This window comes from Conexibacter stalactiti, assembly GCF_033542075.1.
GTDB lineage: Bacteria > Actinomycetota > Thermoleophilia > Solirubrobacterales > Solirubrobacteraceae > Conexibacter > Conexibacter stalactiti.
In genome coordinates this window covers 1-42,501 of sequence record NZ_JAWSTH010000051.1, presented here as the reverse complement: position 1 = coordinate 42,501, position 42,501 = coordinate 1, and the positions used below count along the sequence as shown (strand labels likewise).

Below are 42,501 nucleotides of genomic sequence, written 5' to 3'. Positions count from 1 at the left end.
GTCGTCGGCGCCTCGACCGGCTCGGCCGGCAGCGTCGTCGCGGGCGGCTCGGTCGCCGGCGGCGTGGCGGTGGTCGCGGCCGGCGGGGGCGGCGTCGTCGCGGCGGCCGTCTGCGGCGGCTGGCCGGAGGGAAGCTCGGACGGCAGCGCCGTCGTGCCCGACTCGACCTGCGTCTGACCGGGCTCGGGCGTCGGCGTCGTCGGCGTCACGGCGACGGTCGTGCCGTCGGCCGGGGCGGCCGGCGGCGGAGTGGTCGCGGCCGTCGTCGTGGCCGGCGGCGTCTCGGCCGGCCCTCTCTCGGCCGCCTCGGTCGCGGCCGCGGACTTCGCGTCGGCTCTCGCCGCGGCCGGCTTGGTCGCGGCCGCTCTGACCGGCGCGTCGAGCGCGCGCTGGACCTGGGCCGGCGCGTCGCGGTAGATCGGCTGCGCCTGCACGTCGGCGGGCGCCTGCGCGACGACGGCGGGCGGCACGGCGGCGTCGCGCGGGACGCGATGCTCGATCTCGACGGCGCCGGCGGTCACCAGCGCGGCGGCGGCGAGGCCGGCGGCGGCCTTCGTCGCGACGGTCGACATGCCGGCGGAGATCAGGCCGCCGGTCGCGGAGCCCGCGACGGCGGAGCCAGCTGCGGCGCCGGCGGCGCCGGTCGCGCTCGCGCCGCCGCCCGCGCCGGCCGACAGGCCGAGGTGCGCGAGCACGACCTTTCTGAGCGCCAGCACGAAGCCGACGGGCATCACGGCGGCGAGCGCCTTGTTGGTCGAGCGCAGCTGCTGCTTGAAGCCGGCGCAGCTCGCGCACGTGCGGATGTGGCGGCGGACCGGCGGGGTGCTGCGGCGCTTGAGGCCCTCGGCGATCTCGCCCAGCTCGAGCCGGACCTCGTCGCAGGAGAGCTGGCGCGCCTCGGCGGCCTCGGCGAGCGAGACGCGGGCGCGCACCAGCAGCGACTTGACCGACGGGATCGTCGTCTCCATCGCCTCGGCGATCTGCTCGTAGGAGAGCGCGTCGATCTCGCGCAGCAGCAGCGCGGTCCGCTGCGTCTCCGGCAGGTCCTGCACGTCGGCGATCAGCTCGCGGAACTCTTCGCGCTTGTGGACCTTGTCCGCCGTCGTCGTGCCGTGCTCGGCGAGATGGACGTCCATCGAGTCGACGCCGATCGGCTGCTGGCGGCGCAGGTGGTTGAGGCTGCGGTTGCGCGCGATCCGGTAGAGCCACGGCCGCGCGTTGATCGGACGGTCGTCGGCGAGGATCGCGTTGAAGGCGGCGGCGAAGACCTCCTGCAGCACGTCCTCGGCGTCCTCCTTGGACCCGAGCATGTGGCGGCAGAACGCGAGCAGGCGCGCCTGGTAGCGGCTCACGAGCGCCTCGAAGGCGCCGTGGTTGCCACGACGGACGAGCGCGATCAGGCGCTCGTCGGACTGGAGCCGGAGCAGTGGCGACCGGCCGTTGATGCCGGCGACCCCGGCGTGTTTGAGTGCAGAGACTTCCACGCGTGATTTCCTCGCCTGTTGGGACACCGTAGCAGCGCCCGAGTTGCGGAAAAGGGCTTGAAACAGGCCGCCCGGACGGTGCTGCTGGCGCATGCGCGCGCGTCGGTTCAAGCGGTTGGACGCCACAACCGGTCCGCAGAGGGGCATAGGATGCGGCGCATCGTGGTCGCGCACGGGGTCGATCTGCTCGAACGAGAGGGCGAGCTGCGCGTGATCGAGCGCCAGCTCGACGACGCGATCGCGGGCGTCGGCTCGCTCGTCGTCGTCGAGGGCCCGGCCGGGATCGGCAAGACGACGCTGCTGCGCGCGGCGGTCGAACGGGCCCAGGAGCGCGGCATGAGCGTGCTGCGAGCGCGCGGCGGGGTGCTGGAGCTGCACCTCGAGTACGGCGTCGTGCGGCAGCTGCTGGAGCGGCCGGTGATGCGCGCCGACGCCGCCGAGCAAGCGCGCCTGCTCGCGGGTCCCGCGGCGCCGGCCGCGGCGGTGCTGGGGCTCGGCGAGCTGCCGCCGGACGCCGGGCCGGGCCACGACCCATCGGCCGGAATCCTCCACGGCCTCCACTGGCTGACCGCCAACCTCTCCGACGCCGGCCCGCTGCTGGTCGTGCTCGACGACGCCCACTGGGCCGACACGGCGTCGCTGCGCGCGGGCGGCTACCTCGCGCGGCGGCTCGAGGGCCTGCCGGTCGCGATGCTGGTCGGGGCGCGCGACGACGAGCCCGGTTCGCAGACGCAGCTGCTGGCCGAGCTGATGCAGGCGGCTGAGCCGACCTACCTGCACCCGGCGCCGCTCGGGGAGACGGCCGTCGCGACGGTGCTGCGGGAGGCGTTCGCGGGTCAGGAGCCGCCGGCGGCGCTCGTCCACGCCTGCCGCGGCGCCAGCGGCGGCAACCCCTTCTTCCTGACCGAGCTGGCGGCGGAGCTGGCCGCCGTGCACCCTTCGCCGGCCGATCCGGCGCCCGAGTCGGTTGGTCGGATCGGCCCGCTCGCGGTGCAGCGCTCGCTGCTGCTGCGACTCGGCCGCCTCGGCGAGGACCCGCGCAGGCTGGCGCGCGCGATCGCGACGCTCGGCGGCGAGGGCGAGCTGCGCCACGCGGTCGCGGTCGCGGGGCTCGAGCCGGCCGCGGGCGCCGCCGCGGCCGATGCGCTCGTCGCCGCCGGGATCCTCGAACGGCGCCGTCCGCTGCGGATGGTCCATCCGCTCGTGCGCGCGGTCGTCGCCGGGGACGCGACGCCGGCCGACCAGGCGGCGGCGCACCGTCGCGCCTTCGAGGCGCTGCGCGCCGACGGCGTCCACGACGAGCTGGTGCTGCCGCACGCGCTCGGCGCCGAGCCGGCCGGTGACGCCGAGCTGGTCGCGCTGCTGCGCCGCCTCGGCGAGCGAGCGGCGCGGACCGGCACGCCCGGCACCGCGATCGTCCACCTGCGGCGGGCGCTGGAGGAGCCGCCGGCCGCGCCGGAGCGGCCGCTGCTGCTGGCCCAGCTCGGCTCGGCCGAGGTCCGCCAGGGCGCCTTCGCCGACGGCCTCGGGCACCTCGACCAGGCACTCGCGCTGCTGCCCGGCGGCGAGCTGGAGCCGCGGATCGCGATCCACCGCGAGCGCACCTTCGCCGCCTTCGCGAGCGCCGGCATGGGCGAGGCGCGGCGGCTGGTCGGTGACGCGCTCGCCGAGCTCGACGGCGCCGCCGGCGACTCCGACGCCGCGCTGCAGCTGGAGGCCGACCTCGCGCTGCTGGCGTGGCTGTCGGGCGGCGACCACCGGCTGGAGCTGCGCCGCCACCTCGGCGTCGCCGGCGAGACGCGCGCGGAGCGCACGATGCTGGCGCTGCTGGCGCAGGCCGAGCACGCCGACGGCGCCGCGCCGGAGGTCGTCGTCGAGCTGGCGACACGCGCGCTCGGGGACGGCCGCCTGATCGCGCAGGACACCTCCGAGGCGCTCTCCTGGTACATGGCGACGTACGCCCTGCTGACGTGCGAGGCGCACGACGAGGCGCGCGCGACGATCGCCGCCGCGCTCGCCGACGGGCAGCGGCGCGGCTCCGCCTTCGCGCGCGCCGGAGCGCTCGGGACACGGGCGGTGCTGGCGCTGAACGAGGGCCGTCCCCGCGACGCCGAGGCCGACGCGCGCACGGCCGCCGCCGGCGCGATCCCGCCGATCATGGTCCCGGTCAACGCCAGCTACGTGGCGCTCGCGCTCGTCGACCAGGGCGAGCTGGACGGCGCCGCCGAGCACCTGCGCGCGGCCGGCCTGGAGCACGGGCCGGGCGGCCCGACGGTGCTGCGCTGGATCCCGTGGGCGCGGGCGCGGCTGCACGAGGCGCAGGGGAACCTGGCGGCCGTGCGCCTCGACGTCGCGCCGCTGGAGGAGGACGACGCCGCCGGGCGCCCGATGCGCGCGCTGGCGTGGCGTGCGCTGCTGGCGCGTGCGCTCGTGCGCGGCGGCGAGCAAGCCGAAGAGGCGCGCACGCTCGCCGCCGACCACCTCGACTGGGCCCGCCGCTGGAACCGCCCGGGCGCGCTCGGCGTCGCGCTGCGGGCGGCGGCGCTGACGCGGCCGGAGGGGGAGCGGATCGCCGTGCTTGAAGAGGCGGTGCAGACGCTCGCGAGCGGATCGCTTGCGACCGAGCAGGCGCGCGCCGGTCTCGACCTCGGCGTCGCGCTGCTGCGCGGCGGTCGCCGCGACGACGGGCGCGCGGCGCTGGAGCAAGCGCTCGACGTCGCCGTCGACCGCGGCGCGCGCGACGTCGCGCAGCGGGTTGCGCAAGCGCTGGAGGCCGCGGGTGCGCCCGCTCGCCGGCTGCGCTTCGACGAGCTGACCGCGTCGGAGCGACGCGTCGCCGAGCACGCCGCCGCCGGGCGCACCAACCGCGAGATCGCGGAGGAGCTGTTCGTGACGCCGAAGACGGTCGAGAACCACCTCACGCGCGTCTACGCGAAGCTCGGGCTCGGCTCGCGCCGCGAGCTGGCCGACGCGCTGTAGAGCCGGTCGAGGACCCCCCAAGGGGGCAAGACAGGGGGTCGTCCCTCACGACGCGGCGGCGCCAACCCGGGAGGCTGCTCGACGTGTCCTCCCCCGAACCGATCGACCTCCACTGCGAGATCGACTCCCTCGAGGAGCCGATCAGCGGCAGGATCGGCAACCGGCGGGGCAGGTGCGTCGAGTTCCGCGGCTGGATCGAGCTGGCCGCGGTGCTGACCGACGTCGCCGAGGACGCGCGCAGCGAAACGTCCACCACCCGAAGCGAGGAGCACCCCCATGACCGCCTCTGACCAGCCGCGCCGCCGTCGTCTGCCCAAGCCCGCGACCGTGATCGCCGGTGTCGCGCTGTTCGCCGCGATCGGCGGGACCGCGACAGCCGCCACCACCCTGATCGACGGCAAGAACATCAGAGCCGGCACGATCACCGCCAAGCAGGTGAAGAACGGCTCGCTCGGCACCGCCGACCTCAGCAGAGCGGCGCGCGCGGCGCTGAGAGGCGCCAGAGGCGCGACCGGTGCTCAGGGCGCCGCCGGCGCGACCGGCGCGGCTGGGCCGCAGGGCGCCGTCGGGCCGCAGGGCACGCCCGGCGCGCAGGGGCCGCAGGGCATCGTCGGGCCGCAGGGCCCGGCCGGCGCCGACGGCGTGATCGACCCGCAGTCGGCGGCTCCGGCCAACAGCGTCAACCTCACGCCGGACGACGACGTCCTCGTGATCAACAAGGCGGTGCCGAGCGACACCTATGCCGTCTTCGTGAAGGTCAACCTGTTCTCGAACAGAGGCGACAGAATCCTCGGCTGCCGACTGGTGTCAGGGGCGACCGAGCTTGACAGCGTGCAGTGGACGTCGCCCGCCGACAACTACCGCGCCCCGATCTCGCTGCAGGCCGTGACTCCGACCGCGACGACCTCGCTGAGAGTGATCTGCAACGCGCCCGCCGGCGTCACCGGCTCGGCCTACGACGTCAAGCTGACCGCGCTCCCGGTCGGCTGAGCCGGCGGGGACGGCGCGGCGGCGGGAGCCGTCGGCGCGCCGTCGCCTCGGTGATCAGCAGGGCGACCGCGACCGGCACCGTCGCCGGCAGCGTGTCGAGCACGAGGAAGAGCGCGTCGTAGGCGAGCGAGAGGCCGAAGACGAGCAGCGCGATGCGACCCTGGCGGCGCCCCTCCGCCGCCAGCAGCGCGCCGAAGACGCCGGCGATGAAGTAGTCGCCGTAGCCGATCACGGCGTGCCCGAAGTGGGCTCGCTGCAGCTGCGGCAGCTCGGCCGGCGGCGCCGCCGCGTTGAGCACGGCCGAGGCCGGCTGGAGCGTCTCGGCGCCGATCAGGATCACGTCGGCGACCGCCATCAGCACGATCCCGACCTTCAGCCAGCCGTGGGGCGCGACGGTGACGAGCAGCACCCCGAGCGTCACGCACGAGAGGCCGCTCAGCAGCGTCCCGGCCAGCTCGCCCGCGAGGTGCTCCTGCGCCTGCCAGGCGACGAGGAACAGCACGGCCGCCAGCGGCGCCAGCCACGGCCGCCCGCCGTGCATCGTCCAGCCGAGCGCGGCGGCCGCCAGCGGCGGGATCGCCAGCAGCGCGACCCACGTCAGCACGTCGGCGGTCCCGCTCTGGGCGTTGATCGCCCACACGACGCCGGCGATCGAGAGCAGCGGCACGAGCGCCCACCAGGGGCTCCGCAGCCGTTCGGCGAGCCGTTCGAGCACCGGCACGGAGTGCGCCCGCGGCAGCGCGACGGCGGCCGCCTGGACCCCGATCAGGACGATGTTGGAGGCGAGAAATTCACGCGTCACGTTCCGAATGATGGACGACGAATTCCGTTAGCACGTCCTCGGTCTGGAGGGACCCCCCCAAAAGGGGGTTTGTCACACAATCCAGACTTTGAAAGCCCTCTCGCTACCCTCAAGGTCAGCCTATGTCTTCCTCCGTATCCAGTTCCGTAGCCAAGCCCCGCTCCACGAATCGCCGTGAACGGCGACGAGGGGGAGACGGGGCACCGGACTCCGGACACGGACTCGACCTCTACGAGCAGATGCTGCTGATCCGTCTGTTCGAGGAGGAGGTCGAGCGGCAGTACAAGCGCGCGAGAATCGGCGGCTACTGTCACCTCGCGTCGGGCCAGGAGGGCGCCACCGTCGGCGCCGTCCATCCGATGAGAGACGAGGACCTGCTCTTCTCCTCGTACCGCACTCATGGTCTCGCGCTCGCCAAGGGCGTCGATCCCGACCAGGTGATGGGCGAGCTGTTCGGCCGCGAGGGCGGCTCCGCGCACGGTCGCGGCGGGTCGATGCACCTGCTCGACTACTCCAGAGGCTACCTCGGCGGCTGGGGCATCGTCGCCGGTCAGCTGCCGCTCGCCGTCGGCGCGGCGCTGGAGATCTCCTACCGTGACAAGAGAGCCGCGGTCATGTGCGAGCTCGGCGACGCGGCGACCAACATGGGCGCCTGGCACGAGGCGCTCAACCTCGCGGCGATCTGGGATCTGCCGCTCGTGACGCTCGTCTTCAACAACAGATACGGCATGGGCACGACCGTCGAGAAGGCCTCCGGCGAGCCCGAGCTGTACAAGCGTGCCGCCGCCTTCCGCATGCACGGCGAGCGCGTCGACGGACAGGACGTCGAGGCCGTCCTCTCCGCCGCCGATCGGCTGCTCACGCGCGCCCGCGAGGAGCGCAAGCCGGCCGTGCTGGAGATCATCACCTACCGCTACCGCGGCCACTCCGTCGCTGACGCCGGTACTGCGTACCGCACGCAGGAGGAGATGGAGGAGTGGAGAAAGCGCGACCCGATCGAGCTGTACCGCCAGCGGCTGCTCGACGAGCGCCGCGCCGGCGAGTCGCAGATCGAGGCGATCAGAGCGCGCGTCGAGAAGCGCGTCGAGCAGGCGGTCGAGGCCGCTGAGGCGAGCCCGGAGCCGCCCGTCAGCTCCCTCTCCCAGCACCTCTACGGGGACCCGAAGAGCGCTGAGCAGTTCTCGCGCATGAGCCCCGGCAGCCCGTTCGGCGAGCGCGAGCTCGTCCTGGAAGGACTTGGCAGATGAGCGCCACCACCGCACCGTCGACGACCACGATGACCTACCGCGAGGCGGTCCGCCTCGGGCTGCGCGAGGAGCTGCTGCGCGACGAGGACGTCTTCCTGATGGGCGAGGAGATCGGCGTCTTCGAGGGCTCCTACAAGGTCACCGCCGGCCTCTTCAGAGAGTTCGGGCCGATCCGCGTGCGCGAGACGCCCATCTCGGAGGAGGGCTTCGTCGGCGCCGGCATCGGCGCGGCGATGATGGGCCTGCGCCCGGTCGTCGAGATCATGACGCTGAACTTCATCCTCGTCGCGATGGATCAGGTCGTGAACCACGCCGCGAAGATCCGCTACATGTTCGGCGGCGAGGTCGGCTGCCCGCTCGTGATCCGCACGCCCAACGGCGGCGGCTCGCAGCTGACGGCGCAGCACTCGCAGAGCTTCGAGGTCTTCTTCGCGCACACGCCTGGCATGAAGGTCGTCGCGCCGAGCACCCCGGCCGACGCCCACGGCCTGCTGAAGGCCGCGATCCGCGACGACGACCCGATCCTGGTCGTCGAGAACCTGCAGTCGTACAAGGTCAGAGGCGAGGTCCCCAACGACCCCGACCACGTCGTCGAGATCGGCAAGGCCGCGATCACGCGCGAGGGCAGCGACATCACGCTCGTCGCGCATTCGTTCGCGGCGACGCGCGCGCTGAGAGTGGCCGAGAGACTGAAGCGCGACCACGGCGTCAACGCCGAGGTCGTCGACCTGCGCTCACTGCGCCCGCTCGACGTCGAGACGGTCGCGAAGTCGATCCAGAAGACCAACCGCGCGCTCTGCGTCGACGAGGGCTGGGCGACCTACGGCATCAGCGCCGAGATCGCCTCGCGGATCCAGCGCGCCTGCTTCGACGACCTCGATGCGCCGATCGAGCGCGTCGGCCTCGCCGAGGTGCCGATGCCGTACGCGAAGCAGCTCGAGAGAGCGGCGATCGTCAACGACGACAAGATCGAGGCGGCGGCGCTGAGCGTGCTGGGCCTCGGCCCGGACGTCTTTTCCTTCTGATCCGTCACGTCGGGTCGTCGAGGGTGGCATCCTTGCGGTGCCCCCTCCGGCCCGGGTGGCGGAATCGGTAGACGCCGCCGACTTAAAATCGGCTGTCCTCACGGACGTGCGGGTTCGAGTCCCGCCCCGGGTACTTCAGCGCCGGCTCACGCGGACGGGTCCGCGAGCACCGAGTCGAGCAGGCCGGGGAAGCGGGCGTCGAGATCCTCGCGCCGCAGACGGAGCGCGATCTTGCGTCCTTCGGGGCGCTCCCACGTCACGCCGCTCTCGCGCAGCACGCGCCAGTGCGTCGTCATCGTCGACTTCGGCACCTCGGGGACGATCTCGCCGCAGATGCACTCGTCGGCGTCGGCGAGCACCCTGACGGCCCGCAGGCGCAGCGGATGGCCGAGCGCCGACAGCACGCTCACCAGCTCGATCTCGTCGGCCTTTGGGTGGGGGAGCGGCTTCACGAGAAAGATTGTACGCCTTCCTCGTACGATTTTTCCGCGAGGCCTTGACAGCGAGAGGTCATTATACGATTGTCCCGTACAGTCGTACTGAGTCTTCCCTCCTCTCCGTCAAGGAGCCGCACATGTCCTTCGCATCCCCGCCGCGGGCGGCTCGCCCGCGCCATCGCGGCTGGGCGCTCGCGCTGCTCGCGTTCGCCCAGCTGATCATCGCCCTCGACTACACGATCGTCTACGTCGCGCTGCCCGAGATCGGCACCCAGCTCGACTTCTCGGGCCACACGCTGCAATGGGTCGTCAGCGGCTACGCCGTCGCCTTCGGCGGCTTCCTGCTGCTCGGCGGACGCGCCGCCGACGCGCTCGGCCGCCGCCGCATGTTCGTGCTCGCGCTGCTGCTCTACGCCGGCTCGTCGCTGCTCGGCGGGCTCGCGAGCGGCGCCGAGCTGCTCGTCGCGGCCCGCGTCATACAGGGGATCGGCGGTGCGCTGCTGTTCCCCGCGACGCTCTCGCTCGTCAACACCACCTTCGCCGAGGGCCGCGAGCGCAACCGCGCGCTCGCCGTCTGGGGCACCGCGGGCGCCACCGGCCTCTCGCTCGGCTCGCTGCTCGGCGGCGCGCTGACAGAGGCGTTCGGCTGGGAGGCCGTCTTCTTCGTCAACGTGCCGCTGGCGGCCGTCGTCGCGCTGCTCGCCTTCCGCTACATCCCGCGCGACGCCGTGCGCAAGCGCGGCCGCAGCTTCGACCTCCCCGGCGCGCTGACCGCGACCGGCGGTGTCACGCTGCTGGTGATCGCGCTCGTGCAGGGGCCGGAGTCCGGCTGGGGCTCGACCGAGGTGCTCGGCGCGGGCGCGCTCGCGGTCGCGCTGCTCGGGCTCTTCGTCGCGATCGAGGCGCGCAGCCGGGAGCCGCTGATGCCGCTGCGCCTGTTCGTCAACCGCAGCCTCAGCTCAGCGATGGCGGTGACCTTCGTCTTCATGGGCACGCTCGGCGCGCTGCCGTACTTCCTCACGCTCTACTTCCAGACCGTCCACGGCTACGGCGCGCTGACGACCGGCCTCGCCTTCCTCGGCCCGTCCCTGTCGATCGCGACCGGCACGATCCTCGGTGAGCGGCTGATCGCCAGATACGGCATGCGCGCGACGCTCGCCGGCGGCCTCGCGGCCGGCGCCGGCGGCCTCGCCGTGCTCGCCGCCGCGATGTCGGCCGACGCCAGCTACCTCGCGCTGCTCCCGGGGATCGTGATCCTGGGCGTCGGTCAGGGCGTCGCGTGGACCGGCATGTGGATCGCGGCCGGCAACGGCGTCGCGGAGCGTGAGCAGGGGATCGCCTCCGGGATGGCCTCGACGACGCAGCAGGTCGGCGCCGCGGTCGGCCTCGCGCTGCTGATCGCGATCTCCGCCGACGGCCTCGACGGCCTGTCCGGCGAGTCGCTGCGAACCGCGACCGCTGATGGGCTGCAGAGCGCGGTCTACGTCTCCGCCGCCGGGCTGCTGCTGGGCGTGCTCGCGACGCTGGGACTGCGCCGTTCGCAGCCGGAGCCGGCCGCGGTGGCGGTGTCAGCCCGGTAGCTTCGCGGCATGGGCGACGTGAACGTGCGGCTGCAGCCGCGCTCGAAGAGATCCGAGGTCGTCGGCGTGCGCGAGGGGGCGCTGCTGGTGCGCGTCACGGCGCCGCCGGTCGACGGCAAGGCCAACGCGGCGCTCTGCAAGCTGCTGGCCAAGACGCTCGGCGTGCCGCCGACGACCGTCGCCGTCGTACGTGGCTCGTCGGCGCGCGACAAGGTCGTGCGGGTGGACGGAATCGAGACATCGATCCTGATGCACCGACTCTCCGACGCGCACTGAGCGTCCGAATCCGGACGATCCTTGACGCGGGGGCGTAACGTAGGACGAGTGAACGGCGTGTGCGGAGCGCGCCGTGCAGCCGCCGGAGGGCGGCTGCACTGGCTTACGCGTAGGTGTGGCTGGTCAGGCGACCGCGGCTTCGGCACGCGTGACGACCGGCGTGAGGCCGTCGAGCACGGCGTCGGTCAGTCTCGCGTCGCCGCTGATCTCGAGGCCGTCGCGCGTGCCGTCGGGCACGAGCGCGTCGACCCAGGCACGCTCCGTCCCGCTGACGCGGGCGGCGGCGTCGGCGTCGGCACGCTCTTCGAGCGTGACCTCGCCTCTCTTGACGGTGATCAGGTAGACCCTGTCCTCGCCATCCTTCGAGCGCTGCTGGACGTTGAGCTCCAGCGACCCCTTGAGCGACTTCGGCAGCGTCAGCAGCCCGGGAGCGAGCCGGAAGACGGCGCCGATGTCGATCGCCTCGCCGCGACGCGGCTCGGTCCACGACCACTCGTAGCCCCAGCGGGCGAGAGCGGCGAGAACAGGGATCAGGTCGCGCGCGCGCTCGGTCAGCTCGTAGTCCACGCGCGGCGGGACCTCGCGGTACCGCTGGCGGGTGAGCAGGCCGTCGGCGACCATGCGGTTGAGTCGGGAGCGAAGCTGCTCGGTCGAGATCCCCGGCAGGGTCCGCTGCAGCTCAACGAAGCGTCGCGGACCGCTGACGAGATCGCGGACGATGAGCAGCGTCCACTTGTCGCCGACGAGATCAAGTGCCCGGGCATCCGGAGACCACTGGTCGTACGGATGGCGTTTGGGCGGGGGAGCGGGTGAAATGGGGAACCTCCGGTGGGACGAGAGCGGGGCGACCTACCTACCGTGATGCAGATTAACCGACTGACGGGTAGCCGCGAAGCCGAGATGCGAAAAATGCGCCAGAAACGCGCCAACATGGGCCTTCCTGTCGCATTTACCGGGGAAGAGAGCGACGATACGGCCATCGCATCGACGACCCTTACGGCGTACGGTGCGGGACAAGCAGCTTGCGCAGGAGGTCCGGGCTGATGGGCGATGTGATCCAGCTGGTGCGGCGTCGACCGATTCCGCGTGACCGTGCGGGCGGTGTGACGTTCTTCTTCGACTTGGCGTGTCCGTACACCTATTTGGCTGCCGAGCGACTCGATCGGCGCTTCTGCGGCGCCCGTTGGCGGCCGGCCGCCGGGCGCCATCTCGCCGGCAGTCCGCTGGTCGCCTCCGCGCGCGCGAACGAGACGGGCGCCCCCGACGCGCGCGCGATGCACGCCGTCGAGCTGCGCGCGCGTGAGCTGCACATGCCGCTGGTATGGCCCGAGCGCTTCCCGGCGCAGGTCCCGCACGCGATGCGGGCGGCGACCCACGCGGCCGAGCGCGGTCGCGCGCAGGCGTTCGCGATCGCCGTCGGCCGGCTGGCCTTCTGCGGCGGTTTCGATGTCGAGGATCCGCGCATGCTCGCCGAGGCGGCGGCCGCCGCCGGCCTCGACGTCGACGAGACGCTCGACGCCGCCGGCGACGAGTGGCGCGATCGCGAGATCGAGGCAGCGGGCCGCGCGCTCTGGGTCGACGGCGGCACGACGCTGCCGGCGGTCCGTCACGAAGGCGGCCTCTTCTGCGGAGAACATGGCGTCACGGCAGCCATCTTCTCGCTGCCGGCGGTCGTCAACGCGTGGCCCGGCCGCTGAGCGACGCCAAGATGTGTTCAGCTTGCTGAACACATCCTCATAGGGGCGGAGTTCGGATCCGGGGCTCGCGCTGTCACAATCCCTGGTGGGATGGACCGGGTACTGCGATACGCCTATCGCCGACTCGGCCGGCGATATCCGCTGACTGTCGTCGTTCTGCAGTTCCAGATCGCCCACCTGCTGGCACTCGGCGGGATCGTGCTGCTGCGGCTCTACCAGCCGATGAGCAACCGCTCCTTCGTGCTCCTGCTGGTGGTGGCGACGGTGCTCGTGGCACTCGACAACGTGAGCTCGACGATGCTCGCGCGGCGGCTGTTGCGGCCGGTCGGGAGCTGGCTGGACGGCGCGAGGGACCGCAAGGCGACTGCGGCGGCTTGGCGTGCGCTGGCGTCGCTGCCGAGCGACTACACGCGACGCGTGCCGACGGTGCCGATCGCGCTCGTGATCGTGCCGTTCGCCGTCTTCGCGACGCTCGAGCTGGAGCTGAAGGCGCTCTCGGCGCTGGCGATCCTGATGGGAATGCTGCTGACGCTGGCCTACGGCGCGGTGCTGCGCTTCTTCTTCCTCGAGTCGCTGCTGCGGCCGGTGCTGGAGGACGTCGCGCTGCACATGCCCGACGACTTCGACCCCGGCCGCGCCGGCGTCTCGCTGCGCAGACGGCTGCTGATCGGCCTGCCGGCGATCAACATCCTCACGGGCGTGATCGTCGCCGGGATCGAGATGAACCGCCACGGCGCGCGGCTCGACGACATCGGCCCGGCGGTCGTGATCGCGGTCGCGGTCGCCTTCCTGATCTCGGTCGAGCTGACGATCCTGCTGGCGCGCTCGATCTTCGATCCGATCGATCAGCTGCGCTCGGCGACCGAGCGCGTCGGCCGCGGCGACCTGTCGACGCGCGTACCGGTCGTCTCGACCGACGAGACCGGCCGCCTGGCGCGCTCCTTCAACGACATGGTCGCCGGCCTCTCCGAGCGGGAGCGGCTGCACGAGGCGTTCGACGCCTACGTCGGCCCGGACGTCGCCGAGATGGTGCTGCGCGACGGCACCCATCTCGACGGCAAGGAGCAGGTCGTCACGGTGCTGAGCCTCGACATCCGCGACTTCACGCAGAAGGCGGAGAGAGCGACGCCGCGCCGCGTCGTCGACTTCCTCAACGAGTTCTTCGGGATGGTCGTCCCGATCATCGAGCACCACGGCGGCCGCGCCGACAAGTACGTCGGCGACGGCCTGCTGGCGATCTTCGGCACGCCCGAGCCGCTGCCCGACCACGCCGACCGTGCCGTCGCGGCGGCGCTGGAGGTGGCGGTGGCGGTGCGCGACCGCTACGACGACCTGCGCGTCGGCATCGGCGTCAACTCCGGGCCGGTGATCGCGGGCACGATCGGCGGCGGCGGCCACGTCGAGTTCACCGTCATCGGCGATCCGGTCAACACCGCCGACCGCGTCGAGCAGGTGACGCGTCAGACCGGCGACACGGTGCTCGTGACGGAGGCGACGCGGAGACTGCTGAGACGGGACCACGGCCGCTTCGAGAACCGGCCGGCGGTGCCGCTGAAGGGCAAGACCGAGAGAGTCCAGCTGTGGGCGCCGAAGGCCGTCAGCGCGACCGCGGGCGGCTCGCCCGACGGCACGGAGCGTGTCAGTGCTCCGACCAGTTCAACCGATCGAACAGAATCGAGCGATCGCGACGGCCGTGACTCCCGCGACGGACGCGTGCCGGCGCCCGACGCGGCCTCCGAGGTCGGGGCCTGAGCCGGTCTCAGAACGCGGAAGAGGCCCGGAGTCCTTCCGGGCCTCTTCCTGTCGACGGCTCCTTGGGGGACGGGCGAGGTCGGGGGTCCATGCCCGTCCGGAGCGGTGCGTCGCTGGCCGGACGTTGGGAGGCGCCGAGGTCGGTCGGCTCATCCGGCCTGTGTCGGGATCGAAGGAGGTCGTGCCATCTCCTCGTCCTGAGAGTGATATTGCGCGCATGTGGTTGTTGGTGCAACCCTGGAAATGAGCGTCATACGATGCTCATACGGCCTCAAAAAGTTGTACATAGCGGCGCATAGCTGCGTACCAGCTCATCTCGGGTCCGTCAGCATTAGAGTCGGCGCATGTCAACGGACACGCAGCAGGAGACGCGGCTGCACGGCGGCAGGCTGATCGCTCGCCGCCTCAAGGCCCACGGCGTCACGAAGCTCTTCACGCTCTCGGGCGGCCACATCTTCCCGATCTACGACGGCTGTCGTGACGAGGGCATCGACATCGTCGACGTGCGCCACGAGCAGGCCGCGGCCTTCGCCGCGGAGGGCTGGGCGAAGGTCACGCGCACGCCCGGCGTCGCCGCCGTCACGGCCGGCCCCGGCGTCACCAACTCGATCAGCGCGATCGCATCCGCGCAGTCGAACAACTCGCCCGTGCTCGTGCTCGGCGGCCGCGCGCCGGCGTTGCGCTGGGGACGCGGCTCGTTGCAGGAGATCGACCACGTGCCGTTCGTGCGGCCGTTGACGAAGCTCGCCGCGACGCCCGACACGACCGCCGAGATCCCCGGGCTCGTCGACGAAGCGCTGGCGACCGCGATCGCGCCGCACTCCGGCCCGACCTTCCTCGACTTCCCGATGGACCACGTCTTCAGCGAGGCGGAGGAGCCGGCCAGCGACGCGACGCTGCCGACCCCGCATCTCGGCGCCGGCGCCGATGGCAACGCGATCGAGCGCGCCGGTGCGCTGCTGGCGCAGGCCGAGCGGCCGGTCATCATGGCCGGCACCAACCTCTATTGGGGCCACGGAGAGGTCGCGCTGAGAGCGCTCGTCGAGCAGCTCGGGATCCCGGTCTTCCTCAACGGTCTCGCGCGCGGCTGCGTGCCGGCCGACCATGAGCTGTTCTTCTCACGCGCGCGCGGGACGGCGCTGAAGGGCGCTGACGTCGCGCTCGTGATCGGTGTGCCGATGGACTTCCGGCTCGGCTTCGGCGACTCGTTCGGGCCCGAGACAGAGCTGATCGCGATCGACGTCGCCGAACCGGTGCGCGAGCATCCGCGGCCCGTCGCCGCCGAGCTGTACGGCGCGCTGCCCGCGACGCTTGACGCGCTGCGCGTCGCGGCCGCCGGCGGCCCCGACCGCTCGGGCTGGCACGAGCAGCTGCGCAAGGTCGAGGAGGAGAAGCACGCCGCCGAGGCGATCGAGCTCAACGACGAGCGCGCGCCGTTGCACCCGATGCGCGTCTACGCCGGCCTCGCCGAGGTGATCGATCGCAACGCGATCATCGTCTGCGACGGCGGCGACTTCGTCTCCTACGCGGGCCGCGTCGTCGACTCCTATGAGCCCGGCTGCTGGCTCGACCCGGGGCCGTTCGGCTGCCTCGGCACCGGTCCCGGCTACGCGCTCGCGGCGAAGCTGGCGAGACCGGAACGGCAGGTCGTGCTGCTGCTCGGCGACGGCGCCTTCGGCTTCTCCGGCCTCGAGTTCGACACGCTCGCGCGTCATGGCGTCAACGTCGTCGGCCTGATGGGCAACAACGGCATCTGGGCGCTGGAGAAGCACCCGATGGAGTTCCTCTACGGCTACTCGGTCGCGGCCGAGCTGCGGCCCGAGACGCGCTACGACGAGGTCGTCAGAGCGCTCGGCGGCCACGGAGAGCTGGTCGAGCGGCCGGAGCAGCTGCGCGGCGCGCTGGAGCGGTCGTTCTCGGCAGGCGTCCCGGCGCTGGTCAACGCGATCACCGACCCGACGGTCGTCTACCCGCGCAAGTCGAATCTCGCGTAGGGCCGCGGCGTCCGTGAGGCGCCGCTCACCTGCCCGCTGATACAGCGCCGTACCCAAAAAAAGAGGAAACCGCCCGCATCATGCGGACGGCTTCCTCGAAGTGGCCCCATCAGGACGGGCAGGGGTACGTGCCTTGAAAGGGCCTTTTAGGTGGCCCAGACGGCGGGAGGCGCCGTTTTTTACGCGGCTTCGCCTGGACCTATGGGTCGGGCAGCCGACTCGCTTGCACGAACCCGATGCCCGACAGGCCGATATTGCCCGAGGGGTTCGCATTCAAACAATCGAACATTCGTCCAGGTTCGTTTCCGGCCTGGACACGATGGGGTAGATGCAGCGGTTTGCGCTGATTCAGGTGGCGCGTGCGCGTTCGAGCATCGCGCCGTGCAGGATGTCGTGCTCGGAGACCTCGACGCTCCCGATCCCGAAGAATCGAAGCACCTCGATCAGGATGATGATGCCCGCAACGATGGTCGGCGCGCGGTCAGGATGCAGACCAGCGACCTCGCGGCGCTCGGCGAGCGGCAGCTGCGCCAGTCGTGCAAGCTCGAACTCGGCATCGCTCAGCTCCACGACGTAGCCGTGCACCCGGGCCGGGTCGTACGGCTCCAGCCGCTGCGCGATCGCGGCCAGCGAGGTGGCCGTGCCGGCGACGCCGATCGCGCGTTGGGCGTCGTCGCGAACGGCGACGGGGATCTGCGCGTGCAGGATCGCCCGCACGTCATCGGCGAGCGCCTGCAACTCGGCCGGTCGCGGCGGGTCGCTGCGGATGTGGCGCTCGGTCTGACGCACGACGCCGAGCTGTGTGGAGACGTGGAAGTCGACGTGTCCCTGATGGCCGACGACCAGCTCTGTCGAACCGCCGCCGATGTCGAAGACGAGCAGCGGGGTGCGATCAGCGGGATCGCGGTCGTGCGTGGCGCCGAGGAAGGTCAGCTGCGCCTCGCGCTCGCCGGCGATCGTCTGCGCGTCGAGCCCGAACCGCTCGCGCACGATCGTGGTGAAGTCGGCGCCGTTGGCGGCGTCGCGCACCGCGCTGGTGAGGACCGCCAGGCGCGCGTCGGCCGGGACGTCGGCGGCGTCGAGCGCGTCGCGGTAGGCGCCGAGCGTCGCGAAGACGCGCTCCATCGCGGCGTCGGAGAGGCGGCCGCTGGCGTCGACGCCAGCGCCGAGATGGGTGACCTGCGAGCGGCGGTCGCGCTCGGCGATGCGGCCGTCGGGCAGGACGTCGGCGATCAGCAGCCGCGTCGAGTTGGTGCCGATGTCGACGACGCCGACGCGCATCGTTCAGGCGGCGTGGGTGGGAGAGGGCATCGGCGGCGAGACCGCCTGCGGCAGCGGCCGGCCGGCGAGGCCGGCGAGCACGTTGTCGACGGCGATCTCGCTCATGCGCGTGCGCGTGCGCGTGGTTGCGGAGCCGATGTGCGGGACGACGAGCACGTTCGGCGCCTGCAGCAGCGGGTGGTCGGCCGGCAGCGGTTCGGGGTCGGTGACGTCGAGCGCGGCGCCGCCGATCGTGCCGGCGTGCAGCGCCGCGGTCAGCGCGTCGGTGTCGACGACTCCGCCGCGTGCCGTGTTGACGAGGATCGCCGTCGGCTTCATCCGCCGCAGCGCCGCGGCGTCGATCAGGTGGCGGGTCGCGGGCGTCAGCGGCACGTGCAGCGAGACGAAGTCGGAGCGCTCCAGCAGCTCCGGCAGCGGGGTGCCGGCGCGGCTGGTCGATCTCAGCACCGTCATGTCGAAGCCGGCCGCGCGCCGCGCGACCGCCTCGCCGATGCGGCCGGCGCCGACGATCCCGAGCGTCGCGCCCGCGACGTCGTGGCCGAGGTAGCCGCCCGGCTCCCACGTGCCCCAGCGCCCCGCGAGCACGTCGGCGGCGGTCTGCGGCAACCGCCGCGCGGCCGCCAGCAGCAGCGCGAAGGCGAGGTCGGCGGTCGCGTCGGTGAGCACGTCGGGCGTGTTGGAGACGGCGACCCCGCGCGCCGTCGCCGCGGCGACGTCGATGTTGTCGTAGCCGACGCCGTAGTTGGCGACCGTCTTGACCCGAGGGCACGCGTCGAGCAGCGCGCCATCGATCGGGTCGACGAGCGTGCACAGCAGCGCGTCAGCCTGGCCGGCCCGCTCGAGGAGCGCGGCGCGCGGCGGTGGCAGCCGCTCCTCCCACACGTCGACCTCATGACCGGCGGCGCTCAGCCGCTCCAGCGCGTCACCGGGCAGCCGGCGCGTGACGAAGACAAGACCCATGCGGCGCAATGCTACGTGCAGCCTGGGGTGGGGTGCCTGGCGCGCGGCCGCACGGCCTCGCGAAACAGATTGCGCTAGAATCCTTCGTCCGCCGCGGGGTGGAGCAGTCTGGTAGCTCGTCGGGCTCATAACCCGAAGGTCGCGGGTTCGAATCCCGCCCCCGCTATACGAAAGCCGCCTCTCGCCAGGCGGCTTTCGTCGTTCTGGGGGAGATCAGGGTGGGCTGGCTGGGGTCGTCGCCTGAGCCGCGTGCGTCAGCTGATGCCGGCCTCGGCTGCCGCGAGGCGGCCGATGTCGCGGCGCCTGCTGCGCGCCACGTCCATGAACGCGGCCGGTAGGTCGCTGCTGTCCATGCTGGACCGCACCATCGCCTGCTGCGCGGGCGGGACGTTGACGAGCGGGACGTAGGCGATGCCCGGCCAGTGGTAGCGGCGGGCGACGAATTGGGGCGCGGTGTCGATGCCGTGGCCGCTGGCGATGAGGTAGAGCCATTCGTCGCGGCTGACGGCCTGGCGCGGACACAGCTGCGGGCGGCGGCCGTCGAGCTGGTCGGTCAAAAGCCAGAAGTCGCGCCAGACCTCGGATACTCCGGCCCGCGTGACGAACACTTCGTCGGCGAGGTCAGCAGGCTCCAGCGAGTCGCGGCGCGCCAGCGGGTGCGACTCGGCGAGCGCGACGATGCGCGGCTCCTCGGCGAGTGGAACGACCGTGAGGTCTGCGAGTTCGTCCTTGGAATGCGGGAAGTAGGCGAATGCGACGTCGGCTCGGCCGTCGCGCAGGCAGGGCAGGAGCTCGGCGAAGTCGAACGCGAGAACGTCGACGGAGACGTCGGGGTGTCGCGCGGCGAACTCGCTGATCACCGGTGTCAGCAGCTCCGCGGTCGCCGGACCCAGACAGCCGACGATCAGCCGTCGCTGCTTGCTGCGCGCGAGCAGCCGCGCGCGTCCGAGGGTGGCGTCGGCGACGGCCAGCAGCTGGCGCGCGTCGACCAGCAGCGCGTCACCGACGGGCGTGAGCGTGACGCGGCGCGACGTGCGCGTGAACAGCTCAGCCCCGACCTCCCGCTCGAGCGATCGGATCTGCGCGCTCAGCGCTGACTGGGCCAGGTGCAGGCGTGCGGCCGCGCGCGTGAAGTGCAGCTCTTCCGCGACGGCGACGAAGTACCGCAGCTGGCGGAGGTCCATGCGCGCAATCTATCGGATGAAACGATCGATCCGATCGCGTCTTCCTGTTGCGCCCAGCTCAAGTGAATACAGAATGCATGCACCATCGGCGAGGCCCGCATGGGCCACTGGAGGGTGTGGGAGATGAAGGTCTGTGCACTGCGCCTGCTCGGCGCGGCGACGCTCGTCGCCGCTGTCGCGGCAGGGTGTGGAGGTGGCGGTTCCGCCGGAGGCGACGATCGCGTGATGATCGGCGTCAGCGTGGAGAAGACCGGCCCGGTGCCGGCGCTCGGCAACGCCCTGAAGGGCGCTGAGGCGGCGGCGAGAGCGATCAATGCCGCAGGAGGCATCGACGGGCGCGAGATCGAGCTGGTGGTTCGCGACAACGCCGGCGACCCGAGCAAGGCGATCGCCAACGTCGAGGAGTTTCACGACCGTGGCATCGGCATCGTCGTCGGGCCCGTCTTCGGCCAGAACTGCGAGGCGGTCGCGCCGATCGTCGCCAAGAACGACATGGTCGATTTCTGTCTGAGCACGCAGGACCTGAATCCCGAGCTGGTCGAGCGCCAGTTCGGGATCGGTGTCGGCTACACCGAGACGGTCGGTTTCGACGTGGCGTTCCTCGCCACGAGAGGCGAGCGCATCGGCGTGCTCGGTGAGAAGGGGCCGGCCGGCGACCGGACCGAGTCGATCGCCGAACCGGCGGCGAGAGCTGCGGGCGCGACGGTGCAGTTCGAGCGGATCGAGACGACGGACACGACGGCCAAACCGCAGATCCAGAAGCTGCTTGCCAACGGCGTTGAGTCGATCTACATCGTCTCGTGCGGTCCGATCGCGATCGCCGCCGCGCGCGAGGCGATCGATCTCGGCTTCGACGGCACGGTGCTGATGCCCAACTGCTTCGCGTCGGCCGCGGGCGGCGAGGCGATGAAGGGATTCGCGAACGGCAACGTGCTGATCAGCGCGCCGGAGTTCCTGCTCGGAGCGCCGCCGCTCGGCGGTCGCAAGGCGGCGATCGAGCGCTACCAGGACGAGATCGACGCCCCCGACACGGTCGTCGCCGCCGGTTGGGACGCGGTCTTCTTCGCCGCGCAGGCGATCGAGCAGACCGGCTCGACCGAGCCGGAGGCGATCGCGAGCACGCTCGAGGACGACTTCCGCTTCGCGGGCGTGTGGCACGCGGGCACGACGACCGCCGCGGACCACCGCGGCGCGATCACCGATGGCGCGCTGGTTCCAGCTGAGGTCACGCCGCAAGGGACGTTCACGCCGCTGGAAGCCAAGCGCTGATGACGGTGGCATTGCCAGCGGGCGCGCGCGCACCGAGCGCGGGGAAGCAGGCTGCAGCGGCATTGCGGGTGGCGGCGGTGGGCGCGTTCGTGGTCGTGGGCTGGTACCAGTCCTCGAACTTCGTCGACCTGCTGATGCTCGCGGCGATCTGGGCGATCGCCGCAGTCGGCCTCGGCCTGTTGATGGGCATGGCGGGCCAGGTGTCGCTCTGCCAGGCGTCGTTCATGCTGGTCGGCGCGTACGCCTACGGCGTGCTCACCCGCGAGCACGGCGTGCCGACCGAGGTCGCGCTGGTCGCGGCGGGGCTCGCCAGCGCACTGCTGGCCGTCCTGCTCTCGCCGGTGCTGCGGATTCGCGGCTTCATGCTGGCGCTCGCGACGATGGCGCTCAGTCTGCTGATCACGCGGGCGTTCGGCACCGGCAGCTGGCTCCCCGGCGGCAACGTCGGGTTGGGAAGCATCCCTCCACTGTCGCTGGGCCCGCTGACGCTCGAGACCGAGGTGCAGTACCTCGTGCTGTGCGTCGTCGTGCTGGCTGCGAGCGTCGTCGCGCTGCGGCGCGTCTTCGGCGCAGGTCCGACGCGCCGCGCGATCCAGCTGATCCATCACGACGAGGCGCTGTTGAGCGCGTTCGGGCGTGACGGGTTCGCGCTCAAGCGCTCGATCTTCTGGGTGGCGGCGGCGCTCGCCGGCGTCGCCGGCGCGATCTACGCGGGCTCGGTCTCGTTCGTGGCGCCCAACGACTTCGGTCTCGCCGACTCCTTCGCGCTGGCGCTGGCGGTCGTGATCGGCGGCGCGACGCGGATCAGCGGCGCGATCGTCGGCGCGGTCATCTACGAGCTGAGCTTCACCACGCTCGGTCCGGAGCTGGCCGACTACCGCTACGTGCTGCTCGGCGTGATCGTGATCGTCGTCGTGCACCTCTTCCCAGAGGGCGTGCTGCCGACGCGCGCGGACCTCGGGTCGCTGGTGCCGCAACGGTGGGCCGGTGCGCGGCCGCGACGCGAGCGCGCGTCTGACCGACCGTCCCCGGCGCTCGTCGAGCCGGACGACAGCGAGCCGCTGGGCGTGCGGATCGAGCACGTCACCAAGGCATACGGAGCGTTGCGCGCGGTCGACGGGCTCGACGTAGCGATCCGCCCGGGCGCGCTCGTCGCGCTGGTCGGTCCCAACGGTGCCGGCAAGACGACGCTGCTGGACTTGATCGCCGGCGAGCAGGCCGCGAGCAGCGGCAGGCTCTGGCTCGGCGATCGCGACGTCACGACACTGGCAGCGTCGGCACGAGCCCGGCTGGGCGTCGCGCGCACGTACCAGCGCATTCGGCTGGTGCCCAGCCTGTCGCTGCGAGACAACGTCGCCGTCGGGGTCGACAAGCTCGTGCTCGAGGACCGGCTCCCCCGCCTTGCCGAGCGTCAGCGCGCGGCGCATGCCGACGCGGCGCTCGCGGCAGTCGGGCTGGCCGGACGCGGCGAGGAGCCGATCTCGACGCTGACGTTTGGCGAGCGCCGCCTCGTGGAGGTCGCGCGGGTGCTCGCGAGCCGGCCGCGACTGGTCTTGCTCGACGAGCCGGCATCAGGGTTGAGCGTCGCCGAAGCCGAGCACTTCGCGACGCTCGTGCGCCGCATGCACGCGGGTGGCTGCACGGTCGTGCTCGTCGAGCACGACCTCGCATTCGTACGAGCGCTGGCCGAGGAGGTCGTCGCGCTCGATGGCGGCAGGCTGCTCGCGCACGGCCCCACGGCGGAGGTGCTCGCGACGCCCGCGTTCCAGGAGGCGTACGTGGGGGTGGCGGCATGAGCGACGACGCGCTCGTGATCGAAGGACTGGCGGCAGGCTACGGCGAGCTGACCGTGCTGCGCGACGTGTCGCTGACGCTGCGTCCAGGTGAGCTGACGCTCGTCGGCGGTCCCAACGGAGCCGGCAAGAGCACGCTGCTGCGAGCGCTGCTGGGCGCGATCCCGGCCAGCGCCGGCAGCGCGCTGCTGGGCGGCGAGGATCTGCTCGCGCTCGACATGCGCGCGCGGCTGGCGCGCGGGCTGTCGATCGTGCCGGAGGGACGTGGCCTGTTCCCGAGCTTGACCGTGCGCGACAACCTGCGCGTCGCCCTGCGCGCCGGGCGCGCGGGGCGACGTGACGCACAGGAGCGGGTCGACGCGGTGGTCGCTGCGCTGCCGATCGTCGGCGAGCGGATGGACGACCGCGTCGGATCGCTGTCCGGCGGACAGCAGCAGATGGTGGCGGTCGGCCGGGCGCTGCTGATGCGCCCGCGCGTGCTGTTGCTGGACGAGCCGTCGATCGGACTGGCGCCGATCGTCTGGCGGCACGTCCTGAAGCTCTGCCGCGAGCTCGCCGACGAAGGCCGGATCGTGCTGCTGGTCGAGCAGCGCGTGCTCGAGGCGCTCGACACGTCCGACCGCTGCGCGGTGCTGCAGCAGGGGCGGATCGTGCACTCGGCCGCGGTCGGCGACAGGCGCGCCGTCGAGCAGCTGTTGGAGAGCTACTTCGCGAGTGGGAGCGCCGCCGCATGATCGACTTCCTGCAGACCACCCAGGGCATTCTCACCGCCGCGTCCGCCTACCTGCTCGTCGGGCTGGGCTGGAACATCGTCTACAACGCGTGCGGGTACCTGAACCTCGCGATCGGCGGCTTCTACGTGCTCGGCGCGGTCGTCGCCTACGAGGCCCAGGCGCGGCTCGGGCTGACGTCGTTCGTGCTCGTCGGTGCGGTCGTCGTGCTCGTCGTCGGCGTCGTCGGCGCCGCCGCCGAGCGAATCACGCTGCGGCCGTTGAGAGATCGAGGGCTGGCGCCCATGCTCGTGACGCTCGGCCTGGCGCTCGTGCTGCTGCAGTTGGCGGCGGCGCTCGTGCCGGTGACCGTGATCCGCCCGGCGGTCTTCGTCGCGGGGCCCCCGCTGGACCTCGGCGGCGTGCTGATCGGCCGGCAGGAGCTGATCGTCTGGGCGACGGCGGCGGTGCTGACGGCTGGCCTCGTGGCGTTCTTCAAGCGCACCGACGTCGGGCGGACGATGCGCGCGTGCGCGGACAACGAGGCCGGCGCCCGCATGCTCGGCATCAACGTGCCCGCATTCGCGACGGCGGCGTTCACGATCGGCGCGGTCCTCGCGGCGGTCGCGGCATTCGTCGTCGCGCCGGCCCAGGGCGTCGCGTACACGAGCGGCGAGTACATCGCGATCAAGGCGTTCATGGCCATCTCGATCGGCGGCATCGGTCGATACGGCGGCGCGGTCGTCGGTGCGCTCGTCGTCGCAGCGGCCGAGGGCTACATCGCGCGCTATTGGAACGCGGACGTGCGCGACGTCGTGGTGCTCAGCGCGTTCCTGCTGATCCTCTACCTCCAGGCAAAGCAACCGCGGATGGCCGTGCTCCGAAGGAGAGCGACGTGAGTGACCACGACGACGTCGGCGCGCTCCTGCCCGGCTTCCAGCCGCCTCCCAGCTTCACCTGACCACCCGCACACCGACGAGAAGAGAGAGTCATGCCCCATACGCCATACGCCGGCGGCCCGTTCAGCTACTTCGACACGCCCACGGCGGCACCGCTCGGGATCGTCGAGCTGATGCCGGGCGCCGGCAACCTGATGGAGTACGCCGGCGTCAGATCCGGCGAGAAGGTGCTGATCCTGACCGAGCACACCGTCGACCCGGTCGTCCTGCAGGCGCTGAGCGCCGCCGCGGCGGTCCGTGGCGCCAACGTCCATGTGCTGTCGGTCGAGCCGTTCAGCCCCGGCGGATGCGATCCCGAGAACCCTGGCCAGGCCTCGATCGCCGAGGCGGCCCATGGCCGCGCCGACGTCGTCATCACCTGCACCTGGTGGGCCGAGGTCCACTGCCAGCCGCTGTTCTTCTCGCAGGTGGCACAGAAGAACGCGCGCTTCGTCTCCCTGCACATGGCCGCGACGGCCGCCTGCCTGAACACGGGCGCGCGGCTGCCTCCGGAGGTGTTCTACGCGATCATGCGCCGTGCCGCCGAGATCATGGGCAGCGGCGAGGAGATCCATCTCACGACGGCGCAGGGCACCGACCTGACGTTCAGCGACATCACGCTGACGCCCGACGACGGGCCGCTCGTCCCGGGCGGCTGGCGGCCGTTCCCGTACGGCGGCGTGAACTTCTACCCCGGCGACTGCAACGGTGTCTTCGTGGTGGAGGATTCGACCGCCACCGGCGTGCCGGAGGAGACGTTGACGGTGACGATGGAGGACAACCTCGTCGCCGGGATCGAAGGAGGCGTCGCCGCCGAGCAGCTGCGCCGCTTCGGACCCAAGGGCTTCTACATGCGTCACGCGCTGTTGGGCGTCAACCCGAAGGTGCGGCTCGACGGCGGCTCGCAGTTCGAGCGCGAGAAGCACGCAGGCGCGTTCTACCTCGGGATCGACGGCCTCACCGACGACGGCATCGCGGATCCCTCGCAGCCGGGCTACGCGCATTGCGACTGCCAGTTCGATCGCCCCACCGTGCGCGTGGGCGAAACGGTGATCTCCCAGGAGGGCCGGCTGCTCATCCTCGACGAACCGGAGATCCGCGCCGTCGCGGCCAAGTACGGCCCGCCGGACGTGGTGCTGGATGACAACCCGCAGATGATCCTGCCGCGGCGCTACTCGTCGTAGAGCTACCCGCCGATACGCCCGCTGGCATCGCTCATCTCGTGCCGCGCTCAGACGAGGGCGGGGGGATCGGCCGTCGAGCGATGAGTTTGGCGCCGGCTCGACGGGTACGGGGCGGCCGAAGGCTGGCCGGGGTGGTGGGGCCTGGAAGGACCCGAGTATCTCGGTTGGCTGGAGGGCCAGCCGGAAAGCGGCTTCATCGTGCTGATGGGATCGAAGACCTATGAGCTGATGTCGGGATGGCGCAAAGCGCACGGGCCGACGACTTCAGCGACGACGAGACCGAGTCGATCACGGGGCTCGCCGCAGCTGAGAAGGTGGTCATCTCCTCGACGCTGAAGTCGCCCTATGCGTGGCCCAACACCACGGTGCTGTCCGGCGACGTCGTGGATCTGGTGAGGGAGCTGGTGGAGAGCCGCACCTTCGATGACCGCTCCCAGCTGCTGGAATACGTGCCCCGGTTGCTGGATGCACCGTTGGGGCGGTGAGCTGCCATGAGCGGTCATTGGACTCGACGAGGCTGTTGGTGTGTGGTCGCTGCGCTCGCGTCGGCGACGAGGATGGCGTAGCCGAGGTCGAGGGCGGGACGGTCGAGCAGGTTGGCGTGTCGGTCGTTCCAGCGGCCGGAGGTGAGGTCGTCGCGCAGTCGTGCCATCGCGTCGGCGATCTCGTCGTCTCCGAGCCGGCTGAAGACCGAGATCGCTGCGCGCGCGGCGGGGTCGAGGTACCGCTCAGGGCGGCGCCAGTAGGCGCCGTAGAACCCGTCCGCGCAGTCGTGAGGAATCGGCAGAGGGATCCGCCGGAGCTGGCCGAGCGCGTGGGTCAGGTCTGCTTCCCATGTCCCTGGGGTGCGGTGGCGTGCTGGGATGAGGCGAAGGAAGCCGGGGAGGTAGTCGGTCGTGAGCCAGAAGCGCTCGGCTTCGCCTGGATCGGCGTTGACGATGACGACGCGGCGTCGCGCGACGCGTCGCAGCTCGCGCAGGCCGGCGTCGCGGTCGGGCCAGTGGTGGTCGCTGAAGATCGCCATCGCGGCGTCGAACGAGTCGTCGGCGAAGGGCAGCGCGTCGGCGCTCGCCTGGATCGCCGGCGCGGCGTCGGCAGGGCGCTGGTCGATCATCACCGCTGACGGCTCGACCGCCACCACGTCGCGATCGACGGGCTCGTACGATCCGGTTCCGGCACCGACGTTCAGGACGCTGCGCGCATCGCCGAGCGCCGCGTCGATCGCTGCCGCGATCGTCGGATCCGGCTGCCGGCGGGAGACATATCCGCCCCCGATCTCGTCGTAGAGCGCGCGCCCCATCCGCTGATTCCACCACAGCGCGACGGGTGCGGCTCCGCTCGCCTCCCGGTCAGCGTGGCGCGTGCGCGCGCATGGACGCGGGCTGCACGGGGAACCGGTGTGGCATGTCCCGCCGCCTCGTCCCGCTCCTGCTGGCCGTCCTCGCGCTCGGCCTGAGCGCCTGCGGCTCCGGTTCCGGCTCCGACGAGCCCGACCGGCCGAGTCCGCAGGAGCAGGTCAGAGCGGTCGCGCTGGAGATGCTGGAGACCGCCGATCCGCAGGTCGGCTGCAGACTGATGACGAGACGGTACGTCGCCGAGACCTACGGCACGATGGCGCGCTGCCTCGCCGCGGATGAGGACGACGCGCTGAGCGGCGCCCGTGTCGAGCAGGTCGTCGTGCGCGCCGAGCGTGCGACGGCGCAGGTCGAGGTGCCGCCGGGCGACGGGCTCGCGCGGATCGCCGGCACGATCGAGCTGGCGCGCGAGGGCGGCGCCTGGAGAGTCGACCGCAGCGACACCGACTTCCTCCGCTCGCTGCTCGTCGCCGGCGCGGGCAAGCCGGGCGACAGGGGGCTGTCGACGAGCGCGCCGGTTCGCGCCTGTATGCAGAAGCAGTTCGCCGCGCTCTCCGACGAGGCTGTCCGCCGCTTCGCGAAGCTGGCGTCGAGCAGAGACAGAAGCCTCCAGCGCGCGACGCTGAGACTGGTCGAGAGATGCCCGGCGGCGGTCGCCGACTATCTCGCCGCCGAGCTGGTCAGAGCGCTGAGAAGCGAGGGCCGCTCGCCGGCCTTCCTGCGCTGCATGCGGCGCGAGCTGCGGACCTACCTGACGGTGACCGGCCTCGGCCCGCGCGCGCTCAGAGGCAACGCGGACGATGCCGTCACGGCGGCGGTCGGCGGCGTCGCGCTCGGGGCGCAGAGCACCTGCGCGAGAGCCGAGCGCCGCTGAGTCGCGGCACAGCAGAGGGGCGGGCGGATCGGCGGCGACAAGATCTTGTCCGCGGGCGCGGGCGCGGGGCGCGGGCGCGGGCGGCGGGTACGGGCCAGGGCTGACCGCTAGCGCCGGCGACGGCGCGGCGCGGCAGAGCGGGGCGGGGTCGAGCGCATGTGGTCGCGCACCGGCGTCAACAGCGCGGCGAGCGCCTGCACGTCGCGCGGGGAGAGCACCTCGAACAGCAGTTGCTGGACGACCTCGATGTGACCGGGGAAGACCTTCGCCAGTCGCTCGCGGCCGGCGTCGGTGATCGTGACGGTCACGCTGCGCTCATCGTCGGCGGATGGCGAGCGCGTCACCAGCCCGGCCTTCTCCAGCAGTCCCGCCTGATACGTGAGGCCGCTGCGGCTGTAGACGACGCCGTCGGCGAGGTCGGTCATCCGCTGGCTGCCGGTCGGCGAATCGCCGAGCCGCGCGAGCAGCTGGAACTGGACGAAGCTCAGGTCGCCGGCGTCGCGCAACTGCTGCTCGACCTGGTGGCGCAGCAGGCTCGAGACCTCGACGAGCGCGAAGTAGGCGCCGAGCTGGGCGGGATCGAGGGATGGCGGAGTGTCGGGCACGGGCCCAAGTCTAGGTGCTTCGAAGTCAAAGCGCCTTGATTTTGCTTCGAACTTGAAGCAGTGCTAGGGTGATCGCCAGAGTGCTTCGAATTCGAAGCGCACAGCGCAATCACATCACCAAGGAGGCCCCCATGAAGGCCATGCGGTTTCACGACTACGGCGATCCCAGCGTTCTGCGCTTCGAAGACGTCGAGACGCCCGACCCCGGCGCCGGCGAGGTGCGTGTCCGCGTCGCTGGCGCGGCGTTCAACCCGGTCGACGACGGCATCCGCGGCGGCTACCTGCGGGGCCCGTTCCCGGTGGAGCTGCCGCACACCCCGGGGATCGAGGTCTCCGGCACGGTCGACGCGCTCGGGGACGGCGTCGCGAACGTGTCGGTCGGCGACGCGGTCGTCGGCTTCCTGCCCATGGTCGCTCCCGGCGCGGCGGCCGAGTACGTCGTCGCACCCGCCGAGAGCCTCGTGCCGGCGCCGACGAGCATCCCGCTCGCGGACGCCGCCGCGCTGCCGATGGTCGGCCTCACCGCCTACCAGGCGCTCTTCGACGACGCCGGGCTGACGGCCGGCCAGCGCGTGCTGATCAACGGCGCCGGCGGTGCGGTGGGCGGCTACGCCGTGCAGCTGGCCAAGCGCGCCGGCGCGCACGTGATCGCCACCGCCAGCCCGCGCAGCAGCGACCGCGTCCGGTCGGCGGGCGCTGACGAGGTCATCGACCACACCTCCACCGCGGTCACCGCGGCGGTCACCGAGCCGGTTGACGTGCTCCTCAACCTCGCGCGGATCGCCGCCGAGGAGCTCGTCGCCCTCGTCACCCTGATCCGTCCCGGTGGCGTCGTCGTCAACACGGTGCCGACGATCCCCACCCCCGGTGACGAGGAGCGCGGCGTGCGCGCCGTCGGCGTCTTCGTCCGCAGCGACGCCGAGCAACTGTCCAAGCTCGTGGCGATGACCGACCGCGGCGAGCTGCGCGTCGACGTCGCCGAGCATGTGCCGCTGAGCGAGCTGGCGGATGTTCACGCCCGCGCGGGCGCGGGCGAACTCTCCGGCAAGGTCGTGGTCGTCCCCGATGCCGCCTAGCGCCCAACCCTCAGAGCGACCCTCTAGCAACCACCATCCGCGCGATCAAGCAGCCGGTGGGGTGACGCGCAGGATCTTGTCCATCGCCTTCCCCTTCGCCAGCTCGTCGATCAGCTTGTCCAAGTAGCGGATCTCCTTCATGGGAGATTCGCTGAGGTCCTCTACGCGCACGCCGCAGACGGCGCCTCTGATCAAGGCGCGCGCAGGATTCAATCGAGGGGCATCCGCAAGGAAGGTCTCGACGTCGACCTGCGCTTCGAGCTGAGCTGCCAGCGCGTCCTGGCTGTAGCCCGTCAGCCAGCGGATGATCTCGTCGACCTCTGCGCGAGTGCGAGCTTTCCTCTCTGCCTTCGCGACGTAGAGGGGGTAGACCCTCGCGAAGCTCATCGTGTAGATGCGAGGTTTGGTCATGGTGAATCGCGTCGCGGGCTGAGGAGGCACGAGCCCGGACCGCTGCGCCGATGGTAACGCCGCACCATCGAAACGTCCCGGAGCGACTCGATTTCATCCCAGCGGGATGACGAGGACGGGGAGGTGCCTGCTTAGGCTCGGCGCGACGCCCGAGCCCCAGCCACCAGGAGTCACACATGTCCGTTTCCGGCGAGACGCTTCAGGCGATCTCGACGCCTGACCGGCTGGACAGCCGGCTCGGGCGCTCGACTTCGTCGACGGGTTCCCGAGCCCTGAGACCACCGAGCGCGTGTACGACCATCTCGATTTCACGCACGCCCTCAACGTGTTCCTGAACGGGTTCGCAGGAGCCTCGACGTACGCGCTGTCGGGCCGGGCTACGAGGGGTCGCTGCCTGACAGCGGCTACCACGTGGGGCATTCGCGCACGACGCGGGCGTTCATGCTCGGCCGCTCGTTCATCAACGAGAACCCGGGCATGGACCCCGCTCCGACCGTCGAGCTGATCAAGCGCATGACGAAGATCCATCCCTACGCTCAGGGCGGCTCCGGCACCAGCATCGCCACGCTGCTGCAAGGCGAGGTGCGGCGCGACCCGCCGGCCGACATCCCCGAGACGGTGTTCGTCGAGGCGAGCGGGAAGGCGTTCAACACGATCCCGCCGAATGACGTCGGCTTCTACGAGCTGCTGAACGAGCTGGTGCAGGAGCAGCCGGCGGGCAGCACGGAGATCGAGCTGGCCGGCGAGCTGGCCGCGATCGGGATCGTCAAGGGCGAGCCGTTCGCGCCGGTCACGCCCGCGATCTGCATGCGGCTCACCGGAGTCGGATCGCAGTACCCGCGCGCCGGGAGCCAGTCCTATCCGTCGCCGGCGGCCACCGCGAACGACGACGGCCCCACGACGGTCACGTTCGGCCCGGAGCGGCCTTCGGACAGCCCGGCGAGCGACTGGATCCAGACGACTGAAGGCAAGGGCTGGTTCCCGATCCTGCGCCTCTACAGCCCGCTGCAGTCGTTCTTCGACATGAGCTGGCGGCCGAGCGAGATCGAGCCGCAGGGCTGACGAACCCGGATCACCCAATCAACAAGGAGGCCGCAATGTCCCGCAAGCCCGTCTTCCTCTACGCCGCCGTCTACGACGACATCGCGACGGCCGAGTCGGACTACGAGGCCGTCTTCGAGCTGCACGCCGCGGGTGCGATCGGGACGTTCGACTCGGCCGTGATCCGCAAGGACGAGAACGGCAAGGTCCGCGTCACCAAGACCGAGAAGCCGACCCAGCACGGCGCCTGGACCGGGGCCGGCGTCGGCGCGCTGGTCGGGCTCGTGTTCCCGCCCGCGGTGCTCGGGAGCGCGATCGTCGGCGCGGGCGCCGGCGGCCTGGCCGGGCACTTCTCGCGCGGGATCCCGCGCCACGATCTCAAGGAGCTCGGCGAGCAGTTGGAGAACGCGACCGCGGCCGTGATCGTGATCGGCGAGTCGAAGCTCGGCGAGCAGTTCGAGCAGGCGGTGAGCCACGCCGACAAGCTGATCGAGAGAGAGGTCGACGCCGACGCCGACGAACTCTCCCGCGAGCTGGACGCGGCCGCGCGCGAGGGTGCTGAGCAGCGGTGATCCCGCTCCTGCTCGCGGCCCGTCGGCTCGCTGCCGCCCTCGCCGCCGTCTGGCGCAATCCCGAGACCAAGGCGCTGCCGGTGGTCGCGGGCGCGCTGGTGCTGACGGGGACGCTCTTCTACTGGCGCTTCGAGGACTGGACGATCGTCGAGGCGCTCTACTTCTCCGTCGTGACGTTGACGACGGTCGGGTTCGGCGACCTCTCGCCGACCAGCGCCGGAACGCAGCTGTTCACGGTCGTCTACATCCTCACGGGGCTCGGCGTGCTCGTCGCGCTGCTCTCGTCGGTCGCGGAGCAGTACCTGAGTCAGAGAGCCGAAGGCCGCCACGCGGGCGCGCGTCTGCGCGCCCGCGGATCGTCCGAGGTCGACGGGCTCTGAATGGAGTGGGCGCCCGCGATCGTGGCGCTGACGTTGCTCGGCGTGGCGGCGATCTCGCGGCGGCTGTCGGGGACGCCGGTCACACCGGTGATGGTCTTCGTCGTGGTCGGGCTGCTGGTGGGACCGGAGGTGCTCGACGAGATCGACGTCGAGAGCTCGAGCGGGTCGGTGCGGACGCTGGCGGAGGCGACGCTGGCGCTGGTCCTGTTCTGCGACGCCTCGCGCATCGACCTGCGCGAGCTGCGTCGCGAGGTCGGTGTTCCGGTTCGGCTGCTGGGGATCGGGCTGCCGTTGACGATCGCGCTCGGCGCCGTCGTCGCGGCCGTCGTCTTCGACCGGCTGACGATCGAGGAGGCGGTGATCTTGGCGGTCGTGCTGGCGCCGACGGACGCGGCGCTGGGACAGGCGGTCGTGACCGAGCCGCGGATCCCGCCGCGGATCCGCCAGGGGCTCAACGTCGAGAGCGGTCTCAACGACGGCATCTGCGTGCCGCTGCTGTTCGCGGCGGTGGCGGTCGCCGACGTCACATCGGAGATCTCCGGAGGTCGCGGCGCCGCGAGCCTGCTGCTGGAGGAGATCGGCTACGGAGTCTTGGGCGGCGTGATCGGTGGGCTCGTCGTCGCGGCGATCGTCACCCAAGCCGGCCGGCGGGAGCTGATCGCCGACCAGTGGCGGCAGGTGATCCCCGCGGCGGGCGCGGCGCTGGCCTACGGGACCGCGAGCGCGCTCGACGGGTCGGGCTTCATCGCCGCGTTCGTCGCGGGCATGACGTTCCGGTTCGCGCTGCGACGTGACCCCGGGCAGATCAACGACTTCGGCGAGCAGGTCGGCGACGTGCTCAACGGCGTCACCTTCGTGCTCTTCGGCGCCATTCTGCTCGGCCCCTCACTCGGCGAGCTGACCTGGCAGCTCGCGCTCTACGCCGTGCTCAGCCTCACGTTGGTGCGGATCGTCCCGGTCGCGATCGCGATGGCGGGGTCGCACGCGCGGCTGCCGACGCTCGGGTTCCTCGGCTGGTTCGGCCCGCGTGGCCTCGCGTCGATCGTGTTCGCCGTGATCGTGGTCGAGGAGTCCAACCTCCCGCACGAGCGCCTGATCGTGCTCGCGATCTACCTGACCGTCGGCCTCTCGGTCTTCGCGCACGGCGTCACGGCCGCGCCGCTGGCCGGTCGCTACGCCCGCTGGTATCAGCGACACCCGCGCGACCAATCGCCGCCGATGGAGAGCGCCCCCGCCGAGGTGACGCGGTCACGCGGACACGCGGTTGCTCACGAGTCGAGCCGTTCGAGCGCGGCGTCGACGTCGTAGCCGAGCGCGAGCGCGACCTTCGGCGCGCACTGGACCACGCGCGAGGCTCCGGTCACCGGCGCGACCGCCTCCAGGCTGGCGACGATCTGCTCGCTCGTCGCCCCCGCGGCGAGCGCGGTCGCGACGGCGTGCTGGAAGGAGGCCGGCGCGGCGTCGACGGCGACGGTCGCGGCGACGCGCAGCAGCGCGGCGGTCCGCTCGTCGAGGACCGCTGTCGCGAACGTGCTCCCGTCCGCGGCGATCGTCTTGACGAGCGCCTCGTCGTGAACGGCGAGCCGGCGCAGGTGCTGTCTGTAGTCGCTCATCGCCTCTGGCGCACATCAGAACCGATGTGCGCCGTCGGCGCGTCATCCATCCAGGGTGAAAGTCGCCCGCGGCGGATAGATCGAGCTTTCCAGCAGCCCGACCTCGACCGCGCGCTCGATCGCCTCGCTGCGCGAGGAGGCGCCGAGCTTGCGATAGATCGAGATCGCCTCGGTCTTGGCGGTGTTGCGCGAGATGAACAGCCGTCCCGCGATCTCAGGGAACGTGAGGTGGGTGGCGAGGTAGGGGAGCAGCCGGATCTCCGCCGCTGTGAGGCTCATCGCCCACGCGCCCGACGGCCCGACACTCGCCTCGACGCGCTCGCGCAGTTCCCGCGCCTCCTCCACCAACAGCCCCATGCTCGGACGCAGCGAGATGACCCGCTCGGTCTCGTCGAGCACCGTGCGGGCAGCGCCGGGATCGGCGAGCGCAAGGTGGGCGCGCGTCAGCTCCAGCCCCACCTGGATCGTCAGCCACGGGACGCCCTCGTCCAGCAGCGGCCGCAGCCGGTGCGCGCGGGCGAGCGCCGCGCGCGCGTCGTCGCGCCGTCCCTCGTGCAGCGCGACGCGCGCCGCGGTGACGTGGACGATCGCGCTCGTCGAGTAGTCGCGCAGGCCGGTCTCCTCCACAAGCGCCGCCGCCACCCCGGCGCGCTCGCCGGCCGCAGCCCACGACCCGCGCTTGAGCGCCAGCAGGGCCAGCTGCGCCTCGGCGACGAAGACGACGTCCGCCGATCCGAACTCGCGCCCGGTCGCCGCCGCCGCCACGAGGTCGTCTGTCGCGCGCTGCTCGGCGCCGAGCAGCGCATGCGCCGTGCCGCGCACGACCAGCGCCGCCGGCCGCCACGCGCTCTCGGCCGCGAACCGCTTCAGCGCCAGATCGCCGTCGGCGAGCGCCGCCTCGACGCCGTCGCGCATCATGCACGCCCGCAGGTTCGCGACCCACGGCTCGATCGAGGCGCTGCCGTCCGAGAGCGGGACCGTCGTCGTCGCCCCTTCGGCCAGCGCGAGCCACCGCTCGGCAGCCGTGTGCCGGCCCGTGAGCATCCGCAGCCACGCGCCGCAGACGGCGAGCGCCGGATAGCGCGCCAGCTGCTCCTCGTCGAACCAGCCGAGCCACTCCTCCAGCGTCTCCATGCGCCCGTCGTAGTAGAGCGGCAGCGCGAGCGCTTCGACCAGACCGGCGACGGTGTCGGTCTCGCCCGCGGCCTGCCCGTAGAGGACCGCCGCTTCCTGCTCGTCGTGGGCGATGCACCACGCCATCGCGCGGCCGTTGAGCGCTCGCACCATGCCGGGCGTCTCGCTGCGGCCCAGCTCGTCGCGCAGCAGCTCTCCGAACAGGTGGTGGTAGCGATACCACTCGCCCCGCCGGTCCAGCGGCACGACGAAGCAGTTCGTGCCCTCCAGCCCTTCCAGCACGCGTGCCGACCGCTTGGTCTGGAGCACGGAGTCGCACAGGCTGCCGCACATGCGATCGAGCACCGAGCTGCGCTGCAGAAACCGCGCTTCTGCGGCAGGCAGCCGCGACAGCAGCTCCTGGCGGAAGTAGTCGGAGACGAAGCGGTCGTCGCCGGCAAAGCTCGCGGCGTCCGTGGAGGTCGGCGCGCCGGCCCGCAGCGAGAGGGCGGCCAGGTACAGGCCGGCAGGCCAGCCCTCGGTCCGGTCGACGAGCGCGGAGATCTCGCCGGCGTCGAGGTCGACGTTGGCGGCCGCCAGCAGCTGGCCGGCCTCGTCCTCGTCCAGGCGCAGGTCGCCCACGCTGATCTCGTCGAGACTGCCCTGCGCCCGCCAGCGGCCGAGCGGGAGCGCCGGCGCCTCCCGGCTCGCGACCGCGATCCGCGATCCGTCGGGCACGTACTCCACCAGCGCCGCGAGCACGTCCAGACACGAGGTGCTCGCGACCGCGTGCAGATCGTCGAGCGCCAGCACCAGCGGACGCGCGACGTTGGCGAGCGCGCTCCCGACTTGCGGAACGCGGCTGGTCAAGGTCGTTCCGCCCGGCTCCGACAACGCGTCGAAGACCTGGTGCGGCAGCGGCTGAATCCGGTGCAGCGCCATCGCGATGCAGCGCAGGAACACCAGCGCGTCGTCGTCGTGAGCATCGAACGCGACCCACGCGAACGGCCGCGGATCGACCTGCGCCCACCGCGCCAGCAGCGTCGTCTTGCCGTAACCGGCGGGGGCCAGCACCGTCGTCAGCGGCGAATGCGACCGGCAGAGGCGGGCGACGACCTCGGCCTTGGCGACGGTCCCCGGCCGGGCTGGGGGAACGGCGAACTTGGCCTCCTGGAGGCCGAATGGAGCATCCACGACGGCCGTCACACGCCGATCCTATGGGCAACCAGCGACGCGGACGGCGACGCGGCAGGCGATCTATCGTTTTTCATCCCATCGGCATGAGGCCGACGGGACCCAGGGCTCCTAGGCTCGTCTCGCGCGTGAGCGACCCCCGAGAGATCGAGCCCCAGGACCGTTGATCAAGCACGACAGGAGGAACACAGATGCGAGGCACAGGCCGCGCCGCTGCTGCGGCGATTCTGCTCATCATCGTGGGCACGCTCAACATCATCTACGGCATCGGCGCACTGGACGACGCGAACATCTTCCTCAACGACCAGCGCTTCGTCCTGACCAACCTGAGCACGCTCGGGTGGGTCCTGATCATCCTCGGCGTGATCCAGCTCACCGGCGGCATCTCGCTGCTCGGCGGCAAGACCTACGGTCGCGTCATCGGCATCGTGGGGGCCGGCCTCGGCGCGATCGGCGCGCTGCTGTCAGTCGGCGGCGCCTACCCGTGGTGGTCGCTGGCGATCTTCGCCCTCTGCATCTACATCGTCCACGGCATCCTCGTGCTCGGCGACGACGAACGCCGGCAGGTGACCACCTGAGCTGGCTGACGCCGCGCGCCTGCTCGGCGCCTTGAAGGTGGCTGTCGCTTGGCTTAGGTTGCGCCTTTCCGCTTTGCGGGTCGGAACCACCTGGGAGGATGCCGGTGCAGGACACCACGTGCCATATGTCGATCTCGCTTGACGGCTTCGTCGCCGGGCCGGAGCAGAGTCGCGAGCACCCGCTGGGCAAGCGGGGGCAGGAGGTGCACAGCTGGCACCTCGGCGACGAGCGCGCCAACGAGGCCGACGCGACGGCGGTCGGCTGGCTGATGCGTCCGCGCGGCGCCTACGTGATGGGCCGCAACATGTTCGGGCCGATCCGCGGTGAGTGGGCGGAGGACTGGCGCGGGTGGTGGGGACCCGAGCCGCCCTACCACGCTCCGGTGTTCGTGCTCACCCATCACGCTCACGAGCCGATCGAGATGGAGGGCGGGACGACCTTCCATTTCGTCACCGGCGGGTTCGACGCCGCCTACGCGCAGGCGCGCCAGACCGCTGGCGATGACGGCGTGGACATCGCTGGGGGCGCCTCGACCGTGCGGCAGGCGCTCATCGCCGGGGTCGTCGACGAGCTCACGCTCGACATCGCCCCGGTCTTGCTCGGGTCCGGCGAGCGGATCTTCGACGGCGTCGAGTCCTTCGGCATGGAGCCGGTGGAGGTGCTGCATTCGCCGCTGGCCACGCACATCCGCTACCGCCGGGCGGGCTAGAGCCCGGCGGCGGATCGTCAGCCGATGCGGAAGGTGATCTTCTTGGTCGTGCGCGCCCTACTTTCTGCGCCCGGAGCGTCTGGCGAGCGTGACGTCGACCTTGGCGCCCCGTCTCAGTCTCGCGCCGGCTCTGCGTGAGGCGCGGACGATTCTGGCGGGACCGCGTCTGGTCGTCGCGACGGAGCGGACCTTGCCAAGACGACAGTGCGCGGCTCTCAGCCGTCTGCGGGCTGCCGGGAGCGTCAGGCCGGTCAGCTTCGGGACGCGGCAGCCCGCGAACGCTCTCGCGCTCGGCTTGCCGGCGGCCGGCGGGGCGGGGCGCGGGGGGACGACGGCCGGCGGCGTGACGACCGGCGGCATGACGCTCGGCGGCGTGATCACCGGCGGGTCGATGACCGGCGGGTCCTCTCTTCTGGACGGGGCGGTGACCGTCACCGTGCGCGTCTCCTCGCTGCGGTTGCCGAGCGTGTCGGTCGAGGTGACCGTCACCTCGTAGCTGCCGGCGGCGGCGAAGGTGTGCTCGGCGGTGATGCCGGGCTCGGGCGCGCGGTCGCTGTCACCGAAGCTCCACGTCGTCTCCGCGACCTCCGACCAGGTGTCGACCGGCTGCGCGACCGAGAACGACAGCCGCTCGCCCGTCGTCGCGCTCTCCGGCACCGTCACCTCGTCCAGGCGCGGGCCGTGGGTGTCGTCGGTCGTCGTCTGCATCCGCCGGCCGACGACGCCGTCGCTGCGGTACCAGGAGACGACCGGGTCGCCGTCGGCGTCGAAGGCGAACGAGATGCCGGACAGCTCCAGGTTGGCGGTCGACGCGGCCGACAGGTTGGCCGGCTCCGACCACGACCCGTCCGGCGCGCGCTCGACGGCCTGCACGATGTAGTTGACGTCGTTGCGGCGCCGCCAGGCCGCGTGCACGGTCCCGTCGGGGCTGTAGGCGACTCTCGCTTCGAAGGCGTTTCTGCCGTCGGCCGAGAGCGTCTCGGGCGCCGACCAGGCGTCGCTGCCGGCCGGGCGGGTGCTCGTCTGGATGCGGTACCAGTCCCCCGTCATCTGACGCGTCCACGTCACGGTCATCTCGCCGTCGGGGCCGATCGCGACGGCGGGGCTGTCGGCGTTGTGACCGAGCGCCGTCCCGCCGTCGATGCCCTCGTACACCGTCCAGGAGCCGCCGGGCCGCCGGATGCCGACGGCGATCGTGTTGCGCAGGCTGGGCTCGCGTGCGCGCCAGGCCGCAAGCAGAGTCCCGTCGTCCGCGACCGTGAGCACGTACGCACCCACCCAGTCTTTGATCGACAGCCGCTCGGGCTGCGACCACGTGCCGCCGGCCGGCCGCGACGAGGTGAAGAGGTCGTTGCTGCCAGGCGTCTGGTACCAGATCGCGGTCGCGTTCCCCTCCCGGTCCATGACGGCCATCGGCGAGTTGCCACGTCTCGTGGGGTCCGATATGACCGTCGGCGCCGACCAGTCGCCGCCGGGCGACCGCACCGACGAGTGGAGCGGCGCCGCCGGGCTGCCGGAGACGGGTTCGGTCCACAGCGCGATCGCGGTCCCGTCCCGCCCTTGCGCGACCGTCGTGTCGCTCATCCCGCCGGCAGCGAACGGGCCGGTGACCAAGGCCGGCGCCGTCCACTGGCCGCCGTTCGGCCGGGTCACCGACTGCAGCGTCAGCAGGCCGCCGTTGCTCTCGCCCCAGAACGCCGAGAGGTTGCCGGCGGCGTCGATGCCGGGCAGCACGGGGTAGGTCTCGGAGCCGTTGGCCGACAGTCTCACCGGCTCCGACCAGCCCTCGCCGGGGATGTGGTCGGAGGTCTCGATTCCGCCGGTGTAGAGGCCGTCGCGGTCCCAGAAGGCGTGGACGACTCCGTCCGGGCCGGTGACCAGCTTCGGGCTGTACGAGTTGCCCTCCGGCGACAGGTCATGCGGTGGCAGCCACTCCGCCGCCGCCGAGCCGCTCATCGCCAGTAGCGCCGACGCCGCGACCGCCGCGCCGACCCACGCCCGCCGGCGCGCACGCCGCCCGGGACCGAACTTTCCGACCACGTCACAACCACCTTGCTCGATGGGACCGTTCCGGGTGCCTCATCGGCAGCGCACGCGTCTGCGCGCCCCTGATCCTGCCCCTGAACCGGGCTCAGAGCGACGGCTACGAGGTGCGCCGCGCTACGCCCATACCGTATGGTGATACGGTATGGGCATGAGCGACCTCAGTCCTCGTCGCACCCGGCGCGCGGGCGGTGCCCGGCGCGCGCTCGTGCTCGACCATGTGGTCGCGGTCCTCGCCGACCGCGGCTACGCCGGCACTCGCTTCATCGACGTCGCTGAGGCGTCGGGGGTGGCGGTCAGCACCCTGCAGGGCTATTTCGGCTCACGCGAGGACATGCTGATCGAGGCATTCAGGCATGCCACCTCCGTCGCGGTGGTCGCCATGGACGAGCTCGCGGCGCAGGTCGACGACCCGTGGCAGCAGTTGGTCGCGATGGTCGATCGAGGGCTGTCCACGGACGTCGCCACGTGGCGGATGCTGATGGAGTTCTGGACCGCCGCCGCTCATGACGCCGAGTTGCGGGAACACGCCGCCGCACTCGCGGAGCAGTACCGGGAGCCGTTCATCGACGGGGTGCGGCGAGGCATCGAGAGCGGCGCGTTCACCCCGCGCTTCGACACCGCCGCGATCGTCGAGGCCGTCGTGGCGAACATCGTCGGCCTGCTCTACCCGGTCGTCCTCGGCCACCTCGCACCGCAGGACACGGACTACCGCGACGTCGTTCTCGCTCAGCTCGCCTTCGCGCTCACGTCACAAGAAAGGTGACCCCATGTCCCACACCATCGCCAACCCGGACGGTTTGCACGATCCGGTCCCGTTCGGCTACAGCCACACTGCCGCCATCCCGGCTGGCACGGACCTGGTGCTCGTCTCGGGTCAGTACGGATCGGACACGGACGGCGCGGTCGTCTCGCTCGACTTCACCGAGCAGGTGCAGCAGGCGTTCCGCAACCTGGGCGTCGCCCTGGACGCCCACGGGCTCGACCTCAACGACGTCGTCCAGCTGCGGACGTACGTGGTGAACCCCGACTTCGACAAGCTCGGGACGATCGGCCAGGCCGTGCGGGCCGGATGCGGCGACACCCCTCCCACGCAGACCGTCATCGGGGTCGCCGGCCTGGCGATGCCCGACATCCTGTTCGAGGTCGAAGCCGTCGCCGCCCGGCCGCGGCGCTGACATAGCTCAGCCGATCGCTTCGACCAGATAGCGGCCCGCGATGAGGATGCACGCGACGCCGAGCAGACGGCGCAGCACGGCTTCGGGGATACGGGGCTGAAGCGTGGCGCCCAGATAGCTGCCAGCGAGGCCGCCCGCTCCGAGCGCGAGGCCGGTCGCCCACTCCGGGGCGATCTGCTCGCCGCCGCCGTGGGCGAGAGCGAGCAGCTGGAAGGCGGCGATGCCGACGACCGACGTGACGAACGTCGAGGTGAGCGCGGCGGGCGCGACGGCGGCGACCGTGAAACCGGCGCTGACCAGCAGCGGGCTGAGGAGCGAGCCGCCGCCGATGCCGTAGATCCCGCCGATCATCCCCACACCGGCCGCGACCGGAACGATCCAGCGGCCGGGCGCGGTCGCGTCGCGCACCGCGTTCACCCGTCGTCTGGAGCGTTGGTCACGCAGCAGCATCAGACCGAGCGGTGCGAGCACCGCGGCGATCACGAACAGAAACGTCCGGCGGCTGGAGAGCAGTTCGACGCGCAGGATCGCGCCGAGCACGACGCCGGGCAGCGATCCGGCGAGGATCAGCCGCGTCAGCGGCGCGCGCAGCAGGGACCCGTCGCGTCGCGCGAAGCGGAGCAGCGCGCCGGGCGTCGCGACGACGTTGAACAGCAGGTTGGTCGGCGAGAGCGCCGGATTGGGCACGTGCAGCAGCGTCACCTGCACCGGCAGCAGGAAGACCGCGCCGGAGACGCCGGCCGGCGTGGTGATCGTCGCGACGCCGAACGCGATCAGCGCGGCTGCAAGCCAGTCGGGCATGGGCGGCGCAGCCTAGACGGCGGGGACGAGGGTCAGCTGAACTGCTGCAGCCCGATCGCGGCCAGCAGGTCGAGCTGACCTGCCGCCTCACTGCCGGGAGCGGCGGTGAGGACGATCACGCGGAGGTCGCTGTCGCGCACGGTGAAGAAGTCGCAGTCCAGCGTGACCGGCCCGATCTCAGGGTGCACGAACGTCATGCTGCCCGAGTTGGGCTGTCGGTCCGGTCGCTGCTCCCAGAGCTCGGCGAAGTCGGCGCTGGCGCTCATCAGGTCGTCGACGAGCTCGGCGAGCAACCGATCGTTCGGGTAGCGGCTTCGTGCCTCTCGCAGGTCGGAGACAAGCTCGCGGCGCAGCAGGCGCTCCTCCGCTTCGGTGCGGAACCAGCGCGTCGGGCCTTCGGTGAAGACGGTCCAGGCGACGTTGCGCTCGCGCAGCGGCAGCGCGGACGTGTCGCCGGCGAGGGCGTACGCCAGCGGGTTGGACGTGACGCACTGCCACGAGGCGTCGATGACCATGACGGGCGTGTCGGTGAGGCGGTCCAGGACGCGCTGCACGCTGGGCGTGATGTGGCGCTTGATGGCGCCTTGGGCCGGCTCGGCCTGGCCGGCGACGCGGAAGAGGTGGGCGCGCTCGTCGTCGGACAGCCGCAGCGCGCGGGCCAGCGGCGCGAGCACCGACGGCGACGGGTTGGTCGCGCGGCCCTGCTCCAGGCGCGCGAGGTAGTCGACCGACAGCCCGGCGAGCTGGGCGACCTCCTGCCGGCGGAGGCCTGGTGCGCGGCGCCGGCCGCCACCGGGCAGGCCCGCCTCGGCGGGCTTCACGCGGTCGCGCCAGGAGCGCAGCGAGCCGGCGAGCTCATCCTGATCGATGGCCATAGCTCACGTATAGCGGATCGCCGCGCGCACATCGTCGCCCTGGCAGTACCAGTCTGGAGGTCGCCTACGGTCTGACGGAGAAGAGCTTGTCCGGGAGCGGCTTGATGCCGTCGGCGGCGGCGTAGCCGAGCGGGTCGACGCCGTAGATCTCTTGGAGCGTGCGCAGCAGCGTGAAGGCGTTGGCGGGGGTCGTGTCGACTCTGCCGGACGGCGTGTGGGAGGAGATCAGGAGCGCGCCGACCGGGATGCCGGCGCCGGCCGCGGCGGCGTCGCCGACGTTGGGGAATCTGAGCGGGCCGAGCGGTCTGCCCGCCGGCGGGGCCGTCGGCGTCGTGACGGGCGGCTCGGCTGGGGTCGTCGGCGTCGTCGCGGGCGGTGCGGCGGGCGTGGTGGTGGCCGGTGGCGGGGTCGGTGTCGTCGGTGTGGTGGTGGTCGGCGGCGTGGGTGTCTCGGGCGCGGCTGGTGGTTGGTCGCCGATGATCACGATGAGGCCGCCGTTG

The 42,501-nt window shown here is 71.9% G+C and carries 40 protein-coding genes, 2 tRNA genes and 2 pseudogenes; 28 read left to right on the top strand and 16 right to left on the bottom strand.

All coding sequences use genetic code 11. The features are described from left to right. On the bottom strand, nt 1-1,484 hold a 1,484-nt coding region (locus R7226_RS18250), incomplete at its 3' end, for an RNA polymerase sigma factor (protein WP_318598674.1). Nucleotides 1,485-1,634: 150 nt separating this feature from the next. On the opposite strand from R7226_RS18250, the gene R7226_RS18245 reads away from it, so the two are divergent. From R7226_RS18245 to R7226_RS18235, 3 genes are all read left to right on the top strand, one after another. Continuing rightward, nucleotides 1,635-4,463 carry an ATP-binding protein gene (locus R7226_RS18245; protein ID WP_318598673.1) on the top strand — a complete coding sequence of 943 codons (2,829 nt, stop codon included), beginning with the start codon at nt 1,635-1,637 and terminating at the stop codon, nt 4,461-4,463. An 83-nt stretch (nt 4,464-4,546) separates the two neighbouring features. After that, entirely contained in the window at nt 4,547-4,753 is a 207-nt protein-coding gene (locus R7226_RS18240; protein ID WP_318598672.1) for a hypothetical protein, read from the top strand. Continuing rightward, a complete protein-coding gene (locus R7226_RS18235) occupies nt 4,740-5,453 on the top strand; it encodes a hypothetical protein (protein WP_318598671.1) in 714 nt (237 codons plus the stop codon). Before R7226_RS18240 ends, R7226_RS18235 begins: the two co-directional genes overlap by 14 nt. Here the strand turns inward: R7226_RS18235 and R7226_RS18230 are convergent. Continuing rightward, nucleotides 5,425-6,255 (bottom strand): hypothetical protein, encoded by an 831-nt coding sequence (locus R7226_RS18230; RefSeq protein WP_318598670.1) that lies wholly within the window; start codon nt 6,253-6,255, stop codon nt 5,425-5,427. The genes R7226_RS18235 and R7226_RS18230 overlap by 29 nt on opposite strands. A gap of 239 nt (nt 6,256-6,494) precedes the next feature. Here R7226_RS18230 and R7226_RS18225 point away from each other — a divergent pair, with 239 nt between their 5' ends. The 3 genes from R7226_RS18225 to R7226_RS18215 all read left to right on the top strand — a co-directional run bounded on the left by R7226_RS18225 (nt 6,495) and on the right by R7226_RS18215 (nt 8,660). Further along, complete coding sequence (locus R7226_RS18225; protein WP_318598669.1) at nt 6,495-7,502, top strand: thiamine pyrophosphate-dependent dehydrogenase E1 component subunit alpha; 1,008 nt, start codon at nt 6,495-6,497, stop codon at nt 7,500-7,502. Then, nucleotides 7,499-8,527 (top strand): alpha-ketoacid dehydrogenase subunit beta, encoded by a 1,029-nt coding sequence (locus tag R7226_RS18220; protein ID WP_318598668.1) that lies wholly within the window; start codon nt 7,499-7,501, stop codon nt 8,525-8,527. The genes R7226_RS18225 and R7226_RS18220 overlap by 4 nt, the downstream gene beginning before the upstream one ends. Before the next feature lie 49 nt (nt 8,528-8,576). Beyond that, a tRNA-Leu gene (locus R7226_RS18215) sits at nt 8,577-8,660 on the top strand. 13 nt (nt 8,661-8,673) lie between these two features. Here the strand turns inward: R7226_RS18215 and R7226_RS18210 are convergent. Continuing rightward, the gene (locus R7226_RS18210) at nt 8,674-8,979 is read right to left on the bottom strand and encodes an ArsR/SmtB family transcription factor (RefSeq protein WP_318598667.1); all 306 of its coding nucleotides are present in this window, start codon (nt 8,977-8,979) and stop codon (nt 8,674-8,676) included. Nucleotides 8,980-9,101: 122 nt separating this feature from the next. Here R7226_RS18210 and R7226_RS18205 point away from each other — a divergent pair, with 122 nt between their 5' ends. Together R7226_RS18205 and R7226_RS18200 are read left to right on the top strand one after the other, a co-directional pair. Further along, a complete protein-coding gene (locus R7226_RS18205; protein WP_318598666.1) occupies nt 9,102-10,544 on the top strand; it encodes an MFS transporter in 1,443 nt (480 codons plus the stop codon). Between the two features lie 9 nt (nt 10,545-10,553). Then, entirely contained in the window at nt 10,554-10,820 is a 267-nt protein-coding gene (locus R7226_RS18200) for a DUF167 domain-containing protein (protein WP_318598665.1), read from the top strand. Nucleotides 10,821-10,943: 123 nt separating this feature from the next. On the opposite strand, the gene R7226_RS18195 is transcribed toward R7226_RS18200, so the two are convergent. Next, nucleotides 10,944-11,636, bottom strand: a complete 693-nt coding sequence (locus R7226_RS18195; RefSeq protein ID WP_318598675.1) for a winged helix-turn-helix transcriptional regulator — start codon at nt 11,634-11,636, stop codon at nt 10,944-10,946. 227 nt (nt 11,637-11,863) lie between these two features. Between R7226_RS18195 and R7226_RS18190 the strand changes: the two genes are divergently transcribed. The 3 genes from R7226_RS18190 (at nt 11,864) to R7226_RS18180 (ending at nt 16,263) form a co-directional block, all read left to right on the top strand. Beyond that, on the top strand, nt 11,864-12,517 hold the full coding sequence (locus R7226_RS18190; protein WP_318598664.1) for a DsbA family protein: 654 nt from the start codon (nt 11,864-11,866) through the stop codon (nt 12,515-12,517). Nucleotides 12,518-12,607: 90 nt separating this feature from the next. Next, complete coding sequence (locus tag R7226_RS18185) at nt 12,608-14,269, top strand: adenylate/guanylate cyclase domain-containing protein (RefSeq protein ID WP_318598663.1); 1,662 nt, start codon at nt 12,608-12,610, stop codon at nt 14,267-14,269. A gap of 344 nt (nt 14,270-14,613) precedes the next feature. After that, nucleotides 14,614-16,263 (top strand): acetolactate synthase, encoded by a 1,650-nt coding sequence (locus R7226_RS18180; protein WP_318598662.1) that lies wholly within the window; start codon nt 14,614-14,616, stop codon nt 16,261-16,263. A 348-nt stretch (nt 16,264-16,611) separates the two neighbouring features. Here the strand turns inward: R7226_RS18180 and R7226_RS18175 are convergent, their stop codons facing one another. Then, nucleotides 16,612-17,544: a Ppx/GppA phosphatase family protein gene (locus R7226_RS18175; RefSeq protein ID WP_318598661.1), complete on the bottom strand. Its 933-nt coding sequence runs from the start codon at nt 17,542-17,544 to the stop codon at nt 16,612-16,614. A 3-nt stretch (nt 17,545-17,547) separates the two neighbouring features. Next, complete coding sequence (locus R7226_RS18170; protein WP_318598660.1) at nt 17,548-18,504, bottom strand: 2-hydroxyacid dehydrogenase; 957 nt, start codon at nt 18,502-18,504, stop codon at nt 17,548-17,550. 92 nt (nt 18,505-18,596) lie between these two features. Between R7226_RS18170 and R7226_RS18165 the strand changes: the two genes are divergently transcribed. Beyond that, nucleotides 18,597-18,670: transfer RNA gene (locus R7226_RS18165), tRNA-Met, on the top strand. Between the two features lie 88 nt (nt 18,671-18,758). Here R7226_RS18165 and R7226_RS18160 read toward each other — a convergent pair. Further along, nucleotides 18,759-19,688: a LysR family transcriptional regulator gene (locus R7226_RS18160; protein ID WP_318598659.1), complete on the bottom strand. Its 930-nt coding sequence runs from the start codon at nt 19,686-19,688 to the stop codon at nt 18,759-18,761. 123 nt (nt 19,689-19,811) lie between these two features. Here R7226_RS18160 and R7226_RS18155 point away from each other — a divergent pair, with 123 nt between their 5' ends. The 6 genes and pseudogenes from R7226_RS18155 (at nt 19,812) to R7226_RS18130 (ending at nt 26,067) form a co-directional block, all read left to right on the top strand. Then, nucleotides 19,812-20,957, top strand: a complete 1,146-nt coding sequence (locus R7226_RS18155; RefSeq protein WP_318598658.1) for an ABC transporter substrate-binding protein — start codon at nt 19,812-19,814, stop codon at nt 20,955-20,957. Nucleotides 20,958-21,034: 77 nt separating this feature from the next. After that, complete coding sequence (locus R7226_RS18150; protein ID WP_318598657.1) at nt 21,035-22,753, top strand: branched-chain amino acid ABC transporter ATP-binding protein/permease; 1,719 nt, start codon at nt 21,035-21,037, stop codon at nt 22,751-22,753. 68 nt (nt 22,754-22,821) lie between these two features. Then, nucleotides 22,822-23,484 (top strand): annotated as a pseudogene (locus R7226_RS18145) (ABC transporter ATP-binding protein); the annotation flags it as partial. Further along, entirely contained in the window at nt 23,481-24,359 is an 879-nt protein-coding gene (locus R7226_RS18140; RefSeq protein ID WP_318598654.1) for a branched-chain amino acid ABC transporter permease, read from the top strand. The pseudogene R7226_RS18145 and the gene R7226_RS18140, both read left to right, overlap by 4 nt. Nucleotides 24,360-24,451: 92 nt before the next feature. Beyond that, on the top strand, nt 24,452-25,582 hold the full coding sequence (locus R7226_RS18135; RefSeq protein ID WP_318598653.1) for a M29 family metallopeptidase: 1,131 nt from the start codon (nt 24,452-24,454) through the stop codon (nt 25,580-25,582). Nucleotides 25,583-25,818: 236 nt separating this feature from the next. Continuing rightward, nucleotides 25,819-26,067, top strand: a complete 249-nt coding sequence (locus tag R7226_RS18130; protein ID WP_318598652.1) for a hypothetical protein — start codon at nt 25,819-25,821, stop codon at nt 26,065-26,067. A gap of 14 nt (nt 26,068-26,081) precedes the next feature. On the opposite strand, the gene R7226_RS18125 is transcribed toward R7226_RS18130, so the two are convergent. Beyond that, nucleotides 26,082-26,882, bottom strand: a complete 801-nt coding sequence (locus R7226_RS18125; RefSeq protein ID WP_318598651.1) for a class I SAM-dependent methyltransferase — start codon at nt 26,880-26,882, stop codon at nt 26,082-26,084. Nucleotides 26,883-26,986: 104 nt separating this feature from the next. On the opposite strand from R7226_RS18125, the gene R7226_RS18120 reads away from it, so the two are divergent. Further along, nucleotides 26,987-27,811 carry a hypothetical protein gene (locus tag R7226_RS18120; RefSeq protein ID WP_318598650.1) on the top strand — a complete coding sequence of 275 codons (825 nt, stop codon included), beginning with the start codon at nt 26,987-26,989 and terminating at the stop codon, nt 27,809-27,811. Between the two features lie 107 nt (nt 27,812-27,918). Here R7226_RS18120 and R7226_RS18115 read toward each other — a convergent pair whose 3' ends face one another. Next, on the bottom strand, nt 27,919-28,416 hold the full coding sequence (locus tag R7226_RS18115) for a MarR family winged helix-turn-helix transcriptional regulator (protein WP_318598649.1): 498 nt from the start codon (nt 28,414-28,416) through the stop codon (nt 27,919-27,921). A gap of 131 nt (nt 28,417-28,547) precedes the next feature. Between R7226_RS18115 and R7226_RS18110 the strand changes: the two genes are divergently transcribed. After that, nucleotides 28,548-29,492 (top strand): NADP-dependent oxidoreductase, encoded by a 945-nt coding sequence (locus R7226_RS18110; RefSeq protein WP_318598648.1) that lies wholly within the window; start codon nt 28,548-28,550, stop codon nt 29,490-29,492. Between the two features lie 45 nt (nt 29,493-29,537). Here R7226_RS18110 and R7226_RS18105 read toward each other — a convergent pair whose 3' ends face one another. Beyond that, nucleotides 29,538-29,903 (bottom strand): DUF2200 domain-containing protein, encoded by a 366-nt coding sequence (locus R7226_RS18105; protein WP_404827872.1) that lies wholly within the window; start codon nt 29,901-29,903, stop codon nt 29,538-29,540. 411 nt (nt 29,904-30,314) lie between these two features. Between R7226_RS18105 and R7226_RS18100 the strand changes: the two genes are divergently transcribed. Genes R7226_RS18100 through R7226_RS18085 form a run of 4 tightly spaced genes read left to right on the top strand, consistent with a single transcriptional unit; the run spans nt 30,315 to nt 33,204 of the window. After that, a complete protein-coding gene (locus R7226_RS18100; RefSeq protein ID WP_318598645.1) occupies nt 30,315-30,965 on the top strand; it encodes a DUF1214 domain-containing protein in 651 nt (216 codons plus the stop codon). Between the two features lie 35 nt (nt 30,966-31,000). Further along, nucleotides 31,001-31,516: a DUF1269 domain-containing protein gene (locus tag R7226_RS18095; RefSeq protein ID WP_318598644.1), complete on the top strand. Its 516-nt coding sequence runs from the start codon at nt 31,001-31,003 to the stop codon at nt 31,514-31,516. Continuing rightward, on the top strand, nt 31,513-31,896 hold the full coding sequence (locus R7226_RS18090) for a potassium channel family protein (RefSeq protein ID WP_318598643.1): 384 nt from the start codon (nt 31,513-31,515) through the stop codon (nt 31,894-31,896). The genes R7226_RS18095 and R7226_RS18090 overlap by 4 nt, the downstream gene beginning before the upstream one ends. Continuing rightward, nucleotides 31,897-33,204: a cation:proton antiporter gene (locus tag R7226_RS18085; RefSeq protein WP_318598642.1), complete on the top strand. Its 1,308-nt coding sequence runs from the start codon at nt 31,897-31,899 to the stop codon at nt 33,202-33,204. Here R7226_RS18085 and R7226_RS18080 read toward each other — a convergent pair. Next, nucleotides 33,165-33,509, bottom strand: a complete 345-nt coding sequence (locus R7226_RS18080; protein WP_318598641.1) for a hypothetical protein — start codon at nt 33,507-33,509, stop codon at nt 33,165-33,167. The genes R7226_RS18085 and R7226_RS18080 overlap by 40 nt on opposite strands. 42 nt (nt 33,510-33,551) lie before the next feature. Then, a complete protein-coding gene (locus R7226_RS18075; RefSeq protein WP_318598640.1) occupies nt 33,552-35,828 on the bottom strand; it encodes a LuxR C-terminal-related transcriptional regulator in 2,277 nt (758 codons plus the stop codon). 179 nt (nt 35,829-36,007) lie between these two features. Between R7226_RS18075 and R7226_RS18070 the strand changes: the two genes are divergently transcribed. Both R7226_RS18070 and R7226_RS18065 read left to right on the top strand, forming a co-directional pair. After that, a complete protein-coding gene (locus R7226_RS18070) occupies nt 36,008-36,394 on the top strand; it encodes a DUF7144 family membrane protein (protein WP_449720094.1) in 387 nt (128 codons plus the stop codon). Between the two features lie 104 nt (nt 36,395-36,498). Next, complete coding sequence (locus tag R7226_RS18065; RefSeq protein WP_318598638.1) at nt 36,499-37,104, top strand: dihydrofolate reductase family protein; 606 nt, start codon at nt 36,499-36,501, stop codon at nt 37,102-37,104. 57 nt (nt 37,105-37,161) lie between these two features. On the opposite strand, the gene R7226_RS18060 is transcribed toward R7226_RS18065, so the two are convergent. Further along, complete coding sequence (locus R7226_RS18060; protein WP_318598637.1) at nt 37,162-39,144, bottom strand: PKD domain-containing protein; 1,983 nt, start codon at nt 39,142-39,144, stop codon at nt 37,162-37,164. 154 nt (nt 39,145-39,298) lie between these two features. Between R7226_RS18060 and R7226_RS18055 the strand changes: the two genes are divergently transcribed. Together R7226_RS18055 and R7226_RS18050 are read left to right on the top strand one after the other, a co-directional pair. Next, nucleotides 39,299-39,913, top strand: a complete 615-nt coding sequence (locus R7226_RS18055) for a TetR/AcrR family transcriptional regulator (RefSeq protein ID WP_318598636.1) — start codon at nt 39,299-39,301, stop codon at nt 39,911-39,913. A 4-nt stretch (nt 39,914-39,917) separates the two neighbouring features. Then, nucleotides 39,918-40,325, top strand: coding sequence for a RidA family protein (locus R7226_RS18050; RefSeq protein ID WP_318598635.1), 408 nt, complete (start codon nt 39,918-39,920; stop codon nt 40,323-40,325). 6 nt (nt 40,326-40,331) lie between these two features. Here the strand turns inward: R7226_RS18050 and R7226_RS18045 are convergent, their stop codons facing one another. From R7226_RS18045 to R7226_RS18035, 3 genes and pseudogenes are all read right to left on the bottom strand, one after another. Beyond that, nucleotides 40,332-41,126: a sulfite exporter TauE/SafE family protein gene (locus R7226_RS18045; protein ID WP_318598634.1), complete on the bottom strand. Its 795-nt coding sequence runs from the start codon at nt 41,124-41,126 to the stop codon at nt 40,332-40,334. Nucleotides 41,127-41,158: 32 nt separating this feature from the next. Further along, on the bottom strand, nt 41,159-42,001 hold the full coding sequence (locus R7226_RS18040) for a helix-turn-helix transcriptional regulator (protein ID WP_318598633.1): 843 nt from the start codon (nt 41,999-42,001) through the stop codon (nt 41,159-41,161). A 64-nt stretch (nt 42,002-42,065) separates the two neighbouring features. Continuing rightward, a pseudogene (locus tag R7226_RS18035) lies at nt 42,066-42,501 on the bottom strand (hypothetical protein); the annotation flags it as partial.

Bases quoted from the DNA above. Each gene is read 5' to 3' on its own strand.
- R7226_RS18050 (WP_318598635.1), top strand. From the start codon at position 39,918: ATGTCCCACACCATCGCCAACCCGGACGGTTTGCACGATCCGGTCCCG.
- R7226_RS18105 (WP_404827872.1), bottom strand. From the start codon at position 29,903: ATGACCAAACCTCGCATCTACACGATGAGCTTCGCGAGGGTCTACCCC.
- R7226_RS18170 (WP_318598660.1), bottom strand. From the start codon at position 18,504: ATGGGTCTTGTCTTCGTCACGCGCCGGCTGCCCGGTGACGCGCTGGAG.
- R7226_RS18220 (WP_318598668.1), top strand. From the start codon at position 7,499: ATGAGCGCCACCACCGCACCGTCGACGACCACGATGACCTACCGCGAG.
- R7226_RS18245 (WP_318598673.1), top strand. From the start codon at position 1,635: ATGCGGCGCATCGTGGTCGCGCACGGGGTCGATCTGCTCGAACGAGAG.
- R7226_RS18180 (WP_318598662.1), top strand. From the start codon at position 14,614: ATGTCAACGGACACGCAGCAGGAGACGCGGCTGCACGGCGGCAGGCTG.
- R7226_RS18160 (WP_318598659.1), bottom strand. From the start codon at position 19,688: ATGGACCTCCGCCAGCTGCGGTACTTCGTCGCCGTCGCGGAAGAGCTG.
- R7226_RS18140 (WP_318598654.1), top strand. From the start codon at position 23,481: ATGATCGACTTCCTGCAGACCACCCAGGGCATTCTCACCGCCGCGTCC.
- R7226_RS18155 (WP_318598658.1), top strand. From the start codon at position 19,812: ATGAAGGTCTGTGCACTGCGCCTGCTCGGCGCGGCGACGCTCGTCGCC.
- R7226_RS18095 (WP_318598644.1), top strand. From the start codon at position 31,001: ATGTCCCGCAAGCCCGTCTTCCTCTACGCCGCCGTCTACGACGACATC.
- R7226_RS18045 (WP_318598634.1), bottom strand. From the start codon at position 41,126: ATGCCCGACTGGCTTGCAGCCGCGCTGATCGCGTTCGGCGTCGCGACG.
- R7226_RS18125 (WP_318598651.1), bottom strand. From the start codon at position 26,882: ATGGGGCGCGCGCTCTACGACGAGATCGGGGGCGGATATGTCTCCCGC.
- R7226_RS18130 (WP_318598652.1), top strand. From the start codon at position 25,819: ATGGCGCAAAGCGCACGGGCCGACGACTTCAGCGACGACGAGACCGAG.
- R7226_RS18120 (WP_318598650.1), top strand. From the start codon at position 26,987: ATGTCCCGCCGCCTCGTCCCGCTCCTGCTGGCCGTCCTCGCGCTCGGC.
- R7226_RS18175 (WP_318598661.1), bottom strand. From the start codon at position 17,544: ATGCGCGTCGGCGTCGTCGACATCGGCACCAACTCGACGCGGCTGCTG.
- R7226_RS18070 (WP_449720094.1), top strand. From the start codon at position 36,008: ATGCGAGGCACAGGCCGCGCCGCTGCTGCGGCGATTCTGCTCATCATC.
- R7226_RS18225 (WP_318598669.1), top strand. From the start codon at position 6,495: ATGCTGCTGATCCGTCTGTTCGAGGAGGAGGTCGAGCGGCAGTACAAG.
- R7226_RS18185 (WP_318598663.1), top strand. From the start codon at position 12,608: ATGGACCGGGTACTGCGATACGCCTATCGCCGACTCGGCCGGCGATAT.
- R7226_RS18205 (WP_318598666.1), top strand. From the start codon at position 9,102: ATGTCCTTCGCATCCCCGCCGCGGGCGGCTCGCCCGCGCCATCGCGGC.
- R7226_RS18080 (WP_318598641.1), bottom strand. From the start codon at position 33,509: ATGAGCGACTACAGACAGCACCTGCGCCGGCTCGCCGTTCACGACGAG.
- R7226_RS18110 (WP_318598648.1), top strand. From the start codon at position 28,548: ATGAAGGCCATGCGGTTTCACGACTACGGCGATCCCAGCGTTCTGCGC.
- R7226_RS18235 (WP_318598671.1), top strand. From the start codon at position 4,740: ATGACCGCCTCTGACCAGCCGCGCCGCCGTCGTCTGCCCAAGCCCGCG.
- R7226_RS18135 (WP_318598653.1), top strand. From the start codon at position 24,452: ATGCCCCATACGCCATACGCCGGCGGCCCGTTCAGCTACTTCGACACG.
- R7226_RS18040 (WP_318598633.1), bottom strand. From the start codon at position 42,001: ATGGCCATCGATCAGGATGAGCTCGCCGGCTCGCTGCGCTCCTGGCGC.
- R7226_RS18055 (WP_318598636.1), top strand. From the start codon at position 39,299: ATGAGCGACCTCAGTCCTCGTCGCACCCGGCGCGCGGGCGGTGCCCGG.
- R7226_RS18085 (WP_318598642.1), top strand. From the start codon at position 31,897: ATGGAGTGGGCGCCCGCGATCGTGGCGCTGACGTTGCTCGGCGTGGCG.
- R7226_RS18200 (WP_318598665.1), top strand. From the start codon at position 10,554: ATGGGCGACGTGAACGTGCGGCTGCAGCCGCGCTCGAAGAGATCCGAG.
- R7226_RS18190 (WP_318598664.1), top strand. From the start codon at position 11,864: ATGGGCGATGTGATCCAGCTGGTGCGGCGTCGACCGATTCCGCGTGAC.